Source organism: Streptomyces noursei, assembly GCF_016917755.1.
Taxonomy (GTDB): Bacteria; Actinomycetota; Actinomycetes; order Streptomycetales; family Streptomycetaceae; genus Streptomyces; species Streptomyces yunnanensis.
In genome coordinates this window covers 3,471,422-3,528,340 of record NZ_CP070326.1, presented here as the reverse complement: position 1 = coordinate 3,528,340, position 56,919 = coordinate 3,471,422, and the positions used below count along the sequence as shown (strand labels likewise).

At 73.0% G+C, this 56,919-nt stretch carries 49 protein-coding genes, 1 tRNA gene and 2 pseudogenes (1 of these 52 running past the window's edge); 25 read left to right on the top strand and 27 right to left on the bottom strand.

Annotated elements, in window-relative coordinates; translation table 11 throughout:
* From JNO44_RS15600 to rbsK, 6 genes and pseudogenes are all read left to right on the top strand, one after another.
* Positions 1–13 carry the 3' portion of an ankyrin repeat domain-containing protein gene (locus JNO44_RS15600; protein ID WP_205364743.1) on the top strand. Its footprint begins 452 nt before the window's first position, so 13 of the gene's 465 nt are visible here — the last part of the coding sequence; the start codon falls outside the window, past its left edge; it ends in the stop codon at positions 11–13.
* Positions 14–111: 98 nt separating this feature from the next.
* Positions 112–540 carry an organic hydroperoxide resistance protein gene (locus tag JNO44_RS15595; RefSeq protein WP_205364741.1) on the top strand — a complete coding sequence of 143 codons (429 nt, stop codon included), beginning with the start codon at positions 112–114 and terminating at the stop codon, positions 538–540.
* A 254-nt stretch (positions 541–794) separates the two neighbouring features.
* On the top strand, positions 795–1,796 hold the full coding sequence (locus tag JNO44_RS15590; protein WP_205364739.1) for a LacI family DNA-binding transcriptional regulator: 1,002 nt from the start codon (positions 795–797) through the stop codon (positions 1,794–1,796).
* Between the two features lie 149 nt (positions 1,797–1,945).
* Positions 1,946–3,583 carry a sugar ABC transporter ATP-binding protein gene (locus tag JNO44_RS15585; RefSeq protein WP_205364738.1) on the top strand — a complete coding sequence of 546 codons (1,638 nt, stop codon included), beginning with the start codon at positions 1,946–1,948 and terminating at the stop codon, positions 3,581–3,583.
* Positions 3,573–5,494 (top strand): annotated as a pseudogene (locus JNO44_RS43455) (ABC transporter permease/substrate-binding protein). Before JNO44_RS15585 ends, JNO44_RS43455 begins: the two are co-directional and overlap by 11 nt.
* Before the next feature lie 131 nt (positions 5,495–5,625).
* Positions 5,626–6,519, top strand: a complete 894-nt coding sequence (rbsK, locus tag JNO44_RS15570) for a ribokinase (RefSeq protein WP_205364734.1) — start codon at positions 5,626–5,628, stop codon at positions 6,517–6,519.
* 194 nt (positions 6,520–6,713) lie between these two features.
* Here rbsK and JNO44_RS15565 read toward each other — a convergent pair whose 3' ends face one another.
* A complete protein-coding gene (locus JNO44_RS15565; protein WP_205364732.1) occupies positions 6,714–8,120 on the bottom strand; it encodes a nitrilase-related carbon-nitrogen hydrolase in 1,407 nt (468 codons plus the stop codon).
* Positions 8,121–8,227: 107 nt separating this feature from the next.
* A complete protein-coding gene (locus JNO44_RS15560; RefSeq protein WP_205364730.1) occupies positions 8,228–8,893 on the bottom strand; it encodes a TetR/AcrR family transcriptional regulator in 666 nt (221 codons plus the stop codon).
* Positions 8,894–9,050: 157 nt separating this feature from the next.
* On the opposite strand from JNO44_RS15560, the gene JNO44_RS15555 reads away from it, so the two are divergent.
* On the top strand, positions 9,051–11,612 hold the full coding sequence (locus JNO44_RS15555) for a beta-glucosidase family protein (protein ID WP_205364728.1): 2,562 nt from the start codon (positions 9,051–9,053) through the stop codon (positions 11,610–11,612).
* On the opposite strand, the gene JNO44_RS15550 is transcribed toward JNO44_RS15555, so the two are convergent.
* Both JNO44_RS15550 and JNO44_RS15545 read right to left on the bottom strand, forming a co-directional pair.
* Positions 11,599–12,300, bottom strand: a complete 702-nt coding sequence (locus JNO44_RS15550) for a DUF4097 family beta strand repeat-containing protein (RefSeq protein WP_205364726.1) — start codon at positions 12,298–12,300, stop codon at positions 11,599–11,601. The genes JNO44_RS15555 and JNO44_RS15550 overlap by 14 nt on opposite strands.
* A gap of 199 nt (positions 12,301–12,499) precedes the next feature.
* Positions 12,500–13,438 (bottom strand): SGNH/GDSL hydrolase family protein, encoded by a 939-nt coding sequence (locus tag JNO44_RS15545; RefSeq protein WP_205364724.1) that lies wholly within the window; start codon positions 13,436–13,438, stop codon positions 12,500–12,502.
* Between the two features lie 325 nt (positions 13,439–13,763).
* On the opposite strand from JNO44_RS15545, the gene JNO44_RS15540 reads away from it, so the two are divergent.
* Both JNO44_RS15540 and JNO44_RS15535 read left to right on the top strand, forming a co-directional pair.
* Positions 13,764–14,258 (top strand): DUF3145 domain-containing protein, encoded by a 495-nt coding sequence (locus tag JNO44_RS15540; RefSeq protein WP_018088059.1) that lies wholly within the window; start codon positions 13,764–13,766, stop codon positions 14,256–14,258.
* A 143-nt stretch (positions 14,259–14,401) separates the two neighbouring features.
* Positions 14,402–15,292, top strand: a complete 891-nt coding sequence (locus JNO44_RS15535) for an NAD(P)-dependent oxidoreductase (protein WP_205364723.1) — start codon at positions 14,402–14,404, stop codon at positions 15,290–15,292.
* 99 nt (positions 15,293–15,391) lie between these two features.
* Here the strand turns inward: JNO44_RS15535 and JNO44_RS15530 are convergent, their stop codons facing one another.
* The 5 genes from JNO44_RS15530 to JNO44_RS15510 form a co-directional block, all read right to left on the bottom strand.
* Positions 15,392–16,678, bottom strand: a complete 1,287-nt coding sequence (locus JNO44_RS15530) for a beta-ketoacyl-[acyl-carrier-protein] synthase family protein (protein WP_073442111.1) — start codon at positions 16,676–16,678, stop codon at positions 15,392–15,394.
* A 76-nt stretch (positions 16,679–16,754) separates the two neighbouring features.
* Positions 16,755–17,003 (bottom strand): acyl carrier protein, encoded by a 249-nt coding sequence (locus tag JNO44_RS15525; protein WP_073442110.1) that lies wholly within the window; start codon positions 17,001–17,003, stop codon positions 16,755–16,757.
* Positions 17,004–17,111: 108 nt separating this feature from the next.
* Positions 17,112–18,158 carry a ketoacyl-ACP synthase III gene (locus JNO44_RS15520; RefSeq protein ID WP_205364722.1) on the bottom strand — a complete coding sequence of 349 codons (1,047 nt, stop codon included), beginning with the start codon at positions 18,156–18,158 and terminating at the stop codon, positions 17,112–17,114.
* Positions 18,159–18,170: 12 nt separating this feature from the next.
* Positions 18,171–19,127: an ACP S-malonyltransferase gene (locus JNO44_RS15515; protein ID WP_205364721.1), complete on the bottom strand. Its 957-nt coding sequence runs from the start codon at positions 19,125–19,127 to the stop codon at positions 18,171–18,173.
* Positions 19,128–19,215: 88 nt separating this feature from the next.
* A complete protein-coding gene (locus tag JNO44_RS15510; RefSeq protein ID WP_039636865.1) occupies positions 19,216–20,400 on the bottom strand; it encodes a PucR family transcriptional regulator in 1,185 nt (394 codons plus the stop codon).
* Between the two features lie 58 nt (positions 20,401–20,458).
* On the opposite strand from JNO44_RS15510, the gene JNO44_RS15505 reads away from it, so the two are divergent.
* Positions 20,459–21,130, top strand: a complete 672-nt coding sequence (locus JNO44_RS15505; protein WP_205364720.1) for a pirin family protein — start codon at positions 20,459–20,461, stop codon at positions 21,128–21,130.
* 43 nt (positions 21,131–21,173) lie between these two features.
* Here JNO44_RS15505 and JNO44_RS15500 read toward each other — a convergent pair whose 3' ends face one another.
* Positions 21,174–21,995, bottom strand: a complete 822-nt coding sequence (locus JNO44_RS15500) for a serine hydrolase domain-containing protein (RefSeq protein WP_205364717.1) — start codon at positions 21,993–21,995, stop codon at positions 21,174–21,176.
* Between the two features lie 187 nt (positions 21,996–22,182).
* Between JNO44_RS15500 and JNO44_RS15495 the strand changes: the two genes are divergently transcribed.
* A complete protein-coding gene (locus JNO44_RS15495; RefSeq protein WP_240167552.1) occupies positions 22,183–22,698 on the top strand; it encodes a MerR family transcriptional regulator in 516 nt (171 codons plus the stop codon).
* 5 nt (positions 22,699–22,703) lie between these two features.
* Positions 22,704–23,726 carry an aldo/keto reductase gene (locus JNO44_RS15490; protein WP_205364716.1) on the top strand — a complete coding sequence of 341 codons (1,023 nt, stop codon included), beginning with the start codon at positions 22,704–22,706 and terminating at the stop codon, positions 23,724–23,726.
* A gap of 78 nt (positions 23,727–23,804) precedes the next feature.
* Here JNO44_RS15490 and JNO44_RS15485 read toward each other — a convergent pair whose 3' ends face one another.
* From JNO44_RS15485 to JNO44_RS15455, 7 genes are all read right to left on the bottom strand, one after another.
* Positions 23,805–25,127 carry an acyltransferase family protein gene (locus JNO44_RS15485; protein ID WP_240167551.1) on the bottom strand — a complete coding sequence of 441 codons (1,323 nt, stop codon included), beginning with the start codon at positions 25,125–25,127 and terminating at the stop codon, positions 23,805–23,807.
* Positions 25,128–25,172: 45 nt separating this feature from the next.
* The gene (locus tag JNO44_RS15480) at positions 25,173–26,339 is read right to left on the bottom strand and encodes an alpha/beta hydrolase (protein ID WP_205364715.1); all 1,167 of its coding nucleotides are present in this window, start codon (positions 26,337–26,339) and stop codon (positions 25,173–25,175) included.
* Between the two features lie 218 nt (positions 26,340–26,557).
* On the bottom strand, positions 26,558–27,238 hold the full coding sequence (locus JNO44_RS15475; protein WP_067351978.1) for a response regulator: 681 nt from the start codon (positions 27,236–27,238) through the stop codon (positions 26,558–26,560).
* Positions 27,235–28,650 (bottom strand): sensor histidine kinase, encoded by a 1,416-nt coding sequence (locus JNO44_RS15470; protein ID WP_205364714.1) that lies wholly within the window; start codon positions 28,648–28,650, stop codon positions 27,235–27,237. The genes JNO44_RS15475 and JNO44_RS15470 overlap by 4 nt, the downstream gene beginning before the upstream one ends.
* Positions 28,651–28,785: 135 nt before the next feature.
* Entirely contained in the window at positions 28,786–29,664 is an 879-nt protein-coding gene (locus JNO44_RS15465; RefSeq protein WP_205364713.1) for a DUF4429 domain-containing protein, read from the bottom strand.
* A gap of 200 nt (positions 29,665–29,864) precedes the next feature.
* Positions 29,865–31,079 (bottom strand): alpha/beta hydrolase, encoded by a 1,215-nt coding sequence (locus JNO44_RS15460; protein ID WP_205364712.1) that lies wholly within the window; start codon positions 31,077–31,079, stop codon positions 29,865–29,867.
* 172 nt (positions 31,080–31,251) lie between these two features.
* Positions 31,252–31,950 (bottom strand): TetR family transcriptional regulator, encoded by a 699-nt coding sequence (locus tag JNO44_RS15455; RefSeq protein WP_205364710.1) that lies wholly within the window; start codon positions 31,948–31,950, stop codon positions 31,252–31,254.
* Between the two features lie 115 nt (positions 31,951–32,065).
* Between JNO44_RS15455 and JNO44_RS15450 the strand changes: the two genes are divergently transcribed.
* Together JNO44_RS15450 and JNO44_RS15445 are read left to right on the top strand one after the other, a co-directional pair.
* Positions 32,066–33,667, top strand: coding sequence for an MFS transporter (locus JNO44_RS15450; protein WP_205364708.1), 1,602 nt, complete (start codon positions 32,066–32,068; stop codon positions 33,665–33,667).
* A gap of 568 nt (positions 33,668–34,235) precedes the next feature.
* Positions 34,236–34,658, top strand: coding sequence for a peptidase inhibitor family I36 protein (locus tag JNO44_RS15445; RefSeq protein WP_073442099.1), 423 nt, complete (start codon positions 34,236–34,238; stop codon positions 34,656–34,658).
* A gap of 98 nt (positions 34,659–34,756) precedes the next feature.
* Here the strand turns inward: JNO44_RS15445 and aceE are convergent, their stop codons facing one another.
* On the bottom strand, positions 34,757–37,504 hold the full coding sequence (gene aceE / locus JNO44_RS15440; RefSeq protein ID WP_205364706.1) for a pyruvate dehydrogenase (acetyl-transferring), homodimeric type: 2,748 nt from the start codon (positions 37,502–37,504) through the stop codon (positions 34,757–34,759).
* 518 nt (positions 37,505–38,022) lie between these two features.
* Between aceE and JNO44_RS15435 the strand changes: the two genes are divergently transcribed.
* From JNO44_RS15435 to JNO44_RS15410, 6 genes are all read left to right on the top strand, one after another.
* Entirely contained in the window at positions 38,023–38,445 is a 423-nt protein-coding gene (locus tag JNO44_RS15435) for a DUF3052 domain-containing protein (protein ID WP_039636896.1), read from the top strand.
* Between the two features lie 149 nt (positions 38,446–38,594).
* Positions 38,595–39,053, top strand: a complete 459-nt coding sequence (locus JNO44_RS15430; protein ID WP_067352000.1) for a peroxiredoxin — start codon at positions 38,595–38,597, stop codon at positions 39,051–39,053.
* A gap of 161 nt (positions 39,054–39,214) precedes the next feature.
* A complete protein-coding gene (locus JNO44_RS15425) occupies positions 39,215–39,790 on the top strand; it encodes a TerD family protein (RefSeq protein WP_039636901.1) in 576 nt (191 codons plus the stop codon).
* Between the two features lie 114 nt (positions 39,791–39,904).
* Positions 39,905–40,480: a TerD family protein gene (locus JNO44_RS15420; RefSeq protein ID WP_205364703.1), complete on the top strand. Its 576-nt coding sequence runs from the start codon at positions 39,905–39,907 to the stop codon at positions 40,478–40,480.
* Between the two features lie 207 nt (positions 40,481–40,687).
* A complete protein-coding gene (locus JNO44_RS15415; protein ID WP_205364701.1) occupies positions 40,688–41,833 on the top strand; it encodes a DUF475 domain-containing protein in 1,146 nt (381 codons plus the stop codon).
* A gap of 100 nt (positions 41,834–41,933) precedes the next feature.
* Positions 41,934–42,671: a TerD family protein gene (locus JNO44_RS15410; protein WP_067358841.1), complete on the top strand. Its 738-nt coding sequence runs from the start codon at positions 41,934–41,936 to the stop codon at positions 42,669–42,671.
* An 84-nt stretch (positions 42,672–42,755) separates the two neighbouring features.
* Here the strand turns inward: JNO44_RS15410 and JNO44_RS15405 are convergent, their stop codons facing one another.
* Positions 42,756–43,934 (bottom strand): TerD family protein, encoded by a 1,179-nt coding sequence (locus JNO44_RS15405; RefSeq protein WP_205364699.1) that lies wholly within the window; start codon positions 43,932–43,934, stop codon positions 42,756–42,758.
* A gap of 207 nt (positions 43,935–44,141) precedes the next feature.
* On the opposite strand from JNO44_RS15405, the gene JNO44_RS15400 reads away from it, so the two are divergent.
* Genes JNO44_RS15400 through JNO44_RS15385 form a run of 4 tightly spaced genes read left to right on the top strand, consistent with a single transcriptional unit; the run spans position 44,142 to position 49,419 of the window.
* Positions 44,142–45,314 carry an HpcH/HpaI aldolase/citrate lyase family protein gene (locus JNO44_RS15400; protein WP_205364697.1) on the top strand — a complete coding sequence of 391 codons (1,173 nt, stop codon included), beginning with the start codon at positions 44,142–44,144 and terminating at the stop codon, positions 45,312–45,314.
* A gap of 58 nt (positions 45,315–45,372) precedes the next feature.
* A complete protein-coding gene (locus tag JNO44_RS15395; RefSeq protein WP_240167550.1) occupies positions 45,373–47,880 on the top strand; it encodes a phosphoribosyltransferase in 2,508 nt (835 codons plus the stop codon).
* On the top strand, positions 47,880–48,710 hold the full coding sequence (locus tag JNO44_RS15390) for an HAD family hydrolase (RefSeq protein ID WP_205364695.1): 831 nt from the start codon (positions 47,880–47,882) through the stop codon (positions 48,708–48,710). The genes JNO44_RS15395 and JNO44_RS15390 overlap by 1 nt, the downstream gene beginning before the upstream one ends.
* A 49-nt stretch (positions 48,711–48,759) precedes the next feature.
* Positions 48,760–49,419, top strand: coding sequence for an O-methyltransferase (locus tag JNO44_RS15385; RefSeq protein WP_205364693.1), 660 nt, complete (start codon positions 48,760–48,762; stop codon positions 49,417–49,419).
* Positions 49,420–49,446: 27 nt separating this feature from the next.
* Here the strand turns inward: JNO44_RS15385 and JNO44_RS15380 are convergent, their stop codons facing one another.
* From JNO44_RS15380 to JNO44_RS15355, 6 genes and pseudogenes are all read right to left on the bottom strand, one after another.
* Positions 49,447–49,659, bottom strand: a complete 213-nt coding sequence (locus JNO44_RS15380) for an FmdB family zinc ribbon protein (protein ID WP_073442091.1) — start codon at positions 49,657–49,659, stop codon at positions 49,447–49,449.
* An 82-nt stretch (positions 49,660–49,741) separates the two neighbouring features.
* Positions 49,742–50,351: pseudogene (locus JNO44_RS15375) on the bottom strand (PfkB family carbohydrate kinase).
* A 197-nt stretch (positions 50,352–50,548) separates the two neighbouring features.
* A complete protein-coding gene (gene dgoD, locus JNO44_RS15370) occupies positions 50,549–51,709 on the bottom strand; it encodes a galactonate dehydratase (RefSeq protein WP_205364692.1) in 1,161 nt (386 codons plus the stop codon).
* Between the two features lie 121 nt (positions 51,710–51,830).
* On the bottom strand, positions 51,831–52,547 hold the full coding sequence (locus JNO44_RS15365; protein ID WP_235093220.1) for a FadR/GntR family transcriptional regulator: 717 nt from the start codon (positions 52,545–52,547) through the stop codon (positions 51,831–51,833).
* A 175-nt stretch (positions 52,548–52,722) separates the two neighbouring features.
* On the bottom strand, positions 52,723–53,523 hold the full coding sequence (locus tag JNO44_RS15360) for a DUF4383 domain-containing protein (protein ID WP_235093219.1): 801 nt from the start codon (positions 53,521–53,523) through the stop codon (positions 52,723–52,725).
* Between the two features lie 227 nt (positions 53,524–53,750).
* Positions 53,751–55,160: a hypothetical protein gene (locus JNO44_RS15355; protein WP_338058567.1), complete on the bottom strand. Its 1,410-nt coding sequence runs from the start codon at positions 55,158–55,160 to the stop codon at positions 53,751–53,753.
* Positions 55,161–55,347: 187 nt separating this feature from the next.
* On the opposite strand from JNO44_RS15355, the gene JNO44_RS15350 reads away from it, so the two are divergent.
* Positions 55,348–55,422: transfer RNA gene (locus tag JNO44_RS15350), tRNA-Val, on the top strand.
* A 63-nt stretch (positions 55,423–55,485) separates the two neighbouring features.
* Here the strand turns inward: JNO44_RS15350 and JNO44_RS15345 are convergent.
* Positions 55,486–56,637, bottom strand: a complete 1,152-nt coding sequence (locus JNO44_RS15345; protein WP_205364690.1) for a tyrosine-type recombinase/integrase — start codon at positions 56,635–56,637, stop codon at positions 55,486–55,488.
* Positions 56,637–56,834 carry a helix-turn-helix domain-containing protein gene (locus JNO44_RS15340; RefSeq protein WP_411126249.1) on the bottom strand — a complete coding sequence of 66 codons (198 nt, stop codon included), beginning with the start codon at positions 56,832–56,834 and terminating at the stop codon, positions 56,637–56,639. The genes JNO44_RS15345 and JNO44_RS15340 overlap by 1 nt, the downstream gene beginning before the upstream one ends.
* Positions 56,835–56,919 lie beyond the last annotated feature (85 nt).

Here is a 56,919-nt window from a genome sequence, read left to right as displayed (position 1 = left end):
CTCCGCAGTGTGAGACTCGCCTCCCGCCCTCGTGCCCCGGCCCGTTAGGCTCGGCGGCAAGCCGTCGCGATGCGTGGGCGCGAGTCGCGGCGAACCACAGGAGGATTCGGTATGTCCATCCAGACCGTCGACGTCGTCTACACCGCCGTCGCCACCGCCGAGAACGGCCGCGACGGCCGCGTCGCCAGCGACGACGGCAAGCTCGACGTCGTCGTCAACCCGCCCAAGGAGCAGGGCGGCAGCGGCGCCGGCACCAACCCGGAGCAGCTCTTCGCGGCGGGTTACAGCGCCTGCTTCCAGGGCGCGCTCAGCGTCGTCGCCCGCCGGGAGAACGCCGACGTCACCGGCTCCCGGGTGACCGCCAAGGTCGGCATCGGCAAGACCCCGGACGGCGCCTTCGGCCTCGCGGTCGAGATCATCGCGTCGATCCCCACCGTCGACGCGGCCACCGCCAAGGAGCTCGTGGAGAAGGCGCACCAGGTGTGCCCGTACTCCCACGCCACCCGCGGCAACATCGAGGTCACGCTGACCGTCGTCTGACCCGGCCGGGACGGCCGAAGGAGCCGGGGCGGCCTGACGGGCCGCGCCCGGCACCGGGCAGCCGAGGGCTGCATCCCACCCCGGGGTGCGGCCCTCCTCCGTTCCCGCGCCACCGGCAGCGGTCCCGCCCGGCGCCCGCTGTGACGCAGGCAACATTCGTGCGCGGAGTCTTGACGCATCACCCGTGTAATCGATTTCGTAGCCCTCGCGCGGCACACGTAATCGATTACACGAGGCAGGGTGGCAACGGAGCCATGGCGAACATCAAGGATGTGGCGGAGCGGGCGGGGGTCTCCGTCGCCACCGTCTCCCGGGTCCTCAACGGCAACAGCCCGGTCGCCGAGACCCGCGAACGGGTCCTCGCCGCCGTACGGGAACTGGGCTACCGCCCCAACAGCGTCGCCCGCGCCCTGCGCACCGCCCGGACCGGCGCACTCGGCCTGGTGATCAGCGACCTCACCAACCCGTTCTTCACCGAGCTGGCCGACGCCGTCGAGGACGCCGCCCGCGGCCTCGGCTACAGCCTCGTCATCGGCAACGCCGGCGAACGCCCCGCCCAGCAGGACGACTACATCCGCACCCTGCTCGACCGCCGGATCGACGGTCTGCTGGTCAGCTCGGCCGGTACCGGCTCGGCGATGCTCCGCGAGGTGGTCGCTTCCGGCACCCCGCTCGTCCTGCTGGACCGCGCCGTCCCCGGCATCGACGCGCCGTGCGTCCGCGCCGACGGCCGGACCGCGCTCACCGACCTCGCCGCCCACCTCGCCGCGCTCGGCCGCCGCCGCCCCGCGATCATCGTCGCCCCGGCCGGCACCCCCACCGGCGACGAACGCCTGGAACTCTTCCGCGACGCCCTGGCCGGCCACGGCATCGCGCTCCCCGACGAGCGGGTCGGCGCCACCCCCGACCTCCAACCCAGCGGCGGACGCCGGATGATGAGCGACTTCCTGGACCTCCCCGAACCGCCGGACGCCGTGCTGGCCACCGACAACCTGATGGCGCTCGGCGCGATGGACGAACTCCGCGCCCGCGGCCTGCGGGTCCCCGACGACATGGCGCTGGTGGTCTACGACGACGTGCCGTGGTTCGCGCACACCGACCCGCCGCTGACCGCCATCGCCCAGCCCACCCGCGACCTCGGGCGGGCCGCCGTGCGGACCCTGCTGGAGCGGATCGAGGGCCGCCCCGCCGCATCCGTGCTGCTGCCCGCCCGGTTGGTGCCGCGCCGCTCCTGCGGCGAGGCGCCGGCCCGCTGACCGCACCCGCGCGCCGCACCGGACCCGTCCGGACCGGCCCGATCCGCCCCGACCGGCCCGACCGGCCCGCCCGTCGGGACCCGGCACGGGCGCACCGCCCGCAGACCACCCGCCAGCCGAGGACGACACCGAGGAGAGAGGGGCAGCGCATGACCGGCGCCAACGACGACGTACCGGACGGCCGCGAACTGCTGCGCGTCGAGGGGGTGACCAAGGCGTTCCCCGGCGTCCGTGCGCTGGACGGCGTCGATCTGAGCCTGCGCGCCGGCGAGGTGCACGTGCTGCTCGGCGAGAACGGCGCGGGCAAGAGCACCCTGATCAAGATGCTCTCCGGCGCCCACCGCCCGGACGCCGGCCGCATCCTCGTCCGCGGCGGCCCGGACGGTGCGCCCGACGGGCTCCGCGAGGTGCAGATCCGCTCCGCGCAGGACGCCGAACGGCTCGGCATCGCCACCATCTACCAGGAGTTCAACCTCGTCCCCGGGCTGACCGTCGCCGAGAACATCTTCCTGGGCCGCCAACCGCGCACCGCGCTCGGCCTGATCGACCGGAAGGCCATGCGCGCCCGCGCCGCCGACCTGCTGCGCCGGGTGCGCCTCGACGTCTCCCCGAACACCCCGGTCGCCGAACTCGGCATCGCCCGGCTCCAGATGGTGGAGATCGCCAAGGCGCTCAGCCTGGACGCCCGGGTGCTGATCATGGACGAGCCGACCGCGGTGCTCACCTCCGAAGAGGTGGAGACCCTCTTCGGCATCGTCCGCGAACTGCGCGAGGCCGGCGTCGGCATCATCTTCATCACCCACCACCTCGACGAGATCGGCGCCCTCGGCGACCGGGTCACCGTCCTGCGCGACGGCCGTTCGGTCGACCAGGTGCCCGCCTCCACTGGCGAGGAGGAACTCATCCGGCTGATGGTCGGCCGGGACATCGCCGAGCAGTACCCCCGCCGCCGCCCCGACGAGCCGGGCGCGCCGCTGCTGCGCGTACGGGGCCTGACCCGGCACGGCGCCAAGGGCACCGGCGGTGCCCCGGCCCGACCGGTCTTCGAAGGCATCGACTTCGACATCCGGGCCGGTGAGGTGGTGGGCCTGGCCGGACTGGTCGGCGCCGGCCGCACCGAGGTCGCCCGGGCGGTCTTCGGCGTGGACCGCTACGACGCCGGCACCGTCGAGGTGGCCGGCGAGCGGCTGGCCCGCGGCGACGTCCGGGCCGCGATGCGGGCAGGGCTGGGGCTGGTGCCCGAGGACCGCAAGGGCCAGGGCCTGGTCCTGGACGCCTCGCTCCAGGACAACCTGACGCTGGCCCGGCTCGACCGGGACACCCGCGGTGGGCTGGTCGACCGGCGCGGCCAGCGGCGCGAAGCGGCCGACGTCGCCGGGCGGTTGAAGGTCCGGATGAGCGGTCTGGGGCAGCACGCCCGCACCCTCTCCGGCGGCAACCAGCAGAAGATCGTCATCGGCAAGTGGCTGCTGGCGAAGACCCGGCTGCTGATCCTGGACGAACCGACGCGCGGCATCGACGTCGGCGCCAAGGTCGAGATCTACCAGCTCGTCAACGAGCTGACGGCCGCCGGCTGCGGGGTGCTGATGATCTCCAGCGATCTGCCCGAGGTGCTCGGCATGAGCGACCGGGTGCTGGTGATGGCACAGGGCCGGCTGACCGGCGAACTGCCGGCCGGGCAGGCCACCCAGGACGCCGTGATGGAGCTGGCGCTGCAGTCCCCGCACGCCGCCCCCGACGGCACGCACACCGACGAGAGCGCGATGGAGGGCTCCGATGTCCGCTGAGGTGAAGACGGCAGCCGGCCCACGGGCGGCGGGCGGGGGCACGGCCCCGGACGGCTTCGGGGCGTGGTCCTCCCGGGCCGTGCTGCGCAACGGCCCGCTCGGCGGCCTGATCGCCCTGGTCGTGGTGATGGCCGTGCTCTCCCGGGACTTCCTCAACGGCCAGAACCTCCTCAATGTCGGCGTCCAGGCGTCGGTCACCGCGATCCTGGCCTTCGGCGTCACCTTCGTGATCGTCTCGGCCGGCATCGATCTGTCCGTCGGCTCGGTCGCCGCACTCTCGGCCACCGTCGTCGCCTGGGCCGCCACCGATCAGGGGCTGCCGGTCTGGCTCGCGGTGCCGCTGGGCCTCGCGGTCGGCGCGCTCGCCGGCCTGCTCTCCGGCGCCCTGGTCGCCTACGGACGACTGCCGGCCTTCATCGCCACCCTGGCGATGCTGTCCGTCGGCCGCGGCCTGGCCCTGGTCATCTCCGGTGGCTCGCCGATCCCCTTCCCCGGTGCGGTCAACGGGCTCGGCGACACCCTGGGCGACTGGCTGCCGGTCCCCGTCCTCGTCATGATCGCGATGGGGTTGATCGCCGCGCTGATCCTGGCCCGGACGTACTCCGGCCGCGCGATGTTCGCGATCGGCGGCAACGAGGAGGCGGCCCGCCTCTCCGGCATCGACGTCAAGCGCCGCAAGCTCGTGATCTACGCGCTGTCCGGGCTGTTCGCCGCCGTCGCCGGCATCGTGCTGGCGGCCCGGCTCACCTCCGCGCAGCCGCAGGCCGCCAGTGGTTACGAACTCGACGCCATCGCCGCCGTCGTCATCGGCGGGGCCAGCCTCTCCGGCGGCTCCGGTAAGGCGTCCGGCACGCTGATCGGCGCGCTGATCCTCGCCGTGCTGCGCAACGGCCTCAACCTGCTGAGCGTCTCGGCCTTCTGGCAGCAGGTCGCCACCGGTCTGGTGATCGCGCTCGCCGTCCTCCTGGACACCCTGCGGCGCAGGAGCGCGCGATGAGGCGGCGCACGGCACTGCTCGGCGCGGCCCTCGCGGTCGGCGCCCTCGCCCTGGCCGGCTGCGACCGCGGGGGCAACACCGACCTCGGTCTGGCCCTGTCCACGATGAACAACCCGTTCTTCGTCGGTATCAAGAAGGGCGCACAGGCCGAGGCGGACGCCCGCGGGCTGCACATCAACATCACCGACGCGCAGAACGACCCCATGCAGCAGATCAACCAGATGGAGACCTTCACCAGCCAGCAGGTGAAGGCGGCCATCATCAACCCGGTGGACGCCGACGCCGCCGTCCCCGCCGTCGGTGTCGCCAACCGGGCCAAGGTGCCGGTGATCTCCATCGACCGCGGCGTCAACGGCGGGCAGGTCGGCTCGACCATCGCCTCCGACAACGTCGCCGGCGGCCGGCTCGCCGCCAGGACCCTCGCCGAGGCGCTCGGCGGCAAGGGCAAGGTGGCCTTCCTCGAAGGCCAGCCCGGCACCTCCGCCGCCCGCGAACGCGGCCGGGGCTTCGAGGAGGGCATCGGGCAGTACCCCGGCATCGAGGTCGTCGCCCGGCAGCCCGCCGACTTCGACCGGACCAAGGGCATGGACGTGATGTCCAATATGCTCCAGGCGCACCGCGACATCGCCGGGGTGTTCGCCGCCAACGACGAGATGGCACTCGGCGCCTCCAAGGCGCTGGGCGCCCGCTCCGGCAAGGACGTGAAGGTGGTGGCGTTCGACGGGACCCCGGACGGGGTCCGGGCCGTCCGCGCCGGCACCCTCACCGCCACCGTCGCCCAGCAACCCGAACTGCTCGGCAAGCAGGCCGTGGCATGGGCGCTGAAGGCGGCCCGCGGGGAGAAACTGCCGCGGACGGTCAAGGTGCCGGTGGTGCTGGTGACGGCGGCCAACGCCGCCGCGTTCGGCGGCTGACGGCGCCGCCGGGCGGCACCGGGGCGGACCGCCGCCACCGGTGCCCGCCGGGCGGCGACAAGCAGGAAGAGAAGGCAACGCGGCGTATGGACACGAGAGAACGACGCCCGGACAGAGAAGAGGAACGGCGCATGTACGACGTCCTGGTGGTCGGCTCGGCCAACGCGGACCTGACCGTGCGGGTGGCCCGGCGGCCCGGCGCGGGAGAGACCGTGCTGGGCACGGACCTGATGGAGTCGGCCGGCGGCAAGGGCGCCAACCAGGCCGCCGCGGCGGCCCGGATCGGGGGGCGCACCGCCCTGCTGGCCCGGGTCGGCGGCGACGCCTACGGCGAGCTGCTGCTGGCCGCCCAGCGCGCGGCGGGCACCGACGTCGCGCCCGTCATCGTGGACGAGCACGCCCGCACCGGCACCGCGATGATCATCGTCGACCCGGACGGCGACAACAGCATCGTCGTCTCGCCGGGCGCCAACGCCGCCCTCACCCCGGACGACGTGGCCGCCGCCAAGGGCGTCATCGCGGCCTCCGCGGTGGTCTCCCTCCAGTTGGAGATTCCGCTGGAGACGGTGCGGGCGGCCGCGGCCGCGGCCGAGGAGGCCGGCACCCGTGTCGTCCTCAACCCCTCCCCGGCGCCCGAGGACCTCGACCGTGAACTGCTGGCCGTGGCCGACCCACTGGTGGTCAACGAGCACGAGGCTCGGGCACTGTCCGGCCGCGCCGACGGCACCCCCGCCGACTGGGCGGCGGCACTGCGTGAGCGGGGCGCCCGCTCGGTCGTGGTGACGCTCGGCGGCGACGGCGCGCTGGTGCTGGACGACTCCGGGACGACGGCCGTGCCGGGCGTGCGGGTCGAGGCGGTGGACACCACCGGCGCCGGCGACGCCTTCACCGGCGCCCTGGCCACCCGACTGGCGGGCGGCGCCACCCTCCCCGAGGCGGCCCGCTTCGCGGTACGCGTCGGTGCCGCGGCCGTCACCAAGCCGGGCGCCCAGCCGTCGTACCCCACCGCCGAGGAACTGGCATAGCTGCCGTAACCGGCGGAGCACGAACGGCCCGAACGGTCCGAACGGTCTGCGCGGTGCGCACGGTCCGAGCGGGCTGGGCTGCCGCGCCGGCCGCGGGACCGTGCCGGCCGAGCGGGGGCGGACGGGGCCAACGGGCCGGCGCGGTAGGGCAGTTGCCCGCCGCGCCGTCCCGTCCGGTCGGCCCCGTCCGCCGCTCACCGCTCGGCCCCCGCGGCGAGCTCCCGGGGCCCGTACAGCGCGTGCTCCGCGCCGGTGGCCAGCGCCCAGTAGCGGTCGCCGTAGGACCAGTGCCACCACTCGGTCGGGTAGTTGACCAGGCCCGCCCCGCGCAGTGCGGCGGACAGGATCCGGCGGTTGGCGCGGGCCTTGGGCGTCAGGCCCGGCGCGGAGGTGTAGCAGGCGCCGCCGCTCTCCTCCGGGGACGCGTCGAGCGGTGTCCCCATATCGACATTTCCGCCGTCCGCGGTGACCAGTGTGAGGTCCACCGCGCCGCCGACGCTGTGCGGGGCGATCTCCGGCGGGGACACGAAGCGGCTGGCGGCGCGGCGGACCCGGGCGTCGTCCCAGTCGGGGTGGGCGGCGCGCAGTTCGTCCCCGTACCGCGTGAAGTAGCGGCGCTGGAGGGCCGGCGGGCGGTACCCCTCCACGAACCGGAGCCGCAACCCCTCCGGCAGCGCCTCCTGTGCGGCCAGCAGCCGCCGCAGCACCCCCTCCCGCAACTGGGCCGGTGCGCCGTCCGGGCCCGCCCCGTCCGTGGCCGCGCTCCCGTCCGCCAGCAGACCGGGCGCCGCGGTGCGCACGTCCACCAGCGGCTCCCCGCACTCCCGGACCGGCACCGCGGCCACCGCGGGGTCGGCCATCAGCGTGATCGCGTCCCGGACGTCGCTCAGCGCCAGCTCGGCACCGGCCCCGTCCGGCCCGGCGGACGCCGCCGCCACCGGCTCGCCGGACGGCAGCCAGCAACCGCTGAGCCCGGCGGCCGGGCCGGGGCTGCCGACCCCGATGCCGTTGGCCAGCAGGACGTGCAGCCCGTGCGCGCGGGCCAACTCGCCGTACCGCGCCACCCGCTCGGCGTCGCCGTGGAAGGCACTGGACAGATACACCCGGCAGCCGTCCGCCGCGGCCTGCTTCGGCACCTCGGGGAAGGAGTTGTCGAAGCAGGTGGCGAGCGCGAAGCGGATCCCGCCGAGGGTGAACCGGCCGTGCGCGCTGCCCGGCGCGAACACCGCGTTCTCCGTCTCGAACAGGTGCCGCTTGTCGTAGCGGGTGAGCAGGTCGCCGTCGGGTCCGTACACGAAGCTGGCGATGGTGGGCCGTGCGTCGTCCCCGATGCCGCGCCCGGGACCGTTGACCACCGCGGCGACGCCGGTCGCGCGGCACGCCTCCCGTATCGGCGTCAGCCGGGGGTCGTCCGGCAGCACGGAGAGCCCCGCCGGATCGGCGGCTATCGCGGAGAGGTCGTAGTGGGTCAGTGCCAGCTCGGCGAAGACCACCAGCCCGGCGCCGCGCTCGGCGGCCTCGGTGACCAGCCCGGCCATCCGCGCGGCGTTGCCGGCGATATCGCCCGGTACGGAGGGGAATTGTGCGGCAGCAATGATCATTGCCTCATGATGCCCGCTCCCACAGCCGGCCCGTGCCGGCCTGTGGACAACTCCCGCCCCGCCGACGCTCCCGACGCTCCGCGTAGCCCCTGCCCGCGCGCTGCCCTCTACTTCTCACGGTCCCCTTCGCCCGCCCCCGGACCGGGTTCTGCTTCCCCTGCCGCCCCGGTTCCGAGCAGGGTCAGGAAGTCGCGGAACGACGCGGGCATGTCCACCTCTTCGGGGTCCAGCAGCCACTGCAGTTGGAGCCCGTCCATCACCGCGACCAGGAGCGGGGCCGCCCGCTCCGGGGTCAGGCCGCCGGGCAGGGCGTCGCCGAACTCGGCCCGCAGCGCCGCGGCCAGCGCCTCGCGCACGGCGCGGAAGCGGGCCTCGAAGAAGTCGCGCGCGGGGTGGTCCTCGGTGACGCTGTCGGCAGAGAGCACGGTGTACGCCTGGACGATGCCGGGGCGGGTGGCGTTGTACTCGACGAGCTGGGCGAGGGTGCCGGTGCGCCAGGAGCCGGCGGCCGCCGCGGCGGCGTCCCAGCGGTCGCGCGCCTCCAGCACGCCGATCAGCAGCAGCTCCTTCGTCGGGAAGTGGTGCAGCAGCCCCTGTTGCGTCAGCCCGGCCCGCGCGGCGACGGCGGCGAGCGAGGTCCGGCGGTAGCCGCGCTCGGCGATGAGCTCCATGGCAGCCTCCAGGATCACCGCCCGCCGCTCCGCGCGCTGCGCCTCCCGGCCGCCGCCGGCCCGCCGGGAACCCCGGGCCGCGCTCCGCTCTTCCGCACTCACCGGCCGAGCGTAACCCTCCCGGCCCGCTCCGCCGGCGCCCCCCGACGCGCCATCACGAAGGTGGATAACGGAGAAGTAACGATACCTACCTTCCGTCCGGTATGAGGGTGAGAATTCGGCCAGGGGGGCCGCACGTCCACACGAGGGAGCGCCGCACATGACCGATCAGCCGCACGCCCGCCCCGCCGAGCCCGGCCCCCGCACGGCCCCCGGCGCGAACGCCGGCACCGGCGCGGCCCCCCACGACTACACCGATGCGGTGGAGCGGGCGCTCGGCGCGCTCGACCTGGACACCAAGGTCCGGCTGCTCTCGGGGCAGGACATGTGGAGCCTGCCGGCGGTGCCCGCGATCGGACTGCGGTCGCTGGTGATGTCGGACGGGCCGATCGGCGTCCGGGGTCGGCACTGGAGCGCGGCGGACCCGTCGGTGGCGCTGCCCAGCCCCACCGCCCTGGCCGCCACCTGGGACCCCGAACTGGCCCGCCGGGCCGGCCGGCTGCTCGCCCAGGAGGCCCGCCGCAAGGGCGTGCACGTCCTGCTGGCGCCGACCGTCAACCTGCACCGCTCGCCGCTGGGCGGCCGGCACTTCGAGTGCTACTCCGAGGACCCGCTGCTGACCGGCGTGATGGGCGCGGGCTATGTACGGGGCGTGCAGGAGGGCGGCGTCGGCACCACCGTCAAGCACTTCGTCGGCAACGACGCCGAGACCGACCGCTTCACGGTCGACAACCGCATCGCGCCGCGCCCGCTGCACGAGCTCTATCTCGCGCCCTTCGAGCACATCGTCACCCAGGCCCGCCCCTGGGGGATCATGACCGCCTACAACCAGGTCAACGGCTCGACGATGACCGAACACCACCACCTCGTCACCGAAGTCCTGCGCGGCGCATGGGGATTCGACGGCTGCAACGTCTCCGACTGGACCGCGGCCCGGAACACCGTCCGAGCCCTGCGCGGCGGCCTGGACGTGGCGATGCCGGGGCCCCGCACGGTCTTCGGCGCCCCGCTGGCGGCGGCCGTGCGCGCGGGGGAGATCGCCGAGTCGGAGGTGGACGCCGCGGTCCGCCGGGTGCTGCTGCTGGCCGCCCGGACCGGCTGTCTGGACGGGGTGCCGCCCGCCGCCCCGGCCGACGCTCCCCAGCGCATCGACGGCCGGGCCGTCGCCCGCGAGCTGGCCCGCCGCGCCGTCGTCCTGCTGCGCAACGAACCGGTGGGCCAGACGCCCGCCGACGGCGCGCGCCCGGTCCTGCCGCTCGACCCCGCCGCGCTGCGCCGGGTCGCCGTCATCGGCGCGGCCGCCCGCGACGCCCGGGTGCTGGGCGGCGGTTCCGCCACCGTCTTCCCCGCACGGATCGTCTCGCCGCTCGCGGGTCTGCGCGCCGCGCTCCCCGACGACGTCGAGGTCGTCTTCGCGACCGGCGCCGACCCGCGCACCCGCACCCCGCACGCCCGCGACGGTTTCACCCTGCGCGCCCGCTACCTCGCCGCCGACGGCCGACTGCTCGCCGAGACACCGCAGTTCGACGGCAAGGTCCAGGTGCTCGACAGCTTCCCCGACGGCGTGACCCGCCAGGAACTGCACGCCGTCGAACTCACCGGCAGCTTCGTCCCGCGGATCACCGGCCCGCACACCCTGGCGCTGGTCGGCGCCGGACGGCTCCGGCTGACCCTCGGGGAGAGCGTCCTCTTCGACGGCGACGGCGACGGCGCCGCGCCGGAGGGCACCGACCCCTTCGAGGCATTCCTGAATCCTCCCGAGCACCGGGTCACCACCGACCTGGCGGCCGATCAGGAACTCGCGCTCACCCTGCGGTTCGTCCCGCACAGCCTCGGCCTGGGCAGTGGCCTGGACGCCCTGAACTTCGTCCTCGGCCACCTGGAGCCGCAGCTCGACGCGGACGCCGAGATCGCGGAGGCGGTCCGCGCGGCGACCGGCGCGGATGCCGCGATCGTCGTCGTCGCGACCACCGGGGAGGTCGAATCGGAGGGGTTCGACCGCACCGACCTCCGGCTGCCGGGCCGGCAGGACGAACTGGTCGCCCGGGTCGCCGCCGCCAACCCCCGCACCGTCGTGGTGGTCAACTCCGGCTCCCCGGTGGAACTGCCCTGGCGCGACCAGGTCCCGGCGGTGCTGCTGAGCTGGTTCCCCGGCCAGGAGGCCGGGACCGCGCTGGCCGACGTCCTGCTCGGCGACCATGAACCGGGCGGCCGGCTTCCCACCACCTGGCCGGCCCGCCTCGCCGACGCCCCGGTCACCACCGTCACCCCCACCGACGGCGCGCTCCCCTACACGGAGGGGGTGTTCATCGGCTACCGCGCCTGGCAGCGCGGCACCACCGCCCCCGCCTACCCCTTCGGCCACGGCCTCGGCTACACCCGCTGGGAGTACGAGTCGCTGGACACCACCCCCGACTCCGTACGGGTCCGGCTGCGCAACGCCGGCGACCGCCCCGGACGCGAGGTCGTCCAGATCTACCTCGCGCCGGCCGGTGACACCTCCGGCGCACCGGAGCGCCCGGCCCACTGGCTGGCGGGCTTCGGCACCGTCGAGGCGGGTCCCGGCGAGAGCGCGGAGACCGAGATCCCGCTGCCGGGGCGCGCCTTCGAGGTCTGGTCGGAACCGGACGGTGACTGGCGCCGGATCCCGGGCACCTACACCGTCGAGGCGGCCCACAGCAGCGCCGACATCCGGCTGACCGCGCGGATCACTGCTGGCTGAGCACCGAGACGTCGCCGCCGCTCGACCGCGCGGATATTTTGTGGGCCGAGCCCTCGTCCGTCGTGACGGACACCTTGCGGCTGCCGCCGCTGGTGCCCGCGTCGACGGCGTAGGTGCCCTTGGGCACCCGGATCGTGACGTTGCCCCCGCTGGTCCGGCCGGACACCTCGTCGGGCACCGCGCCGAGCGACATCTCCACGTCGCCGCCGCTGGTCTTCACCTTCGCCGTACGGGTCTTGGTGTCCTCGATGGTGATGTCGCCGCCGCTGGTTTCCGCGGTGATCCCGCCGGAGGCGCCGCGGACGGTGACGTCGCCGCCGCTGGTGTGCAGATCCACCGAGGCGTTGCGCGGCAGCAGGACGCGATAGCCCACCTCGCAGTGGCTGCTCGAGGAGCAGTCCTCGGAGTCCAGCGTCAGCCGGCCGTCCTTGACGGTGTGTGTGGTCTGCGGCTTGGCATCGTCGTACTTGTACTTCTCCGTCACCTTGACCGGGACGCCGGCCTCCACCGGCACGATCTCGATGTTGCCGCCGTGGGTCGTCGCCGAGAGCGCGCTGATCGTGCCGTCGACGCCGTACGTCCGCTGGGCGGACTTGAGCGAGCCGGTCCAGACCAGGGAGCAGCCGGTCGTCAGCAGGGTCAATGCCACGCAGGGCAGGACGAGATGGGCGGCACGGAGACGGGCCATGGCGAGATTCCCCCGGGGCAGTGGTGACGGTGCGGTACGGAACGGCCGTACCCGGCCGAACCGCTTGGTCATCATCATCCCTGCCCCCCGGCCCGCGGACGTCGCCGCACGGTATGACGTTCCAGGTCCCCGCACGGTATGACCCGCACCACCGTGCCCTTAGGGGTTTCCCTGACGTCGCATCCGGGACCCGGTCGCCTCAGCTGCCGGAAGCGGCCTCACCCTTCAGGGGGTTTTCCTTGCGCGTGATCGTCCGGAACGCCAGCTCCGCCAGCTGCTGCTGGCCGTGCAGCCCCGGATGGAACCAGTCCCAGGTGCTCAACTGCTGCCCGGTGAAGCGGTAGTCGAAGACGGAGCGGTCGAAGCGGCACAGCGTGTCCTTGGCGCAGACCTCCGCCAGCGCCTCGTTGTACGCCATCACCCGGTCCCGTACCAGGGCCCGCCGGTCCTGTGCCGGCTTCGTCAGGTCGTCCGGGTCCCGCAGCATCGAACCGCAGATGCCCAGCTTCCAGACCTGCTTCCCGAGCGGGTTCTTGCGCCCCTCGGACCACAGCCGCAGCAGGTCCGGCACCGCCGCGACATACACCTGGGTGCGCGGCAGGCTGTGCCGCAGGGTCTTCATGGACCGCTCGAAGCCGGCCCGGAAGTCCGCCGCGGAGGTCATCGCCCCCACGTCGCTGCGGCAGGCGTCGTTGGCGCCGATCAGGACCGTGACCAACTCCGGCCTGCGGGCCGCCGCAGCGGTGATCTGCTGCGGCAGGTCGCTCATCAGGGCGCCGGTCCGGGCGTAGTTCCAGCTGTGCGCGGCCGGGTTCTTCTTCAACAGCCGGTGGGCCAGGCTGTCGACCTTGGGGCTGGTGCCGGTGGACCAGGAGACCTCGGGGCAGTCGGAGAGCACCGTGCAGGCGTCGAAGCCGGCGGTGATGGAGTCGCCGAGCGCCGCGATCGAGGCGGGGTCCGTCCGCCAGGCGGGGGCGGGCTTCGCGGTGGGTTTGGCGGCGCCGCGGCCGTGCGGGGCGGAGTCGGCACCACAGGCGCTGAGGGTGGTCAGCAGCGCCGAAGTCGTGGCGAGGGCCACGGCGGCGCGGGCCGCGAGGCGGTGACGCCGAGGGCGAACGGGCCGATCGGTCGACGTCATACCCTGTCCCCTCCGGCGTGCGAGTGATATCTCTTCGAGTACCGACGGTACGTCACTTCGGGTCCGGCACCGCGCGGTAGCTTGGCCCCGTGCCTGCCGGGCGGTGACCCGAAGTGGCATGTGCAGTCGGCACAGACAAATTACAACACGTCATTTCCTGTCCCTTTTGCGGCAAATTCCGCCTAGTGGTGTTTACTGTAGGTCACCTCGCAAGCTGGTGCCGAAGTGATCACTGGGGCAGAATGTCGACAGCTGTCCCGGCCGCGACCGGAACGGGCACGAGGCCGCTGGGGAAGGCGAACCTCGATCCGCACGGGAGGTCCCGGTGACGACACGTGGAGTCCTGTACGTCCACTCCGCTCCACGAGCGCTGTGCCCGCACGTCGAATGGGCGGTGGCGGGCGTCCTCGGGGTGCGCGTCAACCTCGACTGGATCCGCCAGCCGGCGTCGCCCGGCACCTGGAGAGCGGAGTTCTCCTGGCAGGGCGAAGCCGGCACCGCCTCCAAGCTCGCCTCCGCGCTGCGCGGCTGGCACCTGCTCCGCTTCGAGGTGACCGCCGAGCCCTGCTCCACCGCCGAGGGCGAGCGCTACAGCTCCACCCCGGACCTGGGCATCTTCCACGCCGTCACCGGCATCCACGGCGACATCCTCATCCCCGAGGACCGGCTGCGCGCCGCCGTCGCCCGCTCCGCGCGCGGCGAGACCGAACTCGCCGCCGAGGTAGCCAAGCTGCTCGGCAAGCCCTGGGACGACGAGCTGGAGCCCTTCCGGTACGCCGGCGAGGGTGCCCCGGTGCGCTGGCTGCACCAAGTCGTATGAGGAGTCAGGCGCCGGTCCGCCGGCTCCCCCAGGTCGTCGTCTGACGCCCCGCACGCGCCCGTACGGAGCCTTGCGCGGGGTCCGGCGTGCGACACACGGCGCACGCTTGACTTGAAGTCCGCTCCAAGCCCTAGCGTGCCGCCATGGTCGACAACAACACCTCTGACACCCCTTCGGTCGCCGTCCTCGGCACCGGGATCATGGGCGCGGCGATGGCCCGCAACCTCGCCCGCGCCGGGCTGGACGTCCGGGCCTGGAACCGCACCCGCGCCAAGGCCGAGCCGCTGGCCGCCGACGGGGTCCGGGTCACCGACACCCCGGGCGAGGCGGTGGACGGTGCCGACGCGGTCCTCACCATGCTGCTCGACGGCCCCGCCGTCCTCGACGCCATGCGCCGGGCAGCCCCCGACCTCGCGCCCGGTGCCCTCTGGCTCCAGATGAGCACCGTCGGGCCCGCGGCACTCGAACCGCTCGTCCGCTTCGCCGCCGAACGGGACCTGCGGATCGTGGACGCCCCCGTACTGGGCACCAAGGCGCCCGCCGAGAAGGGGAAGTTGATCGTTCTCGCCGCCGGGGACCCGGGCCTGCGCGAACGCGCCGGGCGGTACTTCGACATCGTCGGCGGCCGCACCCAGTGGGTCGGTGACGACGCCGCGGGCGGGGCCGCCAGCCGACTCAAACTCGTCGTCAACAGCTGGGTGATGACCGTCATCAGCGGTACCGGTGAAACTCTGGGGCTCGCCAAGGGGCTGGGCGTCGACCCGCGGGAATTCCTGGACGCGGTCGCCGGCGGCTCGCTCGACATGCCGTATCTGCGGATGAAGTCGGAGCTGATCCTGACCGGTGACCTCGCGCCCAGCTTCACGGTCTCCGCGGCGCGCAAGGACATCCGGCTGATCACCGAGGCCGCCGAGGCGGCCGGCGTCCACACGGACCTGGCGGCCGCCGCCGCGGAGCGGTTCCGCCGCGCCGAGAAGCAGGGCCACGGCGGCGAGGACGGCGCGGCCGCGTACTTCGCCAGTTTCGACGACTGATCGGCCGGCGGCGGCAGCACGAGGGCCCGCCCGGTCGTCCTGACCGGGCGGGCCCTCGTGGTGACTGCTGCGCGGCGGCCGTCGGCCGCCGGCGGTGTCTCAGACCGTGCGGAAGGCGAGGACCACGTTGTGGCCGCCGAAGCCGAACGAGTCGTTCAGCGCCGCGATCCGACCCTCGGCCGGCAGCGCGCGGGTCTCGTCGCGGACGATGTCCGCGTCCACCTCGGGGTCGAGGTTCTCGACGTTGATGGTCGGCGGGGCCGTCCGGTGGTACAGCGCCAGGATGGTGGCGACCGTCTCCACGCCGCCCGCGCCGCCCAGGAGGTGGCCGGTCATCGACTTGGTGGCGGAGACCGCCATGTGCCGCACGTCGTCGCCGAAGACCTTGTGCAGCGCCTTCAGCTCCGCCAGGTCGCCCTGCGGGGTCGAGGTGGCGTGCGCGTTGACGTGCACGATCTCGGACGGGGCGAGGTCGCTGTTGTCGAGGAGGTTCTGCAGCGCGTGCGCGATGCCGTTGCCGGACGGCTCCGGCTGCACGATGTCGTGGCTGTCGGCGGAGATGCCCTGGCCGACCGCCTCGGCGTAGACCCGCGCGCCGCGCTTGGCGGCGTGCTCGGCCGACTCCAGGACGATCACGCCGGCACCCTCACCGAGGACGAAGCCGTTGCGCTCGGTGTCGAACGGACGGGAGGCGCCCTGCGGGTCCTCGTTGTTCTTCGACATCGCCATCATGTTGCCGAACGCCGCGATCGGCAACGGGTGGATGGCCGCCTCCGTGCCGCCCGCGACGACGATGTCGGCGCGGCCCGTACGGATCATCTCGATGGCGTAGCCGATGGCCTCGGAGCCGGAGGCGCAGGCGCTCACCGGGGTGTGCACACCGGCGCGGGCGTTGACGTCCAGGCCGACGTTGGCCGACGGGCCGTTGGGCATCAGCATCGGCACGGTGTGCGGGGAGACCCGCCGGACGCCCTTCTCGCGCAGGACGTCGTACTGGCCCAGGAGCGTGGTCACGCCGCCGATGCCGGAGGCGATGACGGTGCCCAGGCGGTCGGGGTTGACCGAACCCGCCGGCCCGGCGGCGGTGTCCGGCTCGCCGGCCTTGGCCGTGAAGCCGGCGTCCGCCCATGCCTCACGGGCCGCGATCAGCGCGAACTGCGCCGAGCGGTCCAGTCGGCGGGCCTGCGGACGGGGCAGGATCTCGCCGGGGTCCACCGCCGCCTGCGCGGCGATCTTGACCGGCAGGTCGGCTGCCCATTCCTGCTCCAGGGGGCTCACGCCGGACCGGCCGGCGAGCATGCCCTCCCAGGTCGAAGCGCTGTCGCCACCCAGCGGTGTGGTTGCGCCGATACCGGTGACGACCACGGTGCGATTGGTCGCGTTCACGGGAATTCTTACTCCACGGGTAGAGGTGTCTGAATCGACGGCGCCACCGCGGGGTGGCGACATGCGCTGCGCCAGATCAGGACTGGTGCTTGAGGATGTAGTCGGTCGCGTCGCCGACGGTCTTGAGGTTCTTGACGTCGTCGTCCGGGATCTTCACGTCGAAGCGCTCTTCGGCGGCGACGACGACCTCGACCATGGACAGCGAGTCGACGTCCAGGTCGTCGGTGAAGGACTTGTCCACCTGGACCTCATCGGTGGGGATGCCAGCGATCTCGTTGACGATCTCGGCGAGACCCTTGACGATCTCTTCCTGAGTGGCGGCCATGATGGCGCTCCTTCGAATAGCGGGAAAATGCTTGTTTTACGGTGAAGCGGTGAAGGCCCGCGCAGTGGCCGGCACGTCGTGCTCGGTGCCGGACTGCGCAGATCTTGCCTAGGGGAGAGTAACGACCGTCGCGGCGTACACGAGACCCGCCCCGAAGCCGATGACCAGCGCGGTGTCCCCGCTCTTGGCCTGCCCGGTCGCCAACAGCCGCTCCATGGCGAGCGGAATCGAGGCGGCCGAGGTGTTGCCGGTGGTCTCCACGTCACGGGCGACCGTGACGCTCTCCGGCAGCTTCAGAGTCTTCACCATCGAGTCGATGATCCGCATGTTGGCCTGGTGCGGAATGAAGACGTCCAGGTCGTCCGGGCTGACTCCGGCCTCGTCCAGCGCCTGCTGGGCGACCTTCGCCATCTCGAACACCGCCCACCGGAAGACTGCCTGGCCCTCCTGGGTGATCGCGGGATAGCGGATCGCCTCGGGCGCGGGACGCTCCTCGGGCCCGTCGCCGCCGGGCGTCGGGGTGGTGCGGTACACGTCCCAGGAGAGGGTCTGCTTGATGGTCTCGGACTTGTCGCCCTCCGAGCCCCACACCGTCGGGCCGATCGCCGGCTCCTTGGCCGGGCCGACGATGACCGCGCCGGCGCCGTCACCGAACAGGAAGGCCGTCGCGCGGTCCTCAAGGTCCGTCAGGTCCGAGAGCCGCTCGACGCCGATCACCAGGACGTACTCCGCCGAGCCCTCGACGACCATCCCCTTGGCCAGGGTCAGTCCGTAGCCGAAGCCGGCGCAGCCCGCGGAGATGTCGAACGCGGCCGGCTTGCCCGCGCCGACGAGATGCGCGATCTCGGTCGCGATGGCCGGGGTCTGCTTGAAGTGCGAGACGGTGGAGACGACCACCGCGCCGATCTGCTCGGGCGCGATCCCGGCGTCGGCGATGGCCTTGCCGGACGCCTCGACCGCCATGGTCGCGACGGTCTCGTCCGGGCCCGCCCAGTGGCGCGTGGCGATGCCCGACCGGGAGCGGATCCACTCGTCGGACGAGTCGATGTGCTTGAGGATCTCCTCGTTGGGCACGACACGGGTCGGGCGGTAGCCGCCGACGCCCATGATCCGCGCGTACGGGGCGCCCTTGGAGGGCTTGATCTTCGAGGTCATGCGCTACGACTCCTATTCGGCCGATGCTGCGGGAGCGGCGTCCGCTGCGGTGGCGATCAGCTCACGGGCCGCGTCGAGGTCGTCGGGCGTCTTCAGGGCGAGCGTCTTCACCCCGGGCAGGGCGCGCTTGGCCAGACCCGTGAGGGTGCCTCCGGGCGCGGCCTCGACGAGCGCGGTGGCACCGAGCTCCTTGAAGGTCTCCGTGCAGCGGTCCCAGCGCACCGGGTTGGCCACCTGGCCGACGAGCCGCCGCACCACGTCCTGGCCGGAAGTGACCACCTGGCCGTCCTTGTTGGAGACGTACCGGGTGCACGGGTCGGCCGGGGACAGCTCGGTGACCGCGGCTTCCAGGGCCGAGACGGCGGGTGCCATGTGGTGAGTATGGAACGCGCCGGCCACCTTCAGCGGCACGACCCGTCGGGTGCCCTCCGGCTTGTCGGCGACCAGCGCGGCGATCTGCTCGGCGGTGCCCGCGGCGACGATCTGCCCGGCGCCGTTCACGTTCGCCGGGGTCAGGCCGAGCTTCTCCAGGTGCGGCAGGACGACGTCCTCGTCGCCGCCCAGCAGCGCGGCCATACCGGTCTCGGTGACGGCGGCGGCCTCGGCCATCGCCAGCCCGCGACGGCGCACCAGGGCCATCGCCTCGGCGTCCGTGATGGTGCCGGCCAGGGCCGCGGCGGCGAGTTCACCGACGCTGTGGCCGGCCGTCGCGCCGACCTGTGAGGCGAGCGCCTCGGGCGTCGGGAACAGCTGCCGCGCGGAGATCAGGGCCGATGCCACCAGCAGGGGCTGCGCCACCGCGGTGTCGCGGATCTCGTCCTCGGTTGCCTTGGTGCCGTAGTGAACGAGGTCCAAGTCGATGGCCTCGGACCATTCGCGGAGCTGGTCCTCGACTCCGGGGAGGTCGAGCCAGGGGATCAGGAAGCCGGGCGTCTGAGCGCCTTGGCCGGGAGCGACGAGTACGAGCACCCTCACACTCTCTCTTGTGGGAGGTCCCGCCCGCCCGTGGGGACAGGGACGAAGAACCATCGGGGGAATTGTTGGTGTTCGACAAAGTCTAGGGTTGCGCCTCGCCGTCAGCGAGACGCCCCAGAATCAGGGCGATACGCAGCGTGAATGCGGAGCGCACATCGGACGGTGACCAGCCGGTGACGTCCGTCACACGACGGAGCCGATAGCGCACGGTGTTGGGGTGGACGAACAGCATCCGGGCAGCGCCCTCCAGACTGCTCGCCTGCTCCAGATAGACGCTCAGCGTCTCCAGCAGCGCCGACCCCGCTTCTTCGAGCGGTCTGTAGATCTCCTCCACCAACTGCTCCCGCGCGACCGGGTCCGAGGCCATCGCGCGCTCCGGCAGCAGGTCGTCCGCCAGCACCGGCCGGGGGGCGTCCGGCCAGGCCGCGCAGGCCCGCAGGCCGGCCGCCGCGGCCTGTGCCGAGCGGGTCGCGGCGAGCAGGTCGGAGACCACCGGGCCGGCCACCACGGGACCGGCGGCGAACGGCCCGATCAGCGCCTTGGCGGCCTTGAGCGGATTGTCCGAACCGCCCGCGATCACCACCAGCCGGCTGCCCAGCACGCCGGTCAGCACCTGGAGCTTGGCGTGCCGGGCGGCCCGCCGGATCGCCTCGACGGTCAGCTCGCTGTCGCCGTCCGGGGCGGTGCCCAGCACCACGCACACATGCTCCGGCGCGTTCCAGCCGAGGGCCGCGGCCCGGGAGACCGCGCCCTCGTCGGCCTCCCCGGAGAGCACCGCGTTGACCACCAGGGACTCCAGGCGGGCGTCCCAGGCGCCGCGCGCCTCGGCGGCCTGCGCGTAGACCTGGGCGGTGGCGAAGGCGATCTCCCGGGCGTAGACCAGGAGCGCCTCGCGCAGCACGGACTCGTCGCCCGGTGCCGCGACGTCGTCGATCGCGGACTCCATCACCTCGATCGTGGTGCGGACCATCTCCACCGTCTGCCGCAGGGTGATCGCCCGGGTCAGCTCGCGCGGCGCCGTGCCGAAGACGTCGGTGCTGATCGCCTGCGGTGTCTCCGGGTGCCGGAACCACTCGGTGAACGCGGCGATGCCGGCCTGCGCCACCAGGCCGATCCAGGAACGGTTCTCCGGAGGCATCGCGCGGTACCACGGCAGCGTGGCGTCCATGCGGGAGATCGCCGCGGCGGCCAGCTTGCCGGAGGAGTTCTCCAGCCGTCGGAGGGTCGCGGAGTGCGGGTGCGCGTCGCGCGATGCGGGTTCAGACACGGGACCAAGCCTGCCCTATCGGGATGAGGGGGTGGAGCGGTGGGGCTACGGTGGCCCGATGATTCAGGTGCGCAGGGGCCAGGAACGCTATCGGGGCGGCGACGCGGACGCCGGGATCGAGTCACGGCACGCGTTCTCCTTCGGGCCCCACTTCGACCCGGACAACCTGCGCTTCGGCGCATTGATCGCCTGCAACGAGGAGCTCCTGGCGCCCGGCGCCGGGTTCGACGAGCACCCCCACCGGGACACCGAGATCGTCACCTGGGTCGTCGAGGGCGAGTTGACCCACCGCGATTCGACCGGGCATGCCACGACCGTACGCCCCGGCGACCTGGCGCGGCTCAGCTCCGCCGGCGGCGTCCGGCACGTCGAGCGCAACGACGGCACGGCACCGCTGCGCTTCGTCCAGATGTGGCTGACGCCCCTCGCCCCCGGTGGCGAGCCGGAGTACGAGGTGGTGCGGGAGGTCGCCGACGGCGTGCCCCACCGTCTGCCGCGGGCCGGCGCCGCGCTGCGGGTGTGCCGCCTCGGGGCGGGCGGGCGCACCGCCGTCCCGGATGCCGCGCGGGTCTACGTCCATGTCGTACGGGGCGAGGTGCGGCTGGGGGCCGAGCACCTGGTGGCCGGGGACGCGGCGCGGATCGGTGAGGAGCACGGGCTGGAGCTGGTGGCGCCGGAGGGGGCCGAGTGCCTGGTGTGGGAGATGGGGACGGAGCCGGTGTACGGGTGAGTCCGCGCGCCGGCTCCGGGCACCGGTGGTCGGCAGCCGGGACTCAGCGCTGCCCGGCCAGCTCGGCCAGGACCGCGTCGGTCAGCGCCGGCCACGCCTCGACGGCCCACGGGCCGAAGTCCCGGTCGGTCAGCGCGACACAGGCCGCCCCGGCCGCCGGGTCCACCCACAGGAACGTCCCGGACTGCCCGAAGTGTCCGAACGTGTCCGGCGAGGAGGCCGCGCCCGTCCAGTGCGGCGCCTTCCCGTCGCGGATCTCGAAGCCCAGCCCCCAGTCGTTGGGCTTCTGGTGGCCGTATCCCGGCAGCACCCCGGCCAGGCCCGGGAAGACCACCCGCGTCGCCTCGGCGAGGGTCCCCGAGGCCAGCAGCCGCGGCGCCTGGAGCTCGGCCGCGAAGCGGCTCAGGTCCGCGACGGTGGAGACGCCGTCCTTGGCCGGTGAGCCGGCCAGCTCGGTCGACGTCATCCCCAGCGGGGCCAGCACCGCCTCGTGCAGATACTGCGGGAACGGGATGTCGGTGGCCTTGGCGAGGTGGTCGCCGAGCACCTCGAAGCCGGCGTTGGAGTAGATCCGGCGGGAGCCCGGGGCGGCCATCGGGCGCGCCTCGTCGAACGCCAGGCCCGAGGTGTGGGCGAGCAGATGACGGACCGTCGACCCCTCCGGGCCGGCCGGCTCGTCCAGCTCGACGGCGCCCTCCTCGATGGCGACCAGCGCGGCGTAGGCGGCCAGCGGCTTGGTGACGGACGCCAGCGGGAAGCGGTGCTCCAGCGGGCCGTACGATCCGGCAACCGAGCCGTCGGCGCGTACGACGGCGGCCGCGGCGGTGGGCACCGGCCAGTTCTCGATCATCCCCAGGCTCTGCATGGTCCCGAGCCTACGGGGTGCCCCTGCGCCTTCAAATTCCGGTCAAGACCGGCCGCGGCCGGTGCTTGCTTGGAGTGCACTCCAACTCTCTAGCGTTGAGGAAGTCGGCAGGCGCCCGGCGGAACGACCGGCGGCGCGATGACATCCCGGGCGCGTGCCCGGGAAGCGAGTGGGGGTAAGACGCGGTATGACGGTGACGCAGAGCGAACCGGTGACCGGCGGCACGGTCGTGGAGGGACTGCCGAAGGTGGTGCGCACCCGGCCGCGGCCGGCCACGCCCGCGGGCTGCGGGACCCCGCGCGCCCCCCACCCGCGGCCGGCCGGCCAGGACCGCTACACGATCAGCGAGGTGGCCGGGCACACCGGCCTCAGCGCCCACACCCTGCGCTGGTACGAGCGGATCGGCCTGATGCCGCACGTGGACCGGACGCACACCGGCCAGCGGCGCTTCACCAACCGCGATCTGGACTGGCTGGAGCTGGTCACCAGGCTGCGGCTGACCGGCATGCCGGTGGCGGACATGGTCCGGTACGCGGAGCTGGTGCGGGAGGGCGAGGGCACCTTCCCCGAGCGCGAGGAACTGCTCACCCGGCACCGTGAGGACGTGCGGCAGCGGATCGCCGACCTGCAGAGCACGCTGGACGTTCTCGACTACAAGATCGATATCTACGCCGACGCCCGGCGGGCGTCCGAGAGGGTCTGAATTCCATGGCGAACGACACGAAGATCGGCACCGTCCAGCTGGGCACCGGCGGCCCGCGGGTCGGCGTCCAGGGCCTGGGCTGCATGGGGATGAGCTGGGCCTACGGCCCCACCGAGGACGTCGGCGAGGCGCGGGCCACCCTGGAGCGCGCCCTGGAACTGGGCATCACGCTCTACGACACCGCCGACGTCTACGGCGACGGGGAGAACGAGAAGTTCATCGCCCCCTTCGTCCAGGCGCACCGCGACGAGGTCGTCCTGGCCACCAAGTTCGCGCTGGGCCAGGACCCGAAGGACCCCACCAGGCGCGTCATCCGCAACGACCGCCCCTACATCCGCCAGGCCGTCGAGGCCAGCCTCCGGCGCCTCGGCGTCGAGCAGATCGACCTCTACTACATGCACCGCCGCGCCGTGGACGTCCCCGTCGAGGAGACGGTCGGCGCGATGGCCGAGCTGGTCGCCGAGGGCAAGGTGAAGTACCTGGGCCTGAGCGAGGTGACCGGTTCCGAGCTCCGCGCCGCCCAGGCCGTGCACCCGATCGCCGCGGTCCAGTCCGAGTGGTCGCTCTTCAGCCGCGACATCGAGTCGGGCGTGGTCCCGGTCGCCGCCGAGCTCGGCGTCGCCCTCGTCCCGTACTCGCCGCTCGGCCGCGGCTTCCTGACCGGCTCCTTCGTCCACGCCGACAAGGAGCTGGCCGCCGACGACTTCCGCCGCCAGCAGCCCCGCTTCACCGGCGACAACGCGGCGGCCAACGCGGCTCTCCTGGAGCCGGTCCGCACGGTCGCCGACGCACACGGCGCGACGCTCGGCCAGATCGCGCTCGCCTGGGTGCAGCAGCAGGCCGACGCGCGCGGGCTGGCGGTCGTCCCGATCCCCGGCACCCGCAGGCGCGGCCGGGTCGAGGAGAACGTCGGCGCGACCCGGATCCGGCTGACCGCGGAGCAACTGGCGCTGCTGGAGCCGATCGCGGGCAAGGTGGCCGGCGACCGCTACGCCGACATGCGGTTCACCTCGGCCGGACGGGAGTAGCCGCCGGCCGGCGGATGCGTCGCGGGGCGCCGGGGCAGGTGTCGTCCACCCGCCGTGGCGCCCCGGCGCCCGCACCGGCTACGCATAGCCCAGCGCGAACACCGCGAAGGCCGCCGCCAGTACCGCGGCACTCGTCCGCAGGGTCCGCCCGACGCCCGCCCAGGGCGCCTCGAAGCGGCGGGTGACCGCCCCGATGAGGACCAGCAGGACGGCGAGGACCGGCATCCAGGCCAGCCGCTCCGGGATCCAGACGACCGCGTCCGGCACGGTGGTCAGACCCGGTACGGCGCCCACGATCGACGCCGGCACGGCCGCCGCGAACATCGCCGTCTGGTGCCAGCACAGGATCGTCATCGCGGACAGGTTGATCACGACCACCGGCGCCCACAGGGCGGGCCGCCGCAGCAGCCCGGCCAGCTTGTCCCGGAGCAGCACCGCCGCCCCGGACTGGGCCGCGGCCAGTGCCAGGACCAGCAGCGACGGCGGATGGGAGTTGGTGCGGTCCTGGCCGGGGACGCCCACCATGCTCGCCGGGTAGTGGAAGAACACCAGCAGCGCGGCGAACAGCGCGGTGCCGCCCAGCAGCAGGCCCCAGGCGGCGCGCCGGCCGAGCCGCCGTTCGCCCCAGCAGACGCCGAGTTGGTAGGCGAACAGCCAGCCGGGCAGCAGGTTGAGCAGGCTCAGCCAGGACGGCACGGCCGCGGCGAACGGCCCGTAGCGCAGGAAGTCCACGGCGGCGACCGACGCCAGCAGCGGCGCCGCGCTCCACAGGCCCAGTCGCCGCGCGGCGACGGCGCAGTACGGGGTGAGCGCGGTGACCACCGCGTAGATGCCGACGAACCACAGCGGTTGGATGACCAGCGTCGCCCCCGTGCGCAGCGTCGCGGTGGGCACGCCCAGGCCGTGCAGCAGCGGGATCAGCGTGGCCCAGACGGCGGTCACGCCCAGCACCGGGCGGCCCAGGCGGGCGATCCTGCCGCCCAGCCACCGGGTGGTCGAGCCGCCCCGCGCGGCGGTCCGCCGCAGGGACAGCACCGAGGCGTGGCCGCCCACCAGGAAGAAGATGCCGAGCATCTGCAGCAGCCAGCTCGCCGGGGCGAGGAAGCCGAGCGCGGTCAGCGGGCTGGCGTTGTGCAGCGCGCCGTCGGCGTCCCGGGTGAAGCCGCCGAGCAGCCAGTGCCCGGTGGGGACGGCGAGCAGGGCGAGGGCGCGCAGTCCGTCGATGGCCCGGTCGCGGTCGGCCGGGGTGCGGGCGTCGACGGTGCGCACGGCGGCGCCGGCCCTGGCGCGGACGGCGCGGAGGGCGCGGACCGGGGCGGCGGGGCCGGCGGCCCGTCCGGCGGGCGGCCGGTGCGCGGTGGCGGTGGGGCTGGTGCGAGTGGGGTGGCTCTTGGTGGTCATGTGAGGGAGGCCCTTCGGGCGACGACGGGAAGGTGACGACACGACCTAGCGCACGTCGGCGCAGCGCCCCAGCGCGATCGCGGCGAAGTTGCGGAGGGAGTCGGTGCCGGGGGCGAGGTAGCCGGTGTGGCCCTGGGCCCGCTCGGCTGGCACCCGGCGGGCGCCGAACGCCGGATCGGTCGGGTCCGTGCCGTGCCCCAGGCCGAACAGCTCGACGTTCGGGACGTCGCCGATCCAGTCCGAGGCGTCCCGCGCCGCCCAGACCCGGGCCGTGGTGTGCAGCTCCGCGGTGCTGTCCCGGCGCATCCCGGGGGAGCCGAAGACGATGAGGTCGGCGAGCTGGCCGCGGCCGGTGTGCGGGACGGCCAGTCCGCAGACCACCGACCCGTAGCTGTGGCACAGCACGGCCGGGGCGGGGGTCCCGGTGGCGGCCAGGCCGGCCAGGAAGCGGGTCAGCCGGGGCGCGCCGGCCTCGGCCAGCCGGCCGGTGACGGCGTCCGGGCCGAGGCCGACCGGGGTGGTGTACCCGACCCAGGCGATCACCGCCGTCCGCACGCCGGGCGCCTCGGCGGCCATCTGCCGGCGCAGCGAGGTGGCCATCCCGGTCGGCGTGCCGTACGGGTCGGTGGCGCGGTCGAACGTGGTCAGGTCGATGTCCGAGCCCGGCACGATCACCGCGACGCGCTGCGCGGTCGCCAAGTCGCCGTGCACTTCTGCCACTTGGCCGCGTCCGCGCGGGTCGAAGGCGAGGATCCGGCGGCCGGGCGCGAGCAGCGCGGTGTAGTGCTCGGCCGTCTTCCTGGCCTGCCGGTGGTCCTGGAGGGTGCCCGCCGGGTCGGTGGCGCGGGCCAGCTCGCGGTCCCGTTCCGCGCGCAGGGCGCGGGCGTTGGCCTCGTAGCGCAGGGCGACCGGCGCGCCGTCGAGGTTGCCGACGGTCAGCGGGTGCCGGGCGGCGAGCGCCTGCCGCTGGGCGTCGGTCAGGCCGGCGAAGAACCGGGCGACGTCGGCGGGGGAGGCGCTCGCCGGGTCCGGCAGGCGCACCCCGAGCGAGTGGTCGGCGCGCCAGGCGGCGGCGCCGGGGGCCGGGCCGGTGACCGCGGTCTGCGCGGAACCGGCCGCCCAGCCGCCGGTCCCCGCGACGACGGCCAGCGCGAGGACGGCGGCGGCGAGCGTCCGCTTGCCGCGTCGGGCGGCGTTCCGCAGCACGGTCATGGTGGTCTCTCCCTCTTCCAGCGGTGTGGCGGAGGGAAAGGTAGAAAGCCGCTGCGTGACGCGGCGTCACACCGCGGAGCCAACTCCCGGGTGATACCGGGGTAGGGGGTCCCGACGGGCGGTCGTACCCCGGGAGGAGGAGTCGGGGGCTGCCCCCTCAGGGGTGGTGGGGCTATCCCGAAGACCGGGTGGGGACAACCCGAAACAGCGGTATCCGCTCACCGCTCGCCGGGCGAGACCAGCCCCGACTCATAGGCGAAGATCACCGCCTGGGCGCGGTCGCGCAGCTCCAACTTGGCCAGCACCCGGCCGATATGGGTCTTCACGGTCTGCTCGGCGAGGATCAGCCGCTCGGCGATCTCCTGATTGGACAGACCGCGGGCGATCAGCTCCAGCACCTCCGTCTCGCGCGGGGTGAGGCCGTTGAGCCGCAGCGCGGTGCGGTCCGTACGGGGCGCCGGCCGCTGGCGGGCGAAGTCGGCGATCAGCCGGCGGGTCACCGACGGCGCGAGCAGCGCCTCCCCGGCCGCCACCACCCGGACCGCGGAGATCAGGTCGGCCGGCGGCGCGTCCTTGAGCAGGAAACCGGACGCGCCCGCCCGCAGTGCCTCGTAGACGTAGTCGTCGACGTCGAACGTGGTCAGCATCAGCACCTTCGGGCGGTGGGTGACCCCGATCGGCGGGTGGAGCAGCTGACGGGCCGCCTCCAGCCCGTCCATCTCCGGCATCCGGACGTCCATCAGCACCACATCGGGGTGCACCTGCCGGCTCAGCCGGACGCCCTCGGCGCCGTCCGCAGCGTCGCCCACCACGTCGATGTCGCTCTGCGCGGCGAGCAGCGCGGCGAAACCCGCCCGCACCATGGCCTGGTCGTCGACGATGATCACGCGGGTCGTCATGGTGCGTCGGAGTCCTTCGTGGAGAGGGGGTCGGGCGGGGTGCGCGGTGCGGAGAGCGGGAGTTGGGCGGCGACCCGGAAGCCGCCGTCGGGCAGTGGGCCGGTGTCCAGCGTGCCATCCACCAGGCGCACCCGCTCCCGCATTCCCACCAGGCCGTGCCCGGTGCCGCTGGTCTCCAGCGGCGCGGTCACCGGCGGGGCGGGAGGTTCGTTGACCACCAGCACCGTCAGCCGCGCGCGGTCGGCGGTCACCGTCACCGACACCCGGGTCGATGCGCCCGGAGCGTGCCGCACCACATTGGCCAGCGCCTCCTGGACGATGCGGTACGCCGACAGGTCCACCGCCGGTTCGAGCGCCACCGGCTCCTCGGGCAGCGCCAACTCGACCGGCACACCGGCCCGTACGGTCGCCTCGACCAGCTTCGGCAGCTGGCCGATCCCGGGCTGCGGGGCCTTCTCCGGGGCGTCCTGCCGCTCGGTCTCCTCGCTGCGCAGCACCCCGAGCAGACGGCGCATCTCGGCCAGCGACTCGCGGGCGCTCGCCGCGATCGCCCCGAACTCCTCCTGGGCCTCCCGGGGTATCCCGCTGATGCGGTACGGAGCGCTGTCGGCCTGGACCGTGATCACCGACATGTGGTGGGCGACGACGTCGTGCAGTTCGCGGGCGATGCGGGCGCGCTCCTCCAGCAGGGTGCGGCGGGCCCGCTCGGCTTCGCTGATGGTCTCCTGCTCCAGCAACTTCCGCTGGGCGTCGCCCCGTTCCCGCAGGGCGGCGCCGAGCAGCAGCACCACGCCGGACAGCACGAACATCAGCACCCAGGAGCTCTCGCTGCGGTCGGGTGCGACCGTCTCGAAGAGGATCCCCGTCACCCCGGTCGTGAGCCAGACCGCGATCAGGGTGCGCCGCCGCTCGCGCACCGACAGCGCCAGCATCAGCGCGAGATAGCCGACGATCACCGTGGGCGGCCACGGCCACGGGCGGCCCGCGACACCGTCGACGCCGGTCAGCACCACCGCGCACACGACGTTCGCCCCGAACATCACCCACCACGCCTGCAGCGGCCGGGTCACCGCGAGCAGCAGCGGCACGCTCTGCGCGGTCGCCAGCGCGCCGGCGAGGCTGCCGGCCATGCCGTAGTCGTTGTGGAGGACATTGACCCCCGACGGCAGCAGGGACACCGCGAACGCGAACGCCACCGCGTACGGCAGGTTGCGCACCCAGCGGCGCTGGACGTTGCCGAACAGCGGGGTGCCGGGGCGGTTCGGGGTGCCGAGCTCGGTGGCGAGCACCCGCAGCGCGGGCCGCGCGGCCCCGGCCACCCGGCGGGCGACGCGCAGCGCGGACTCGCGGGTCGGCCGGCGCCCGTCGCCGCCGGTCGGCCCGTCTTCGGAGAGGAGAGATCGTTTGGACATCGCGGGATCAATGTAAGCGGACCGCACGCGGCCGGGCGTCATACCGTGGTGCGGGCTTCGGCCCCGTACCACGGTATGACGCCCGGCGCCGCTGCATCGGTGCCGCGGGCCGGCCGCCGGGGGAGCACCCGACGCTCACAGCTCCGCCAGCAACTCCGCCTTCTTCGTGCTGAATTCGACGTCCGTCAGCAGTCCCGCGTCGTGCAGCTCGCCGAGGTGCCGGATCCGGTCGGCGATGTCGGCCGGGTCCCGGCCGGTGCTGCCGGCGCGCCGCACCGGTGCCCGCTCCGGCCCGTCCGGCGCGGGCTCGGCGGCCCGCACGGCCTGGAGGACGGAGGCCGCGAACGGCAGGGACTCGTGGACCGGCCCGTAGCCGAGCCCGAAGACCACCGCGGCCGGGTCCTGGTCCGCCTCGCCCGAGGGCCGCTCGGGGGCGTCCCGCTCCAGCAGCCGCAAGTAGCCGTTGAGGATCTCCGGCGAGCGCCACTCCACCCCGGCCAGCTCGTCGATCGCGAAGGTCTGGTCGCCGCTCTTCCACTTCGCCGACGACGCGCCCGTCCAGAACCAGCGGAAGACCACCGACCGGCCGTCGAAGGACGCCTTGCCGTCGTACGCCTTGAAGTGCAGCGGGGGCGGGGGCGCGGCCACCAGGTGCCGCTCGGCCGGTTCCTTGGCGGCGGGGCCCAGCGTCGCGCGCAGCTCGTCGGCGTAGTACGAGGCCAGCGTCTCGCGGTCGGCCGGCAGCACCAGCCGGTAGGGGTCGGCGTCCTCCCTGAGCTGTCCGTTCGCCGCCTCCATCAGGGGGTCGGCGCCCTGCCGCGGCACGGCGCGCAGCACCACCGTGCCGCGCCTGCCCGCGGAGACCTCGACGGATCTCAGCGCCTCGTACGGAATGCGTCGCTCGCCGAGCGCCTGGAACAGCCTCGGCCTGCGGATCCCCCGTTCGAAGCGGATGAGTACGGAGTCCGAGTCGAACTCCCAGGCGGCGTGAAAACCGACTAGCACATCACCCATGCGGCTCATCGTATGCGGGTGGTTGCCCGCCCGTCCCCCTTCCGGACACCAGCGCTACGCGTGTCAAAAGGGCTCCCGGTCGCCCGGTCGTCGCCCTTGCCCTGTTCACGTCAGCCGGCGCGGGTGCGGTTCCCGCGGGTACGGCCCGTCCCCGGGCGCCGGGCCGTACCCGCGGGCGCCGGCGGTGGCGCGGCCGGCCGTCAGGCCAGGTCCGCGCTGCAGCGGGGGTCGCTGGCGGCGCAGTCCACCGACCCGAGGTCGCCCACCCCGACCAGGGCGAAGTTGCGCAGGCTCTGGGTGCCGGGCGCGAAGTAGCCGGCGTGGCCGGCCGCGCCCTGGGCGGAGAGGATCCGGGCGCCGAAGGACGGATCGACCGGGTCGGCACCGTGGCCGAGCCCGCCGACCTCCAGGTACGGCACGTCCTGGATCCAGTCGTCGGCGTCCCGCATCGCCCAGACCCGGGCGCGCGTGCCCAGGCCCGACAGGTTCCCGGCCCGCATGCCGGGGCTGCCGGCCACCGCGATGTCGGTGACGTCGTCGGGGAGGTCCCGGGCCGCGACCCCGCACACCACGGACCCGTAGCTGTGGCAGAACAGCGAGACGGAGTCGGTGGACGGCAGCGCGTCCACCAGGGAGCGCAGGCGGACGGCCCCGGCCCGGGCGAGCTGCCCGGTGGCCGCCTCGACGCCCAGTCCGGACGGCGTGGTGTAGTCGGCCCAGGCGATCACCGCTGTACGGGCGTCGGGGCGGGCCGCCCGCTCGGCTTCGTACAGGGACTTCGCCATGCCCACGGGGGCGGCCGTCGCCTTGGCGGTGCGCTCGAAGGTCGAGAGGTTGGTGTCCACGCCGGGGACCACCACGGAGACCCGGTCGGCGGTGGCGAGGTCGCCGAAGACCTCCGCGGCCCGGCCGTCGCCCGCCGGGTCGAACGCCAGGATCTGGCGGCCCGGGCTCATCAGGGATTCGAGGCGGTGCATCAGCCGGCTCGCCTCCTGGCGGCCGACGGGCGTGAGCCGGTGATCGTCCATGCGCCGCTTCTCGATCACGCGGGCGTCGTCGATCGCCATCTGGTTGGCGCGGTACCGGAGCGTGACGGGGGCGCCGCCCAGGTTGCCGACGACCAGCGGGTAGCGGTGCGCCAGCTGCGCGCGCTCGGCTCGGTCGAGGGAGGCGAAGAAGGCGCGGACGGTGGCCGGTGCGGCGTCGGGGTCGGGCAGCGGCCGTCCGTGGAACGTGGCGTGCCGCCAGGCGTTCTTCGCGGTGGCCAGGGGGTTGGCGTCCTCCTTGGTGCTTCTGATGGCCGTCCAGCCCGTGATGGCGAGCATCACGAACACCACCAGCAGGGCGAGCGCGGCACGCCAGACAGTGGACTGCAGGAAACCGGAGGAGGGAGCGAGGCCCGGGAAAGAAGTCACCGCGGGCCACCCTAGGAGACGAGGGAGGGTGCCCGCGGGCCCCCGTGAGGCATCTCACGTTTTGTGCAGGGTATTTGTGTCAAAACGGGCACATTGCATCGTTGTTCGATGCTCGGTTGTGCAGGCCCGATCTCATTGAGGCGTGAACCGATCACGCACCGGGCGGGGGGCGTTACGCCTGGTCGCGAGCGTGTTCATGCCCGGCGCGAGGGGTCCCCTTCCCCCGCCAGTCGGTCTCGATCGCCGGTCCGATGTGGTCCAGATAGGACTGGGTCACCTCGCGGATCGCCGCCACGCTGCAGTCGTGGCCCTCGCCCCACACCTTCCCGGCCACCCGCATCACGCCGCTGAACGCCGCGACCAGCACCCTCGGGCGCGGGTCGACGTCCACGTCCAGCCCCTCCCGCCGGGCGATCAACTGGGCGATCTGCTCCTCCAGTTCTGTGAAGCGCCGCAGGTGCGCGGCGACCAGCGCCGGAGTCGACTCGATCATCTGGAACGTGCGCATGTACAGATCCACCGGGATCACCGACGCGATGGCGTTGCCGATCTCGTCCCAGGCGGTCAGCACCGCACCGCGCAGGGCGGGCAGCGGCGGCTCGTCCGCCGGCCGGGCCCGGAGCTCCTCCAGGAAGCGCGCCTCGACCATGTCCTGGACGGCGAAGGTCACTTCCTGCTTGTTGCTGAAGTACCGGAAGAAGGTGCGCTGCGAGACGTCCACGGCCTCGGCGATCTCGTCGATCGTCGTGGCCTCGTAGCCCTGCTCCGTGAACAGCTCCAGTGCCGCGCGGATCAGGGCGTCGCGGGTGCGCTGCTTCTTGCGTTCGCGCAGCCCGCCGGGGGGAGTTGTCTGCGGCGTCGGGTCCGCCATCCTGCGCCGCCTTTCCGTGGAATTCTCGCTGCTCAGGATACCTGTGAGCTAAATGACAGTTACCGACTCATGAATTACTTTGTCAACTGTCAGTAGCTGACATTAGCCTCGAATCATGAGCTCTCAGACCCCGGTTGCCCACGCCGCACCGGAACTTCCCGTACCGGAGCCTCGCAAGGGGCTGCGGGGCCACCCCTGGTTGACGCTGTTCTCCGTCGCCATCGGCGTGATGATGGTGGCGCTCGACGGCACGATCGTCGCCATCGCCAACCCGGCCATCAAGCAGGATCTGGACGCGTCGCTCGCCGACGTGCAGTGGATCACCAACGGCTACATGCTCGCCCTGGCCGTCTCGCTGATCACGGCCGGCAAGCTCGGTGACCGCTTCGGTCACCGCCAGACCTTCCTGATCGGCATCACCGGCTTCGCCGTCGCCTCCGCCGCCATCGGGTTCTCCAGCCAGGTCGCACTGGTCATCGTCTTCCGCGTGCTGCAGGGGCTGTTCGGTGCGCTGCTGATGCCCGCCGCGCTGGGCCTGCTGCGTGCCACGTTCCCCGCCGAGAAGCTGAACATGGCCCTCGGCATCTGGGGCATGGTCATCGGTGCCTCCACCGCCGGCGGCCCGATAGTCGGCGGACTGCTGGTCGAGCACGTCAGCTGGCAGTCCGTCTTCTTCATCAACGTGCCGGTCGGCGCGCTGGCCCTGGTCCTCGGCCTGGTGATCCTCAAGGACCACCGCGCGGAGAACGCCCCCCGCTCCTTCGACATCCCCGGCATCGTGCTGCTGTCCGGCGCGATGTTCTGCCTGATCTGGCCGCTGATCAAGGCGACGGAGTGGGGCTGGGGCTCCATGACGACCTGGGGCTTCCTGATCGGCTCGGTCGTCCTCTTCGGGCTCTTCGCGGTCCTGGAGACCCGGGTGCGCGAGCCGCTCATCCCGCTGCGGATGTTCCGCTCCGTGCCGCTGACCGCGGGCACGATCCTGATGGTCCTGATGGCCTTCGCCTTCATGGGCGGCCTGTTCTTCGTGACGTTCTACCTCCAGAACGTCCACGGCATGTCCCCCGTCGACAGCGGACTGCACCTCCTCCCGCTGACCGGCATGATGATCGTCGGCTCGCCGCTCGCCGGCGCGCTGATCACCAGGTTCGGCCCGCGCATCCCGCTGGTCGGCGGCATGGTCGTCACCGCCGTCGCGATGTACGGCATGTCCGGGCTGGACGCCGGCACCACCACCGGCCCGATGTCCGTCTGGTTCGCCCTGCTCGGCCTGGGCCTCGCGCCCGTCATGGTCGGCGCCACCGAGGTCATCGTGGGCAACGCCCCGCTGGAGCTCTCCGGCGTCGCCGGGGGTCTCCAGCAGGCCGCGATGCAGGTCGGCGGCAGCCTCGGCACCGCCGTGCTCGGCGCGGTGATGGCCTCCCGCGTCGACCACGACCTTCCGGGCAAGTGGCAGGGCGCCGGCCTCCCGCCGCTGCGGCCCGAGCAGCTCTCCATGGCGTCCGACGCCGTCTCGGCGGGCCTCGCGCCGGTGCCGAAGGGCACCCCGAAGCTGTACGCCGAGAAGATCACCGCGGTCGCCCACGACACCTTCGTCTCCGGCATGGGCCTGGCCTTCACGGTCGCCTGCGGGGTGGCGGTGCTCGCCGCCGCCGTCGCGCTCTTCACCAAGCGCGGCGAGAACGCCGAGGCGGGCGCCGGCGTCGGCCACATCTGACCGTCGCTGCATCGACGCCCCGCGGCGTCACCCGGTCCGTCCCGCGGCGCGCGGCCGGCCGAGGCACCCCCTCGGTCGGCCGCGCGCCGTTGCGCGTACGGGAGCGAACACGGGGCCCGGCCCCCGCCCCTCCGCGTCAACCCGTCGCTCTTCTCCCGCGTCCGCCGGCAATCGCCGCACGCCAGACGGCAGTTGGCCACGGGCCGGCACGCCGTATCCCTCATCCGGATGAAGCGAGACGGGAACCACCGCCCCCGGTCCCCGCCTCCTGGGTGAGCGGCCTGCCCAACTCCCGTGCCGCGCCCGCGAGGAACGGTTTCCGCACCCCGCCTCGGCCGCCCGCGACGCGTCAACTCCCCGTGGCAGCACGCCGATTCACCCCCGACGGGTTATCCCCATACCTGATCCGGGTGGAGGAGCCGCCACGGCCTTGGCGGACGGCCCCGCTCCGCCGCACGCTCGATCCCGAACCCGCCGCGGGCACCCCGCCCGCAGCGGACGCCACCGCCGTGGCCCGCGCCGAGACCGCGCGGCCCGCCACGGCCACGACACGGGGGAGAGACTCCTTATGCGCATCCACGCGTCCCGCACGTTCCGCAGCACCGCGCTCGTCACCGGCCTCGCCGCACTGGCCGCGGCCCTGCTCACGCCGTCCGCCCTGGGCGCCCCGACCGCCCACGGGTCCGGCGGCGGCCACGCCCGGACCGCCGCCGGCAACTGCGCGGCCGGTCAACTGTGCCTCTGGCCGGGCACGGAGTTCGGCGGCCGGCGGCAGACCTACGAGCTGTCCGGCACCGACATCGAGAGCTGTGTGACCCTCCCCAAGGGGATGACCGCCGCCTCGCTCGCCAATCGCACCGGCCGCCCGGTCACCACCTACCAGAGCGCCGTCTGCGCCGAGACCGGCGAGTTCGACACCTACCCGGGCGGCGGCAGCTGGGTGCCCCGATCCCCCTACCAGGTAAGGGCGTTCAAGCTGTGGGAGCACTGAGCCGGTCGTCCGCGGCCAACGCACCGCGCCCCCCGACCGGCGGGCTTCGCCGGTCGGGGGGCGCGGGGGAGAGGGTGCGGCGGACGGCCGCGGGAAGGTCAGGCGTCGCCGCCGGCCTCACCCGCGTCGGCGGCCGCCACGTCCAGGAGCTGGTAGCGGTCGATGGCCTGCTTCAGCAGCGAGCGGTCGACCTTGCCCTCCTTGGCCAGCTCGGTGAGCACGCCGAGCACGATCGACTGGGTGTCGATGTGGAAGAAGCGGCGGGCGGCACCGCGGGTGTCCGCGAAGCCGAAGCCGTCGGCGCCCAGCGACTGGTACGTGCCGGGCACCCAGCGCGCGATCTGGTCCGGGACGGCACGCATCCAGTCCGAGACCGCGAGCGTCGGGCCCTCGGCGCCCTGGAGCTTCTGCGTCACGTACGGGACGCGCTGCTCCTCCTCCGGGTGGAGCAGGTTGTGCTCCTCGACCTCCACCGCCTCGCGGCGCAGCTCGTTCCAGGACGTCGCCGACCACACGTCGGCCCTGACGTTCCACTCGTCCGCGAGGATCTGCTGGGCCTCCAGGGCCCACGGCACGGCGACGCCCGAGGCGAGGATCTGGGCCGCGTGCTCGCCCTTGCCGCCCGGCTTGATCCGGTGCAGACCCTTGAGGATGCCCTCGACGTCGACGTCCTCCGGCTCGGCCGGGTGCACGATCGGCTCGTTGTAGACGGTCAGGTAGTAGAAGACGTCCTCGCCCGGCCGGCCGTCGGCGGTCTCGCCGTACATCCGCCGCAGACCGTCCTTGACGATGTGCGCGATCTCGTAGCCGTAGGCCGGGTCGTAGGCGACACAGGCCGGGTTGGTCGAGGCCAGCAGCTGGGAGTGGCCGTCGGCGTGCTGCAGACCCTCACCGGTCAGGGTGGTGCGACCGGCGGTCGCACCGAGCACGAAGCCGCGCGAGAGCTGGTCGGCCATCTGCCAGAACTGGTCGCCGGTCCGCTGGAACCCGAACATCGAGTAGAAGACGTAGACCGGGATCAGCGGCTCGCCGTGGGTGGCGTACGCCGAGCCGGCCGCGATCAGCGACGCGGTGCAGCCCGCCTCGGTGATGCCGTCGTGCAGCATCTGGCCGGTCGGCGACTCCTTGTAGGCCAGCAGGAGTTCGCGGTCCACCGACTCGTAGCTCTGGCCCAGCGGGTTGTAGATCTTGGCCGACGGGAAGAACGCATCCATGCCGAAGGTGCGGTACTCGTCCGGCGCGATCGGCACGAAGCGCTTGCCGATCTCCTTGTCCCGCATCAGGTCCTTCAGGATGCGGACGAACGCCATGGTCGTGGCGATCTTCTGCGCCCCGGAGCCCTTCTTGGCGGTGGCGTACGCCTTGTCGCCGGGCAGCGCCAGCGGCTTGGCGCGCACGACACGGGTCGGCACATAGCCGCCCAGCCCCTTGCGGCGGTCGTGCATGTACTGGATCTCTTCGGACTTCTCACCCGGGTGGTAGTACGGCGGCAGGCCGTCCTCCAGGTCCTTGTCCGGGATCGGCAGGTGCAGCCGGTCGCGGAAGCGCTTGAGGTCCTCGACCGTCAGCTTCTTCATCTGGTGCGTGGCGTTGCGGCCCTCGAAGTTCGGGCCGAGGGTCCAGCCCTTGACGGTCTGGGCCAGGATCACGGTCGGCTGGCCCTTGTGGGCCTTGGCCGCCGCGTACGCCGCGTAGATCTTCCGGTGGTCGTGGCCGCCGCGACCCAGGTGCAGGATCTGGTCGTCGGTCATGTTCTCGACCATCGCGTGCAGTCGGTGGTCGTCACCGAAGAAGTGCTGGCGGATGTACGCGCCGGTCTCGGTGGCGTAGGTCTGGAACTGGCCGTCGGGGGTGGTGTTGAGCTTGTTGACCAGGATGCCGTCGCGGTCCTGCGCCAGCAGCGGGTCCCAGCTGCGGTCCCACACCAGCTTGATGACGTTCCAGCCGGCGCCGCGGAACTGCGACTCCAGCTCCTGCATGATCTTGCCGTTGCCGCGGACCGGGCCGTCCAGCCGCTGGAGGTTGCAGTTGACGACGAAGGTCAGGTTGTCCAGGCCCTCACGGGCGGCGATGGACAGCTGGCCGAGCGACTCGGGCTCGTCCATCTCGCCGTCGCCGAGGAACGCCCAGACATGCGACTTGGAGGTGTCGGCGATGCCGCGGGCCTCCATGTAGCGGTTCATCCGGGCCTGGTAGATCGCGCCGAGCGGGCCGAGGCCCATCGAGACGGTCGGGAACTCCCAGAAGTCCGGCATCAGCCGCGGGTGCGGGTAGCTGGAGAGGCCGTTGGGCGCCTTGGACTTCTCCTGGCGGAAGGCGTCCAGCTGGGCCTCGCTGAGGCGGTCCAGCAGGTAGGCGCGGGCGTAGATGCCGGGGGAGGCGTGGCCCTGGAAGAAGACCTGGTCGCCGCCGTCGCCCTCGTCCTTGCCGCGGAAGAAGTGGTTGAAGCCCACGTCGTACAGCGAGGCGGAGGAGGCGAAGGTGGCGATGTGGCCGCCGACGCCGATGCCCGGGCGCTGGGCGCGCGAGACCATGACGGCGGCGTTCCACCGGGTCGCGTTGAGGACCTTGCGCTCGATCTCCTCGTTGCCCGGGAAGAACGGCTCGTCCTTGGTCGCGATGGTGTTGACGTAGTCCGTGCTCCGCATCTCGGGCACGGCCACACGCCGTTCACGGGCGCGCTCGATCAGCCGGAGCATGAGGTAGCGGGCGCGTTCCCGGCCTCGCTCGTCGACGGCCGCGTCGAGCGAGTCGAGCCATTCCTGGGTCTCTTCGGGATCGAAGTCCGGGACCTGGCTGGGAAGGCCGCCAATGATGATCGGGTTTCGATCGGATCCGGAAGCCACGCTGTTCCTTCGTGTTCGGTTCGTGTCGTGCTGCGCCTGCTGCTGCCGCTGCGCACGGGAACGAATGTTGTCTGGGCCTTGTGTCGCGCCGTCTTCCATCGTGTACCGAGCCACTGGGATACGTCACCTCTACCGATGGGTAACCACCCGCTGGGAGAGGGCGCTGAAGAGGGCCGATTCGTGTGGTCGGCCAAATCGCAACCATACGCCCATCTCGAAACGCCCCGGCGTGCGGCCGCGTAGCGGCTGGTGGGGGAGCGCGGATGCTCCGATACCCTGCGCGGGGGCCATTCCTTCCCGCGTACCCCATATACCCGGCACAATGCTGTGGTGCGTATCACTTCATGGTGTCCTGGTGAGGGGCGGGCCGCGACGGCGGGCCCGTCGATCGTCACCGTTTCGGCGGTCTCGATCGCCGGGTACTTGCGCGATCCGCCCGGCACGTGTGGACTACGCCCAATGCTCCGCGCACGCGCGGGGTTCCCGAGTATTTTCCGAAACATGACAGGAGGCAATCCGTGAGCGCGACCGCGGACCACGCGGAGGAGCGGACCAACCCTGCCACCAAGCTGGGGTTCGAGCCCGGACAGGTGGTCCAGGAGATCGGCTACGACGACGACGTCGAGCAGGAGCTCCGCGAAGGCATCGAGGCCATCATCGGCCAGGAACTCGAGGACGAGGACTACGACGATGTCGCTGATGTCGTCGTCCTGTGGTTCCGAGACGACGATGGTGATCTCACGGACGCGCTGGTGGACGCCATCGGTCTGATCGACGAAGGCGGCCAGATCTGGCTGCTGACGCCCAAGACGGGCCGCGACGGCTACATCGAGCCGAGCGACATCAACGAGGCCGCACAGACCTCGGGTCTGTCGCAGACCCGGAGCATCAACGCGGGCAAGGATTGGACCGGCAGCCGGCTGATCTCGCCCAAGCGCTGACCCTGCCGCGTCACCCGACGTCCTCGCCGAGCCCCTTCCGGAAGCGTTCCGGAAGGGGCTCGGCGCAGTTCAGGCGCGGTGCACCGGCCGTAGGCCCGGGCGCGTAGGGTGGTCGCGTCCAGTTGAGAGTGACGCGGGAAGGAAGTCCCATGGCGATCGAGGTCGGCACCAAGGCTCCGGATTTCGAGCTGAAGAACCAGCACGGCGAGCTGGTGAAGCTCTCCGACTTCCGCGGCGAGAAGAACGTCGTCCTGCTCTTCTACCCCTTCGCCTTCACCGGCGTGTGCACCGGTGAGCTGTGCGCGCTCCGCGACGAGCTGCCGAAGTTCGTCAACGACGACGTGCAGCTGCTGGCGGTCTCCAACGACTCGCCGTTCTCGCTGCGGATCTTCGCCGAGCAGGAGGGCCTGGAGTACCCGCTGCTGTCGGACTTCTGGCCGCACGGCGCGGCGTCCACCGCCTACGGCGTCTTCGACGAGGAGAAGGGCTGCGCGGTCCGCGGCACCTTCGTCATCGACAAGGAGGGCGTGGTGCGCTGGACGGTCGTCAACGGCCTGCCCGACGCCCGCGACCTCAACGACTACGTCAAGGCCCTCGAAACCCTCTGAGTCCTTTCGCCACGCAGGGCGCGGCGCCGGACATCCGTCAAGATCCATGTGCGATTTCTGCATTCGGTGGGAACCGGTCACTAGGATCAAATCGTTGATCCGATGCCATGCACGATGGGGGCGCACATCTTGACGTACCCCTCGAATCTACGGGAGGACTCGTGGGAGTCAGCCTCAGCAAGGGCGGCAACGTCTCGCTGACGAAGGAAGCCCCCAATCTGACCGCCGTTCTCGTCGGTCTGGGCTGGGACGCGCGTACCACCACCGGTACGGACTTCGACCTGGACGCCAGCGCCCTGCTGACGAATGACCAGGGCAAGGTCGCCAACGACCAGAACTTCGTGTTCTTCAACAACCTCAAGAGCCCGTGCGGTTCGGTCGAGCACACCGGCGACAACACCACCGGTGAGGGCGAGGGCGACGACGAGGCCATCAAGGTGAACCTCGCCGGTGTCCCCGCCGACGTCAGCAAGATCGTGTTCCCGGTGTCGATCTACGACGCCGAGACCCGCCAGCAGAGCTTCGGCCAGGTCCGCAACGCCTACATCCGCGTGGTCAACCAGGCCGACGGCAAGGAGTTGGCGCGCTACGACCTGAGCGAGGACGCCTCGACCGAGACCGCCATGGTCTTCGGCGAGCTGTACCGCAACGGCGCGGAGTGGAAGTTCCGCGCCATCGGTCAGGGCTACGCCTCGGGCCTGCGCGGCATCGCGCAGGACTTCGGCGTCAACGTCTGACCGCACGGCGCAACCGCGTCCGGCGCCGTACGCCCCTGCCCGGGGAGTGCGGCGCCGGACGCGTTTCGGGGCGTGAGCCGCGCCCCGCACCGACACCGGGGAGGAACGAACACCATGGGCGTCACACTCGCCAAGGGGGGCAACGTCTCCCTGTCCAAGGCCGCTCCGCATCTCACCCAGATCGCGGTCGGCCTCGGCTGGGACGCGCGGTCCACCACGGGAGCGCCGTTCGACCTCGACGCCAGCGCGCTGCTGTGCCGGTCGGGCCGGGTGCTGGGGGACGAGTACTTCGTCTTCTACAACAACCTCAAGAGTCCCGAGGGATCCGTCGAGCACACCGGTGACAACCTCACCGGCGAGGGGGAGGGCGACGACGAGACGATCCTGGTCGACCTCACCCAGGTCCCCGAGCAGGTGGAGGCCATCGTCTTCCCGGTCTCGATCCACGAGGCCGATCTGCGCGGCCAGAGCTTCGGCCAGGTCGGCAACGCCTTCATCCGCATCGTCGACCAGGCCGACGGCAGCGAGCTCGCCCGCTACGACCTCAGCGAGGACGCCGCCGGAGAAACCGCGATGATCTTCGGCGAGGTCTACCGCCGCAACGGGGAGTGGAAGTTCCGCGCGGTCGGCCAGGGGTACGCCTCCGGACTGCGCGGGATCGCCCTGGACTTCGGGGTCGACGTCTCGTGAGCGCCGTGCGCGCGGCGCGGTCCACCGCCGCGCCGCGCGCTCCGTGGGGCGCGTGCCTCAGCTGACCTGGGCTCCGACCTGCGGCTCTCCGGCCGGGCAGGGGCCGACCGCCCCGGCCGCAAACTTCGCGCTCTACACTTCGGGTCAACGTTTCGCAAAGCGCCCCGCACTGGCGCGGGGGACCCACACAGAAGGATTGGGTAGGCAGTGCTCCTGAAAACCTTTGGCTGGTCGTTCGCCGTCACGGTGGTCGGCCTCGGCCTGGCCGGCGTCCTCTGGGGGTGGCAGGGGCTCGCGATCGTCGGGATCCTGTCCATCCTGGAGATCTCACTCTCCTTCGACAACGCGGTCATCAACGCGGGCATCCTGCGCAAGATGAACGCCTTCTGGCAGAAGATCTTCCTCACCGTCGGCATCCTCATCGCGGTGTTCGGCATGCGGCTGGTCTTCCCGGTCATCATCGTCGCGATCACCGCGAAGCTGGGGCCGATCGAGGCGGTCCAACTCGCCATCAACGACAAGGCGCACTACCAGGAACTGGTCACCAGCGCCCACCCGGCCATCGCGGCCTTCGGCGGCATCTTCCTGCTGATGATCTTCCTCGACTTCATCCTCGAGGACCGCGACTACAAGTGGCTGTCGTGGATCGAGAAGCCGCTCGCCCGGATCGGCAAGCTCGACACCCTCTCCGTCATCGTCGCCCTGGTCGTGCTGCTGGTGAGCGCCGTCACGGTGGCGCCGCACGCCGCGCACGGCGGCGGTGACAAGACCACCACGGTCCTGCTCTCCGGCGTGGCGGGCCTGATCACCTACCTCGTCGTCGGCGGGATCTCCGGCTACTTCGAGGGCCGGCTGGAAGACGGGGACGAGGACGAGGAGGCCGAGGACGGCGCCGAGCCGGCCGCGGCGGAGAAGAAGGGCAGCGGGACCGGCGCCGCGGTGGGCCTGGCCGGCAAGGCCGCGTTCTTCATGTTCCTCTACCTGGAGGTCATCGACGCCTCGTTCTCCTTCGACGGCGTCATCAGCTCGTTCGCCATCACCAACGACATCTTCGAGATGGCCCTGGGTCTGGGCATCGGCGCGATGTACATCCGCTCGCTGACCGTCTTCCTGGTCCGCAAGGGCACCCTCGACGACTACGTCTACCTGGAGCACGGCGCGCACTACGCCATCGGCGCGCTGGGCGTCATCCTGCTCGTCACGATCCGCTACGAGATCCACGAGGTCATCACCGGCCTGATCGGCGTGGTCCTGATCGCGCTCTCCTTCGGCTCGTCGGTGCTGCGCAACCGGCGCGAGGGCAAGCCGGGCGCGGAGTCGTCGGCACAGTCGGAAGTGACATCCGGAGTGTGACGGGCCTCTGATTGAGGAACGCTTTCTGCGGGGCGGCCATGGGGAGACACCCACCGGCCGCCCCGTAGGTGGTCCTGGACCGAACTATGGGGTGGGCAAGGTGTCGTTCCTGGGGAACTTGTGGCGTGGCAACGCGCCGAAGTTCGACGGCGGTGGCGCGTCGTACGTCGTCGAGCTGACGAAGCGGAACCCGGTCGTCTCGCTGACGAAGCAGGGGGCGGCCAACGGCCATCTGCGGGTCAATCTGAGCTGGCAGATGCGGACCTCGGACTTCGGCGAGCGGGGCGGGCAGCGTTCCGCGAGCCTGCTGCGGAACCCGAGCAGGCTGTTCAAACCGGAGATCGTGCAGGCCCAGGGCCCGGCCGTGGTCAACGTGGACCTGGACCTGGCCTGCATGTACGAGCTCCAGGACGGCAGCAAGGGCGTGGTGCAGCCGCTGGGCGACTTCCTCGGCGACCTCAACGCCCCGCCGTTCGTCAAGCTCAGCGGCGACGACCGGTTCGGTTCCGGCTCCGGCGAGACGCTGTACATCAACCTCGACCACCGCGACGAGATCAAGCGGCTGCTGATCTTCGTCTACATCTACGACGGGACCCCGGCGTTCGACCGCACGCACGCGGTGATCACGCTCTACCCGAGCACCGGCCCGCGGGTGGAGCTCAAGCTGGACGAGCGGGCGCCACAGGCCCGCTCCTGCGCCGTCTTCATGCTGGAGAACGGCAAGGACGGCCTGTCGGTGCGCCGCGAGGTGAAGTACGTCTACGGCTTCCAGGCCGAGCTCGACCGGCTCTACGGCTGGGGGCTCCAGTGGGGCCGGGGCTACAAGTCGAAGGTCTGAGGACCCGGCGGACCCGGCGGACCCGGTGCGGCCGGGGCGCGGGGGGCACACGCCCCCCGCGCCCCGGCCGCTTCCGTCGGTGCGTCAGCGGCGCTGGAACTGCGGCCCCTGGGGCGGCAGGACGAACGACGGATCGGGCACGAACGGCTGCGGCTGCGGCGGTTGCTGCGGTACTGGGTACCCGTGCGCTCTGCCTCGGCTGCCGAACATGCCCTCGGAGGCCGAGCCCGTCGGGGCGGGCTGCGGCGGCTGCTGGGGATAGCCGTAGGCGGGCGGCTGCTGCGGGTAGAGCGGCTGCTGCGGCGGCGGGCCCGGGTAGCCGCTCCGCTGCGCTCCGCCTCGGCTGCCAAACATGCCTTCGGAGGCCGAGCCCGGGGGCTGGGCCGGCGGGGGCGGGACGTTGGCCGGGTAGCCGTAGCCGCCGGTGGGCGCGGGTGGCAGCGGAGCGGCGGAGAAGGGCTCCGGCATCCGGTCCGGTACGTGCTGGGTGACCGCCGCCGGATCCGCCTGCGGGCCGCCGACGGGTGGCGCGGTCGCCTCCTCGGGCCAGGCGCCGGGCGGCGGGGAAACCGGGCCGGACGGCGCGGGGCCCGGCGCGGCGGCGGGCGGGGCGCCGTCCACGGGGCGCGCCACGGCGGCGGTGGGGGCCTCGCCCTGCGGGTCCGCGGCGGACGCCTCCGGGGACGGGGAGTCCGCGGCCGGGCCGGCGCCTGACGCGTCGCTCTCGTCCACCGAGATGCCGAACTCCGTGGCCAGGCCGACCAGTCCGCTCTCGTAGCCCTGGCCGAGCGCCCGGAACTTCCAGCTGTCGCCGCGGCGGTACAGCTCCCCGCAGATCAGTGCGGTCTCCTCGCCCGTCTCGGGCGCCACGTCGAAGACCGCCAGCGGCTCGCCGTCCGGCGCCGCTGCGTCGTACAGCAGCACCCGCAGGTCCGTCACGCCGGCGAACGGGCCGCCGTCCGAGGAGGCGGCGAGCACCACCCGCGCCACCGAGGGGTCGAGCGCCGTCAGCTCCGCCTCGATGGTGTCGGTCAGCGCGTCGGACCGGTGGGTCTTGGGCAGGTGCCGGACCAGGCCGCTGGGGTGCCGCGGCTGGTTGTAGAAGATGAAGTCCTCGTCGGAGCGCACGCGTCCGTCCGGTCCCACCAGCAGGGCCGAGGCGTCGACATCGGGGACGCCGGCGCCCGGCGTCCAGCGCAGAACGGCCCGGACGGCCGTGGCGTCGAGGGGGACGTTCGACCCCTTCAGCATCGCGTGCGTCATGCGGCAATCCTGCCTTCCCTCTGCTGACGGTCACAACGTGGGGGCCGGGCACGGTGCTTCCCGGACACCCGGCCGCCACCCGAGGATGGCGAGATTTTCGCCCCGGCGGGAACTTTCGGCACCCCCGCGCACGTACGATTACCGGCTGGATCCAGACAGTGGGACACGGCGGGGGTGCCCGGGTCCCGCTTTTATACGGGGAGTCGTATGCGGCACTTTGGGCATCTTCCGCCCGATATTCGGAAGACGCTGTTCCATAAGGAGCCGGTGGAGTTCACCGCCGACTCCTCGGCCCGTACGCTCGCGGCCGCCCTCGGTGCCACGCTCTACAGCCCCGCCACCCGCCCCCGGCTCGCCGCCGACATCCGCAAGCAGGTCGCCCTCGGCGTCACGTCCATGGTGCTCTGCCTCGAAGACTCCATAGGCGACGGCGACGTGGCGGCCGGCGAGGAGAACCTCGTCCGGCAGTTCGCCCTGCTCGACGAGGCCGCCGACCGTGGCGAGGATCTGCCGCTGCTCTTCATCCGCGTCCGCGAACCGGCCCAGATCCCGGACCTGGTGGGCCGCCTGGGGCCGGCCGTGCGCAGGCTGTCCGGATTCGTACTTCCCAAGTTCACCGCCGAGCGCGGCGTGCCCTTCCTGGAGGCGCTGGCCGCCGCCGAATCCGACTGCGGGCGACGGCTGTTCGCGATGCCGGTCCTGGAGTCCCCGCAGCTGCTCCATCTGGAGAGCCGGGCCGCGACCCTGCAGGGCATCGCCCGCACCGTCGGCGGCTACCGCGACCGGGTGCTCGCCCTGCGCCTGGGCGTCACCGACTTCTGCTCCGCCTACGGCCTGCGCCGGGCCCCCGACATGACGGCCTACGACGTCCAGATCGTCGCCTCCGTGATCGCCGACGTGGTGAACGTCCTCGGCCGCGCGGACGGCACCGGCTTCACGGTCACCGGCCCGGTGTGGGAGTACTTCCGGCTGCACGAGCGGATGTTCAAGCCGCAGCTGCGGCGCAGCCCGTTCCTGGGGCAGGCCGAGGAGCTCCGCACCAGCCTGATCGAGCACGCCATGGACGGCCTGCTGCGCGAGATCGAACTGGACCGCGCCAACGGCCTGACGGGCAAGACCTGCATCCACCCCTCGCACGTCGCCCCGGTGCACGCGCTGTCGGTCGTCAGCCACGAGGAGTACAGCGACGCCACCGACATCCTGCGGCCGGAGCGCGGCGACGGCGGGGTGCTGCGCTCCTCGTACACCAACAAGATGAACGAGGTGAAGCCGCACCGCGCCTGGGCCGAGCGGACGCTGCTGCGGGCCGAGGTGTTCGGCGTGGCCCGCGAGGACATCGGCTTCGTGGAGCTGCTCACCGCCAGCCTCCAACCGGCCTGAGCACCCCGTGGGACCAGCACCGAGCACGACCGCAAGCACGACAGGCAAGAGCGATGACATGAACGACGGCATGGACGCGACGACGGAGGAGACGCAGCACGTGGTGTGGACGGGAGAGTGGGTCGCCGGACGGCTCGGCGTCGCGCTGAGCGGCGGGGACGAGCTGCCGGAGCTGCTCGGGCTGGCGCTGCGGCGCAACCCCAAGCGCGCCCACCTGCTGGTCTCCAACGTGCTCGGCAAGCACGTACCGCAGCGCCCGGACGTGGTGCACGGCGCCGGCGTCGGGCTGGGCCGTCGGGTGCGCGCGCTGCTCGGCGACGCCGACGCCGCCCGCGCCGTCGTCCTCGGCTACGCCGAGACCGCCACCGGGCTGGGCCACTCGGTCGCCGACGGGCTGGCGCTCGCGCCGTACCTGCACTCCACCCGCCGCCCGGTCCCGGGCGTCCCGCACACCGCCGGCTTCGAGGAGGAGCACAGCCACGCCACCTCGCACCTGCTGCTCCCCGAGGACCGCACCCTGCTCGCCGGCGACGGCCCCCTGGTCCTCGTCGACGACGAGTTCTCCACCGGGCGGACGGTGCTGAACACCATCCGGGCGCTGCACGCCCGCCATCCGCGGACGCGGTACGTCGTCGTCGCCCTGGTGGACATGCGCTCCGCCGCGGACCGCGGGCGGCTGGCGGAGTTCGCCGCCGAACTGGGCGCCCGCGTCGACCTGGTGGCGCTGGCCGACGGCGACGTCCAGCTGCCCGACGACGTGTTGGAGCGCGGCCGGGCACTGGTCGCCGCCCACGAGGAGCCGCCCGCGCTCCCCGGGAGCGGCGCGGCCGCGCCCCCGCGGGCGGTGCGCGTCGACCTCGGCTGGCCCGCCGGACTGCCCGACGGCGGACGGCACGGCTTCACCCCGGCCCACCGCGCGCTCCTGGAGGAGCACCTGCCCGCCATGGCCGAGCGGCTCGCCGGGCACCTCGGCGCCGCCCGCCGCATCCTCGTCCTCGGCAACGAGGAGCTGATGTACGCCCCGCTGCGCCTGGCCGGAGCCCTGGACGCGCACGTCGCCGGGACCGGCGCGACCGTCCGCTTCTCGACCACCACCCGCTCGCCGGTGCTCGCCGTGGACGACCCCGGCTACGCCATCCGCACCCGGCTGGCGTTCCCCGCCCACGACCGCCCGGCGGACGGCCCGGGGGAGCGCTACGCCTACAACGTCGCCCCCGGCAGCGACCCGCGGCGCCGCTTCGACGCCGTCGTCGCGGTCGTCGACTCGGCCGGCGACCGGCCCGAACTGCACGCCCCCGGCGGCCTCCTGGACCGGCTCGCCGGCCACACCGACCGGCTGCTGCTGGCCGTCGTCCCCGCCCACACCCCGCGCGGTGCGCTCCCCGGCCCGCTGCGCGACTCGCTCCCAGGCCCGCTGCGTGGCCCGGCGTTCTCCTCCTACGCCCCCGAGGAGGTCGGCTGGCTGCTCCAGGACCTGTCCGACGTCACGTTGGAGGCGCCCACCGAGGAGCGCGAGGAGGCGATCCAGCGCGGCGGCGCCCACTACGCGGAGTCGCTGCCGGTCGAGTACCAGCCCAGCGAGGAGTACCAGGAGCTGTTCCACGCCGCGCTGGACGCCTCGGCCGGCCGGATCGCCCGCGCCGTCGGGACGGTCACCGAGACCGTCCTCGCCGAGCGGGGCCCCCGCCCGGTCCTGGTCTCGCTGGCCCGGGCCGGCACCCCCGTCGGCATCCTGATGCGCCGCTGGGCCGCGCACACCCGCGGCCTGGATCTGCCGCACTACGCCGTCTCCATCGTCCGCGGCCGGGGCATCGACACCACCGCCCTGCGCTGGCTGGCCGCCCACCACGACCCGGCGGACGCGGTGTTCGTGGACGGCTGGACGGGCAAGGGCGCGATCACCCGCGAACTCGCCGGCGCGCTGGCCGACTTCACGGACTATCCCGGCTCCGCCGAGGGCCCCGGCTTCGACCCGCGGATCGCGGTGCTCGCCGACCCCGGCGGCTGCGTGACGACCTACGGCACCCGGGACGACTTCCTCATCCCGTCCGCCTGCCTGAACTCCACCGTCTCCGGGCTGGTCTCGCGCACCGTCCTCCGCGCCGACCTGGTCGGACCGGACGACTTCCACGGCGCCAAGTTCTACCGCGAACTGGCCGGCGCCGACCTGTCGGCGGAGTTCCTGGACACCGTCGCCGCCCGCTTCACCGAGGTCGCCGACGCGGTCGCCGACGACGTGCGGAAACTGGCCGCCGCCGACCGCACCCCGACCTGGGCGGGCTGGGCGGCCGTCGAGCGGATCAGCGCGGAGTACGGCATCCACGACATCAACCTCGTCAAACCCGGCGTCGGCGAGACCACCCGGGTCCTGCTGCGCCGGGTGCCCTGGCGGATCCTCGCCCGGCGCGGCGCCGGCAGCGACCTCGACCACGTCCGCCTGCTGGCCGAACAGCGCGGCGTGCCCGTCGAGGAGGTCGACGAACTCCCGTACACCTGCGTCGGATTGATCCACCCCCGGTTCACCCGCGGGGCCACCGGCGCCGACGGCAAGGCGGTGTCCTGCTGATGACCACGTCCGCACCGCTGGTCGCCAGCGACCTCGACCGCACCCTGATCTACTCGGCCGCCGCGCTGTACCTCACCGGCCCCGACGCCGCGGCCCCCCGGCTGCTGTGCGTCGAGATCTACGAGGGCCGGCCGCTCTCCTACCTGACCGAGACGGCCGCCGCGCTGCTCACCGAACTGGCCCGGCGCACCACCTTCGTACCGGCCACCACCCGCACCCGCGAGCAGTACCGGCGCATCCGTCTCCCCGGCCCGCCGCCGGAGTTCGCGGTCTGCGCCAACGGTGGCCACCTGCTCGTCCGGGGCGAGTCCGACCCGGACTGGCAGCGCACCGTCGCCGCCCGGCTCGCCGCCCAGTGCGCGCCGCTGGACGAGATCCGCGCGCACCTGGTCCGCACCGCCGACCCGGCCTGGCTGCGCAGCGAGCGGACCGCCGAGGACCTCTTCGCCTACCTCGTCGTGGAACGGTCCCTGCTCCCGGAGACCTGGGTGAAGGACCTGGCCGCCTGGGCCGAGCCGCGCGGCTGGACGGTCTCCCTCCAGGGCCGCAAGATCTACGCCGTTCCCCGGCCGCTCACCAAGAGCGCCGCGGTGGCCGAGGTGGCCCGCCGCACCGGCGCCCCCGGGATCCTCGCGGCCGGCGACTCGCTGCTCGACACCGACCTGCTGCTGGCCGCGGACCGCGGCTGGCGCCCGGGCCACGGCGAACTGGCCGACACCGGCTGGCGGGCCCCGCACGTCACCGCGCTCGACGAACGGGGAGTGGCCGCCGGAGAGATGATCGCCCGCGCCTTCCTGGACGGCGTCACGGCCCCGGGGCGAGCCTGGTGACACCCCGCGGGTGCCCGCAATAGGCTGCCCGCGACTGGGAGGAGAGCACATGGCAGAGCCCAAGAGCGCACCGATCACCCCGGAGCTGTACGACTACGTATTGGCGCACAACCCACCGCTGGACCCCGTACTGCAGGACCTCGCCGACCTCACCCGCGAGCGGTTCCCCGAGGCGGCCGGGATGCTGTCGGCACCGGAACAGGCGTCGCTGCTGGCCTTCCTGGTCCGTCTGACCGGAGCCCGGCATGTGGTCGAGGTGGGCACGTTCACCGGCTTCGCGACCCTGGCCATGGCCCGGGCGCTGCCCGAAGGCGGGACGCTGACCGCCTGCGACGTCTCCGAGGAGTGGACCGCCCACGGCCGGGACGCCTGGGCGAAGGCCGGCGTCGCGGACCGGATCCGGCTGCGGATCGCGCCCGCGCTGGAGACCCTCCGGGCGATGCCGGCCGAGCCGCACATCGACCTGGTCTACCTCGACGCCGACAAGAGCGGCTACATCGCGTACTGGGAGGAGCTGGTGCCGCGGCTGCGGCCCGGCGGCCTGCTGGTCGCGGACAACGTCCTGTTCCACGGCGCGGTCGTCGACCCCGCGGCCACCGGATCGGCCCTGGCGATCCGGGAGTTCAACGACCACGTCCTGGCGGACACCCGCATGGAGGCCGTGCTGCTCACCGTGGCCGACGGGGTGACGCTGGCCCGCAGACGCTAGGGTCCGTCCGACGGCCCGGGGCCGCGGTCAGCCGCAGCAGCCGCCCCCGCAGCAGCCGCCGCCTCCGCCGCGCGGCGCGGCCGGCGCGGCCGCGGTCCCTCCGACGGCGACGGTGGAGAGCAGCTTCACGGTGTCCTGGTGGCCCTCCGGGCAGGCGGCCGGGGCGGACGACTCGGCCATCGGCCGGTTCAGCTCGAAGGTGGTCCCACAGGGGCGGCAGCGGTATTCGTAACGGGGCATGGCCACAGATTACGGGGCACGGCCGCGGTTCGGGGGTGCCCGTCGGGTCCGGGCCGCCGGCCGGGCCCCGCCGCGCCCGCGGTCAGCGCACCACGGTGCCCGGCGGCGCGCCCAGCAGGGACAGCTCCGCGCGGGTCGGCGCGCCCTCCCAGTCGCCCCGGGAGGCGGCGGCGAACGCGCCGGTGGTGGCCGCCCGCGCCAGCCGCCCGGCGAGGTCCGCGCCGTCCAGCAGCGCCGAGAGGTACCCCGCCACGAAGGCGTCGCCGGCGCCCACCGGGTCCACCGCCCGGACGGGGACGGCGGGTTGGTGGTGCGGGCCGTCCGCACCGGTGAACGCCGTCGCGCCGTCCGCGCCGTGCGTCAGCACCACCTCGCGGACGCCCAGGGCCAGCAGCCGGGCGGCGTCCTCGGCGGGGTCGCCGGCCGGCCCCGGCAGACACAGCGGCAGCTCGTCGCCGGAGGCGATCAGCAGGTCCACGGAGGGCAGCCAGCCGCGCAGCACCTCGACACCCTCGGCCCGCAGCGTCCGCAGCACCAGTTCCCCCGGCCTCGTCCGCGCCGACCGCACCGGTCCAGTGCACGCGGTGGCCGAGCCGGGCCAGGCCGATCGCGACGTTGCTCTCCGCGCCGGCGACCGAGACCCGCAGGGTGCCGCCGAGCTTCAATGGGCCGTCGCCGCGCAGCGCCACCATGGTCTCCCCGAAGGTGAGCACGTCGGGACCGGCCGGCCCGGGCGGTGTCCCGGTGCCGTCCGGTGTCCTGGTGTCGTCCTGTGCGGTGGCGTCCACGTGTCCTCTCCTGGGGCGTGCGAACGGTGCGTCGCCGCCACCCTGCCACGCGGCGCGCCGACGGACGGCCTCGCCCCGTACCGCCGCCGTCCGGGCGCCCGTCACCATTCGGCGAACGCGCCGTCCTCGTACCGCCAGACCGGGTTCCGCCAGGTGTGGCCGCCCGCCGCGTCCGCCGCCCGGACGGCCGCCTCGTCCACCTCCACCCCGAGCCCCGGGCGGTCCGTCCGCAGCAGCGCGCCGCGGTCGAAGCGGAACGGCGCGGAGTCCACGACGTAGTCCAGCAGCTCGGCGCCCCGGTGGTAGTGGATGCCCAGGGACTGCTCCTGGATGAGGAAGTTCGGGGTGGTGAACGCCACTTGGAGACTGGCGGCGAGGGCGACCGGGCCGAGCGGGCAGTGCGGGGCGAGATGCGCCCCGTAGGTCTCCGCCAGGGCGGCGATCCGGCGCAGTTCGGAGATCCCGCCGGCATGCGAGACGTCGGGTTGCACCACCGCGACCCCGGCCCGGAGCGGAGCCAGGAACTCGCGGCGGGTGTAGAGACGTTCACCGAGTGCGAGCGGAACGCCGGACGCGGCGACGAGGCCGGGGAGGGCCTCCACCTGCTCGGGGAGGACGGGCTCCTCGGCGAACAGCGGCGCGTACTCCGCCAGCAGCGGCAGCAGCCTGCGGGCGTTGGAGGGGGAGACGCGGCCATGGAAATCGAGGGCGAAGTCCCGCTCGTCGCCGAGGACTTCACGGGCGGTCTCGGCGCGGCGCAGGCAGGCGCGCACCTCCGCCCGGGTCGCCAGCGGGGACATCCGCCCGCAGCCGTTCATCTTCACGGCGGTGAAGCCCGCCTCGATCTGCGCGGCCAGCGCGTCCCGGATCTCCGCCGGCTCGTCGCCACCGACCCAGGCATAGGCCCGCACCCGATCGCGCACCGGCCCGCCCAGCAACTGGTGGACGGGGAGCCCGCAGCGCTTCCCCTTGATGTCCCACAGCGCCTGGTCCAGGCCGGCTACGGCGGAGGAGAGCACCGGGCCGCCCCGGTAGAAGCCCCCCTTGGTCATCACCTGCCAGTGGTCCTCGATGCGCGCCGGGTCCTGCCCGAGGAGGTGTTCCGCCAGCACCGCCACGGCCGCCCGGACCGGCTCGGCCCGCCCCTCGACCACCGGCTCGCCCCAGCCCGCGACGCCGTCGTCGGTCTCCACCCGGACGAACAGCCAGCGCGGCGGGGCGAGGAAGGTCTCGATGCGGGTGATCTTCGGGGATCCGGCCATGGCGCGGGGACCGTCCTTCCGTCGCGGGTCCGTCGAGGGGCGCCCGCCCCTCCGTACGACCCGGTCTACCCGCGCCCGGCGTCCCCGGCCCCTCGCCGACCGCCCTTGCCCCGGTCCCGCGCTACGGATGCTCGCGCGCCGACTTGTCGAGCAGCTCCAGCATCGCCATGTACGCCCCGTCCAGGTCCCGGTCCCGGACGGCCTCGGCCACCGCCGCATGGACGCCGTACGGGTGCTCGAAGGCATCGCCGGACGCGTACACCTGGCGGCCGCGCTGGATGATCACGGGCACGATCACCCGGTGCATCTGCGCGTAGAAGCGGTTGTTGGAGGCGAGCAGCATCGCGGTGTGGAAGGAGGCGTCGGCGCGCACGAGCAGCACGGGATCGTCCTCGGTCGCCGACATCGCGGTCAGCGCGGCGTTCAGGGCGTCCAGGTCGTCGTCGGTACGGCGCTCGGCGGCCAGGGCGGCCGCCGCGGGTTCGATGGACCGGCGGAGTTCGAGCATGTCGGCGAAGAAGTCGGACGAGGCGCCGGCCGCGAGCTTCCAGCGCAGTACGTCGGAGTCGAGGAGGTTCCACTCCTCCCGGGGCCGCACATAGGTGCCGTGGTTCTGGCGGGTGGCGAGCAGGCCCTTGGTGGTCAGCACCTTCACCGCCTCGCGCAGCACGGTCTGGCTGACCTCCAGCTCCGCCATCAGCTCCGGCATGGCCAGGACTTCGCCCTCGCCGTAACTGCCCTCGAAGATCCGCTTGGCGAGCGCCTCGACGGCCGCTCCGTGTAGCCCGTGCCCCGCCTGCGACGCCGGATTGCCCAACTGCCCCATGGTCGCTCCCACATGCCCGGTACTCCCGGGATCCCGTACTCCGCCTGCCGGTCGGCGCTCCCGTCGGTCGCCGGTCGGCCCGCCCCGCAGCCGTCAGGGCGTACCGAGCACACGACCCCGCCTCGGTACGCCCTGAAGTTCCGCCGTCCGACTCACCACTCCTTGCCGTTCCGTCCCCGTCGTCCCCTCACAGCTCCTCGGCGCTGCCGGCCGGGGGCGCGCCGCCCGGCCCCGCGCCCTTCTTCTCCGTCCCGGTGCCCGCCGTGAGCGCGCCCGGGCCCTTTTCGACGCGGGCGGCGGCGTGCCGGGGGTGCGGGCCGGTGCGGCTGGTGCCCGGGCCCAGCGAGCCGATCCCGCCGTGCCAGGCGCCCTGCATCCGCACCCGCGCCGACTGCCGGCCGGCCGTCATCCCGGACACCGGGTGCAGCTCGCCGCGCTCGAAGCGTTCGGCCTCCTCCGGGTGCCGGGCGCGCCAGTAGGGGTTGTCGTGCGACAGTCCGCCGCTGACCCGCCCGTACATCCCGAACACCAGCAGGAGCACCCCCACCACGAAGCTGAACAGAACGTTCTGGATCTTGAAGGCGAGGAAGTTGGCGTCGGTCTGCAGCAGCGCCAGGTTCACGAATCCGCTCAGCAGGAAGAGCCCGCCGAGCACGATGTTCAGGGTGGAGGCGAAGTTCCCGCCGATCACCATGCCGGCGAAGAGGATCGCGCCGACGACGATCGAGAGCACGCTGAGCGAGCCGTTGGTGTTCAGCCCCGCCACGGTCGAGCCGCCGGTGTCGAAGAACCCGATGTGATGGGTCAGACCGAGGATGCCGAACGCGACCAGCACCAGCCCCATCACTCCCGCACCGATGCGGTAGACCCGGCTCAGCCGGTGGTCCACGGGCAGATGCTCGTTGAACTGGGTGCGCCGCCGCCTGAACCGGCGGAGGGGGTTAGCGGGCCCGTGCAGCACGTGGTCGGTTGCACCGGTAGCAGCCATGTCCGGCCTCCTTCGCGCGGATGAGCAGCCTGGGCCGTACTCACTCCAGGACTCCAGCATCCGCCAAGGCGACATTTCATGCCATCGCGGAACGAGAGGTGATAGGGACAAGAAGGGGGAGGGTAGGGGAGGGGGAAGGCCCTGGACAGGGACCGGACGGCGGCCCGGCGGTGGACCGGTGACTCCCCGGCGGCGGACCGATGGTCTCCGGAGACCGCCCGCCGGCCTCAGCGGCCGGTCGTCGCCCCGCCCCGCTGGTCGCGGATCTCCTGCACCACCCGCGCCGCCGTCTCCCGTACCGCCTCGGTCTCGGTCAGGAAGTGCCACCAGTCCGGATGCCGTCCCTCCAGGCCCGCGACCGCGCGGTCCAACCGCGCCACCGCCTCGTCCAGCGGCCCGGCGTGCCGGGGGTCGGGCGTGCTGCGCCCGGCCATCGCCAGCCGCTGCGCGTCCCGGAGCGCGAAGCGGGTCCGCTCGACCTCCTGCTGCCGGTCGGCCGCCACCGCGTCCAGCCGCCGCAGCCGGTCGCCGGCCGCCGACACCGCCTCGTCGGTGGTGTTGAGCAGCGCCCGCACGGTCGCCAGCCGGCTGGTGGCGTCCGCCCAGCGCTGCTCCGCGCGGGCCTGCCCGGCCTCCTGCAGCGCCGTCCGGGCCTGCTCGACGGAGTCCACCGCCTGCTCCGGCACCTTCTGGAGGTCCTGCCAGCACGCCGCGCTGTAGCGCCGCCGCAACTCGCTGAGGACCGGGGCGACCTGCTGGGCGCGGGTGGTGATCGCCTCCGCGCGGGTGCGCAGCGACACCAGCCGCTTGTCGATCTCCGCGGCCGTCGCCGGCAGCCGCTCGGCCTCCGACCGGATCGCCCCGGCCTGCCGCTGCACGTCCTCCGCACGTCGGATCGTGTCCGGTACGCCGTGCTGCGCGGCCCCTTGGTTCAGCCGGGTCAGCTCCGGGCCGAGCGCCGCCAGCCGGGCCGCGAGGTCGTCCGCCCGCAGGCCCTGCGCCCGGACCGCGTCCAGCCCGTTGCTCGCCGCCAGCAGCGCCTGCCGGGCCTGCTCCACGGCCGGGGCCACCCGTGCCAGCTGGGTCTCGGCGTTCTCCAGCAGCGGCGCGAGGCTCTGTGCGAACCAGTCCAGCTCCCCGCGGACCCGCTCCAGCTCCTCCCGCGCCCGGGTCAGATCGGCCCGCGCCCGCGCGAGCGCGGTGCCGTCGATGTCGTCCCGGTCGAGATCATGCGAGTCGACCGCGGTGATGTACCCCTGGCTGACCTGGTCGATCCGCTGCCCGAAGCTCTCGTACTCCGCCGCGGCCTGCCGGGCCCGCTGGGAGTCGTCGACAGCGGTGATCGTCTCCACCGAGATCCGCAGGTCGCGATGGGCGGTGTCGAGCTCGTAGAACGCCGCCGCGGCGGCGTCCTTCGCGGCCTGGGCATCGGCTCGCTGGCTCTCCCCGCGCCCGAACCAGCGCCGGGTGCCACCCCCGGCGAACGCCATCGGTGCCACCGCCACCAGCAGCGGCAACGGCAGCAGGACGAGCCCCACCGTCTCCCGCACCGCTCGGCCGAACCGGCCCCCGCGGCTGCGACGACGGCTCCCCTGCCCGGACGGCCGCGGCTGCGGCTGCATGTGTGTCGCCGTCACATCCCTCTCCCGATCGGATCGCCCCAGGACCGGCTGACATTCTCCCACCCGGCCCAACGAACATCCCGACCGGTGAGTTCACGCCCGCCCCACCCCGCCCGTCGACCACCCGCCGCACGCTCGCCCGCCCCCCTGGCCCGGGTTTGCGGTCCCGGCCCCAGGGCAAGGTAGTCTGTCGGCTCGGCCAGGGCGCATAGCTCAGCGGTAGAGCGCTGCTCTTACAAAGCAGATGTCGGCGGTTCAAATCCGTCTGTGCCCACCAGTCAAAACGCCCCCGCGGAGATCTCTCCACGGGGGCGTTGACGGTAGAACTTGACGGCAGTCCCTACTCCGGACGCCCTCGACGACGCCGCAAGAGCCGGTCCATGTGCCCCACCGCCTCTCGCCGCGAGTCCTCCGAGACGTGGGTGTAGACGTTCATGGTCACCGCGATCTGCGAGTGACCCAGGATCTCCATTACGACCCGCGGCGGGACACCGGCGGCGAACAACAGGGACGCGCAGCCGTGCCGAGCGTCGTGCAGCCGGATCCGCGGCAGGCCCGCGGCCTGCCCGATCCGCTCGAAGGACCGGCTGAGGTTCCGGGGCTCGATCGGCCGTCCTGTGCGTGTCGTGAAGACGTAGCCACCGTCGTTCGACCAGTCGTCTCCGGCGGCGAGTCGCTGAGCCTGCTGCCGCAGGCGCTGCCACCGCAAGGGCGCGATGCACATCAGCGGCAAGGGGATCGTCCGGCTCCGACGGTTCTTGGTGGAGTCCGCGTACAGCTCCTTCTGCACGCGCTGGATCTGAGTCCGGACCGAAAGGGTGCGGCGACCCAACTCGATGTCGCACCAGCGCAGCCCCAGGATCTCGCCCCGCCGAAGCCCCAGCGTCACGGCCAGCACGAACGCCGTGTACAGCGGATCCGCCCGGGCCGCCTCCAGGAATGCGATGGTCTCGTCCAGCGTCCACGGCTTCAACTCCCTGGGCTGGACGCGCGGAGCGGGCACCAACTGCGCCACGTTCCGACTGATCAGCTCCTCCCGGCACGCGGCAGCGAGAGCCGATCGCAGGACGCGGTGCGACTCCTTGGCCGTGGCCGCCGACGCCTGGCGTTGCACGGCGGCGAGCATCCGGCGTACGTCGGCGACACCCAAGGTCTCCAGCCGCTTCACGCCGATCTGCGGCACCAGGTAGCGACGCACGTGCGTCTCGTACTTCGCGTACGTCGTCTTCTTCCGCTCGGGCTCGATGTGCTCCACCAGCCAGTACGGCAGCCACTCAGACAGCTTGGCCGACCGGGTCGGCGTCGGGATGCCCTGTCGGTCGCGACGGACCAGTTCCTGCCGCTTGGTGTCGCACTCTTCCCAGGTGGCGCCGTAGACGGTCTTGCGCTTGCGAGTGCCGTCGGGCTGCGGGACGTAGACGCGAGCTTCGTAGCGGCCGTCCTTGCGCTGCCAGATGCTGCCGGCGCCGTTCGGGTTCCTCTTGCGCGCCATCAGGCGGCCTCCTCGATTCTCTGGGACATGAAGGCTCGAAGGGAGTCGGCAGCGATCCGACGGGACCGGCCGATGGTGAAGCTTTCGAGCTGACGGGAGCGGATGAGGTCGTAGACCTTGCTGCGACTGACGCGCAGCGCTTCCATGACCTCCGGCACCATCAGCGACTCGATCGAGGTGAGCGGAGCTTTGCTCACGGCTGCCTCCACGGGGCCGGGCTCTCTGTTGAGTTGGATTCACAATGCTGTGGGTCGCGGCCCATCGCGGCCCAAGGCTGTGACC

What these genes read in the sequence shown, in the direction of transcription:
- JNO44_RS15550 (WP_205364726.1), bottom strand. Translation starts at nt 12,300, where the DNA reads ATGGCCCGTCTCCGTGCCGCCCATCTCGTCCTGCCCTGCGTGGCATTG.
- JNO44_RS15360 (WP_235093219.1), bottom strand. Translation starts at nt 53,523, where the DNA reads ATGGCTGCTACCGGTGCAACCGACCACGTGCTGCACGGGCCCGCTAAC.
- JNO44_RS15465 (WP_205364713.1), bottom strand. Translation starts at nt 29,664, where the DNA reads ATGGGTGATGTGCTAGTCGGTTTTCACGCCGCCTGGGAGTTCGACTCG.
- dgoD (WP_205364692.1), bottom strand. Translation starts at nt 51,709, where the DNA reads ATGGCCGGATCCCCGAAGATCACCCGCATCGAGACCTTCCTCGCCCCG.
- JNO44_RS15590 (WP_205364739.1), top strand. Translation starts at nt 795, where the DNA reads ATGGCGAACATCAAGGATGTGGCGGAGCGGGCGGGGGTCTCCGTCGCC.
- JNO44_RS15490 (WP_205364716.1), top strand. Translation starts at nt 22,704, where the DNA reads ATGGCGAACGACACGAAGATCGGCACCGTCCAGCTGGGCACCGGCGGC.
- JNO44_RS15470 (WP_205364714.1), bottom strand. Translation starts at nt 28,650, where the DNA reads ATGTCCAAACGATCTCTCCTCTCCGAAGACGGGCCGACCGGCGGCGAC.
- JNO44_RS15535 (WP_205364723.1), top strand. Translation starts at nt 14,402, where the DNA reads ATGGTCGACAACAACACCTCTGACACCCCTTCGGTCGCCGTCCTCGGC.
- JNO44_RS15485 (WP_240167551.1), bottom strand. Translation starts at nt 25,127, where the DNA reads ATGACCACCAAGAGCCACCCCACTCGCACCAGCCCCACCGCCACCGCG.
- JNO44_RS15455 (WP_205364710.1), bottom strand. Translation starts at nt 31,950, where the DNA reads ATGGCGGACCCGACGCCGCAGACAACTCCCCCCGGCGGGCTGCGCGAA.
- JNO44_RS15495 (WP_240167552.1), top strand. Translation starts at nt 22,183, where the DNA reads ATGACGGTGACGCAGAGCGAACCGGTGACCGGCGGCACGGTCGTGGAG.
- JNO44_RS15395 (WP_240167550.1), top strand. Translation starts at nt 45,373, where the DNA reads ATGAACGACGGCATGGACGCGACGACGGAGGAGACGCAGCACGTGGTG.
- JNO44_RS15520 (WP_205364722.1), bottom strand. Translation starts at nt 18,158, where the DNA reads ATGACCTCGAAGATCAAGCCCTCCAAGGGCGCCCCGTACGCGCGGATC.
- JNO44_RS15390 (WP_205364695.1), top strand. Translation starts at nt 47,880, where the DNA reads ATGACCACGTCCGCACCGCTGGTCGCCAGCGACCTCGACCGCACCCTG.
- JNO44_RS15595 (WP_205364741.1), top strand. Translation starts at nt 112, where the DNA reads ATGTCCATCCAGACCGTCGACGTCGTCTACACCGCCGTCGCCACCGCC.
- JNO44_RS15430 (WP_067352000.1), top strand. Translation starts at nt 38,595, where the DNA reads ATGGCGATCGAGGTCGGCACCAAGGCTCCGGATTTCGAGCTGAAGAAC.
- JNO44_RS15345 (WP_205364690.1), bottom strand. Translation starts at nt 56,637, where the DNA reads ATGGCGCGCAAGAGGAACCCGAACGGCGCCGGCAGCATCTGGCAGCGC.
- JNO44_RS15585 (WP_205364738.1), top strand. Translation starts at nt 1,946, where the DNA reads ATGACCGGCGCCAACGACGACGTACCGGACGGCCGCGAACTGCTGCGC.
- JNO44_RS15480 (WP_205364715.1), bottom strand. Translation starts at nt 26,339, where the DNA reads ATGACCGTGCTGCGGAACGCCGCCCGACGCGGCAAGCGGACGCTCGCC.
- JNO44_RS15405 (WP_205364699.1), bottom strand. Translation starts at nt 43,934, where the DNA reads ATGACGCACGCGATGCTGAAGGGGTCGAACGTCCCCCTCGACGCCACG.
- JNO44_RS15500 (WP_205364717.1), bottom strand. Translation starts at nt 21,995, where the DNA reads ATGCAGAGCCTGGGGATGATCGAGAACTGGCCGGTGCCCACCGCCGCG.
- JNO44_RS15450 (WP_205364708.1), top strand. Translation starts at nt 32,066, where the DNA reads ATGAGCTCTCAGACCCCGGTTGCCCACGCCGCACCGGAACTTCCCGTA.
- rbsK (WP_205364734.1), top strand. Translation starts at nt 5,626, where the DNA reads ATGTACGACGTCCTGGTGGTCGGCTCGGCCAACGCGGACCTGACCGTG.
- JNO44_RS15545 (WP_205364724.1), bottom strand. Translation starts at nt 13,438, where the DNA reads ATGACGTCGACCGATCGGCCCGTTCGCCCTCGGCGTCACCGCCTCGCG.
- JNO44_RS15400 (WP_205364697.1), top strand. Translation starts at nt 44,142, where the DNA reads ATGCGGCACTTTGGGCATCTTCCGCCCGATATTCGGAAGACGCTGTTC.
- JNO44_RS15565 (WP_205364732.1), bottom strand. Translation starts at nt 8,120, where the DNA reads ATGATCATTGCTGCCGCACAATTCCCCTCCGTACCGGGCGATATCGCC.
- JNO44_RS15420 (WP_205364703.1), top strand. Translation starts at nt 39,905, where the DNA reads ATGGGCGTCACACTCGCCAAGGGGGGCAACGTCTCCCTGTCCAAGGCC.
- JNO44_RS15505 (WP_205364720.1), top strand. Translation starts at nt 20,459, where the DNA reads ATGATTCAGGTGCGCAGGGGCCAGGAACGCTATCGGGGCGGCGACGCG.
- JNO44_RS15385 (WP_205364693.1), top strand. Translation starts at nt 48,760, where the DNA reads ATGGCAGAGCCCAAGAGCGCACCGATCACCCCGGAGCTGTACGACTAC.
- JNO44_RS15445 (WP_073442099.1), top strand. Translation starts at nt 34,236, where the DNA reads ATGCGCATCCACGCGTCCCGCACGTTCCGCAGCACCGCGCTCGTCACC.
- JNO44_RS15555 (WP_205364728.1), top strand. Translation starts at nt 9,051, where the DNA reads ATGACCGATCAGCCGCACGCCCGCCCCGCCGAGCCCGGCCCCCGCACG.
- JNO44_RS15475 (WP_067351978.1), bottom strand. Translation starts at nt 27,238, where the DNA reads ATGACGACCCGCGTGATCATCGTCGACGACCAGGCCATGGTGCGGGCG.
- JNO44_RS15525 (WP_073442110.1), bottom strand. Translation starts at nt 17,003, where the DNA reads ATGGCCGCCACTCAGGAAGAGATCGTCAAGGGTCTCGCCGAGATCGTC.
- JNO44_RS15380 (WP_073442091.1), bottom strand. Translation starts at nt 49,659, where the DNA reads ATGCCCCGTTACGAATACCGCTGCCGCCCCTGTGGGACCACCTTCGAG.